The sequence below is a fragment of the Lysinibacillus sp. GbtcB16 genome, from assembly GCF_019091145.1.
Classification (GTDB): Bacteria; Bacillota; Bacilli; order Bacillales_A; family Planococcaceae; genus Lysinibacillus; species Lysinibacillus fusiformis.
The window spans coordinates 115,344-173,014 of record NZ_JAGXJV010000004.1 but is presented as its reverse complement, the minus strand read 5'-3'; the positions used below and the strand labels follow the sequence as shown (position 1 = coordinate 173,014).

Annotated in this window: 51 protein-coding genes (2 of these 51 cut by a window edge); 26 read left to right on the top strand and 25 right to left on the bottom strand. The window is 36.4% G+C overall.

Annotation, left to right across the window (positions count from 1 at the left end; genetic code table 11):
• The 9 genes from yycF to KVT27_RS16920 all read left to right on the top strand — a co-directional run.
• A protein-coding gene (gene yycF / locus KVT27_RS16960) for a response regulator YycF (RefSeq protein WP_008177934.1) crosses the window boundary here: on the top strand, nucleotides 1–336 show its 3' portion. It extends 378 nt beyond the left edge of the window; only the last 336 of its 714 coding nucleotides appear in the window; its start codon lies off the left edge, out of view; it ends in the stop codon at nucleotides 334–336.
• A 5-nt stretch (nucleotides 337–341) separates the two neighbouring features.
• Nucleotides 342–2,207, top strand: a complete 1,866-nt coding sequence (walK, locus tag KVT27_RS16955) for a cell wall metabolism sensor histidine kinase WalK (protein ID WP_036121866.1) — start codon at nucleotides 342–344, stop codon at nucleotides 2,205–2,207.
• Nucleotides 2,204–3,529 carry a YycH family regulatory protein gene (locus KVT27_RS16950; protein WP_036121863.1) on the top strand — a complete coding sequence of 442 codons (1,326 nt, stop codon included), beginning with the start codon at nucleotides 2,204–2,206 and terminating at the stop codon, nucleotides 3,527–3,529. Before walK ends, KVT27_RS16950 begins: the two co-directional genes overlap by 4 nt.
• Entirely contained in the window at nucleotides 3,516–4,340 is an 825-nt protein-coding gene (locus KVT27_RS16945) for a two-component system regulatory protein YycI (protein ID WP_008177929.1), read from the top strand. Before KVT27_RS16950 ends, KVT27_RS16945 begins: the two co-directional genes overlap by 14 nt.
• A complete protein-coding gene (locus KVT27_RS16940) occupies nucleotides 4,340–5,128 on the top strand; it encodes an MBL fold metallo-hydrolase (protein ID WP_036121857.1) in 789 nt (262 codons plus the stop codon). Before KVT27_RS16945 ends, KVT27_RS16940 begins: the two co-directional genes overlap by 1 nt.
• A 165-nt stretch (nucleotides 5,129–5,293) precedes the next feature.
• Entirely contained in the window at nucleotides 5,294–6,592 is a 1,299-nt protein-coding gene (locus tag KVT27_RS16935; protein WP_036121854.1) for a S1C family serine protease, read from the top strand.
• Nucleotides 6,593–6,834: 242 nt separating this feature from the next.
• Nucleotides 6,835–6,999, top strand: a complete 165-nt coding sequence (locus KVT27_RS16930; RefSeq protein WP_150906442.1) for a CxxH/CxxC protein — start codon at nucleotides 6,835–6,837, stop codon at nucleotides 6,997–6,999.
• Between the two features lie 90 nt (nucleotides 7,000–7,089).
• On the top strand, nucleotides 7,090–7,569 hold the full coding sequence (rlmH, locus tag KVT27_RS16925; protein WP_036121853.1) for a 23S rRNA (pseudouridine(1915)-N(3))-methyltransferase RlmH: 480 nt from the start codon (nucleotides 7,090–7,092) through the stop codon (nucleotides 7,567–7,569).
• A gap of 532 nt (nucleotides 7,570–8,101) precedes the next feature.
• Nucleotides 8,102–8,701 (top strand): hypothetical protein, encoded by a 600-nt coding sequence (locus KVT27_RS16920; RefSeq protein ID WP_031416823.1) that lies wholly within the window; start codon nucleotides 8,102–8,104, stop codon nucleotides 8,699–8,701.
• Between the two features lie 710 nt (nucleotides 8,702–9,411).
• Here KVT27_RS16920 and KVT27_RS16915 read toward each other — a convergent pair.
• Both KVT27_RS16915 and KVT27_RS16910 read right to left on the bottom strand, forming a co-directional pair.
• Complete coding sequence (locus KVT27_RS16915) at nucleotides 9,412–10,356, bottom strand: DMT family transporter (protein ID WP_217581656.1); 945 nt, start codon at nucleotides 10,354–10,356, stop codon at nucleotides 9,412–9,414.
• A 136-nt stretch (nucleotides 10,357–10,492) separates the two neighbouring features.
• On the bottom strand, nucleotides 10,493–11,092 hold the full coding sequence (locus tag KVT27_RS16910) for a nitroreductase family protein (protein WP_208704928.1): 600 nt from the start codon (nucleotides 11,090–11,092) through the stop codon (nucleotides 10,493–10,495).
• A 157-nt stretch (nucleotides 11,093–11,249) separates the two neighbouring features.
• Between KVT27_RS16910 and KVT27_RS16905 the strand changes: the two genes are divergently transcribed.
• Nucleotides 11,250–12,119, top strand: a complete 870-nt coding sequence (locus tag KVT27_RS16905; RefSeq protein ID WP_217581655.1) for a LysR substrate-binding domain-containing protein — start codon at nucleotides 11,250–11,252, stop codon at nucleotides 12,117–12,119.
• Nucleotides 12,120–12,122: 3 nt separating this feature from the next.
• Nucleotides 12,123–12,347 (top strand): Fic family protein, encoded by a 225-nt coding sequence (locus KVT27_RS26745; protein ID WP_052323605.1) that lies wholly within the window; start codon nucleotides 12,123–12,125, stop codon nucleotides 12,345–12,347.
• Between the two features lie 480 nt (nucleotides 12,348–12,827).
• Here the strand turns inward: KVT27_RS26745 and KVT27_RS16895 are convergent, their stop codons facing one another.
• Entirely contained in the window at nucleotides 12,828–13,712 is an 885-nt protein-coding gene (locus KVT27_RS16895) for a LysM peptidoglycan-binding and 3D domain-containing protein (protein WP_217581654.1), read from the bottom strand.
• Between the two features lie 231 nt (nucleotides 13,713–13,943).
• On the opposite strand from KVT27_RS16895, the gene KVT27_RS16890 reads away from it, so the two are divergent.
• Complete coding sequence (locus KVT27_RS16890) at nucleotides 13,944–14,570, top strand: hypothetical protein (protein ID WP_217581653.1); 627 nt, start codon at nucleotides 13,944–13,946, stop codon at nucleotides 14,568–14,570.
• Nucleotides 14,571–14,841: 271 nt separating this feature from the next.
• On the opposite strand, the gene KVT27_RS16885 is transcribed toward KVT27_RS16890, so the two are convergent.
• Entirely contained in the window at nucleotides 14,842–18,957 is a 4,116-nt protein-coding gene (locus tag KVT27_RS16885; RefSeq protein WP_254636180.1) for a S8 family serine peptidase, read from the bottom strand.
• 414 nt (nucleotides 18,958–19,371) lie between these two features.
• Nucleotides 19,372–20,556 carry an MFS transporter gene (locus KVT27_RS16880; RefSeq protein ID WP_208704932.1) on the bottom strand — a complete coding sequence of 395 codons (1,185 nt, stop codon included), beginning with the start codon at nucleotides 20,554–20,556 and terminating at the stop codon, nucleotides 19,372–19,374.
• Between the two features lie 303 nt (nucleotides 20,557–20,859).
• On the opposite strand from KVT27_RS16880, the gene KVT27_RS16875 reads away from it, so the two are divergent.
• Nucleotides 20,860–21,672, top strand: a complete 813-nt coding sequence (locus KVT27_RS16875; protein ID WP_208704933.1) for an MBL fold metallo-hydrolase — start codon at nucleotides 20,860–20,862, stop codon at nucleotides 21,670–21,672.
• A gap of 84 nt (nucleotides 21,673–21,756) precedes the next feature.
• Here KVT27_RS16875 and KVT27_RS16870 read toward each other — a convergent pair whose 3' ends face one another.
• The gene (locus KVT27_RS16870) at nucleotides 21,757–22,734 is read right to left on the bottom strand and encodes a tRNA dihydrouridine synthase (RefSeq protein WP_217581652.1); all 978 of its coding nucleotides are present in this window, start codon (nucleotides 22,732–22,734) and stop codon (nucleotides 21,757–21,759) included.
• 262 nt (nucleotides 22,735–22,996) lie between these two features.
• Between KVT27_RS16870 and KVT27_RS16865 the strand changes: the two genes are divergently transcribed.
• Together KVT27_RS16865 and KVT27_RS16860 are read left to right on the top strand one after the other, a co-directional pair.
• The gene (locus KVT27_RS16865) at nucleotides 22,997–24,871 is read left to right on the top strand and encodes a leucine-rich repeat domain-containing protein (RefSeq protein WP_217581651.1); all 1,875 of its coding nucleotides are present in this window, start codon (nucleotides 22,997–22,999) and stop codon (nucleotides 24,869–24,871) included.
• A 91-nt stretch (nucleotides 24,872–24,962) separates the two neighbouring features.
• Nucleotides 24,963–25,553, top strand: a complete 591-nt coding sequence (locus KVT27_RS16860) for a hypothetical protein (RefSeq protein ID WP_217581650.1) — start codon at nucleotides 24,963–24,965, stop codon at nucleotides 25,551–25,553.
• A 67-nt stretch (nucleotides 25,554–25,620) separates the two neighbouring features.
• Here the strand turns inward: KVT27_RS16860 and KVT27_RS16855 are convergent, their stop codons facing one another.
• Both KVT27_RS16855 and KVT27_RS16850 read right to left on the bottom strand, forming a co-directional pair.
• Nucleotides 25,621–27,261: a thiamine pyrophosphate-binding protein gene (locus KVT27_RS16855; protein WP_217581649.1), complete on the bottom strand. Its 1,641-nt coding sequence runs from the start codon at nucleotides 27,259–27,261 to the stop codon at nucleotides 25,621–25,623.
• A gap of 33 nt (nucleotides 27,262–27,294) precedes the next feature.
• Entirely contained in the window at nucleotides 27,295–30,072 is a 2,778-nt protein-coding gene (locus KVT27_RS16850) for a bifunctional diguanylate cyclase/phosphodiesterase (RefSeq protein ID WP_217581648.1), read from the bottom strand.
• A gap of 710 nt (nucleotides 30,073–30,782) precedes the next feature.
• On the opposite strand from KVT27_RS16850, the gene KVT27_RS16845 reads away from it, so the two are divergent.
• Entirely contained in the window at nucleotides 30,783–31,451 is a 669-nt protein-coding gene (locus KVT27_RS16845) for a peptidylprolyl isomerase (RefSeq protein WP_217581647.1), read from the top strand.
• Nucleotides 31,452–31,517: 66 nt separating this feature from the next.
• On the opposite strand, the gene KVT27_RS16840 is transcribed toward KVT27_RS16845, so the two are convergent.
• Nucleotides 31,518–31,847 carry a BRCT domain-containing protein gene (locus KVT27_RS16840; RefSeq protein ID WP_150906460.1) on the bottom strand — a complete coding sequence of 110 codons (330 nt, stop codon included), beginning with the start codon at nucleotides 31,845–31,847 and terminating at the stop codon, nucleotides 31,518–31,520.
• A 112-nt stretch (nucleotides 31,848–31,959) separates the two neighbouring features.
• Between KVT27_RS16840 and KVT27_RS16835 the strand changes: the two genes are divergently transcribed.
• Complete coding sequence (locus KVT27_RS16835; protein ID WP_217581646.1) at nucleotides 31,960–33,531, top strand: histidine kinase N-terminal 7TM domain-containing diguanylate cyclase; 1,572 nt, start codon at nucleotides 31,960–31,962, stop codon at nucleotides 33,529–33,531.
• 27 nt (nucleotides 33,532–33,558) lie between these two features.
• Here the strand turns inward: KVT27_RS16835 and gnd are convergent, their stop codons facing one another.
• Genes gnd through KVT27_RS16815 form a run of 4 tightly spaced genes read right to left on the bottom strand, consistent with a single transcriptional unit; the run spans nucleotide 33,559 to nucleotide 38,614 of the window.
• Entirely contained in the window at nucleotides 33,559–34,959 is a 1,401-nt protein-coding gene (gene gnd / locus KVT27_RS16830) for a decarboxylating NADP(+)-dependent phosphogluconate dehydrogenase (RefSeq protein WP_217581645.1), read from the bottom strand.
• Nucleotides 34,960–34,986: 27 nt separating this feature from the next.
• Nucleotides 34,987–36,333 carry a GntP family permease gene (locus KVT27_RS16825; RefSeq protein ID WP_036121815.1) on the bottom strand — a complete coding sequence of 449 codons (1,347 nt, stop codon included), beginning with the start codon at nucleotides 36,331–36,333 and terminating at the stop codon, nucleotides 34,987–34,989.
• A gap of 15 nt (nucleotides 36,334–36,348) precedes the next feature.
• Nucleotides 36,349–37,890 (bottom strand): gluconokinase, encoded by a 1,542-nt coding sequence (gene gntK / locus KVT27_RS16820; protein ID WP_217581644.1) that lies wholly within the window; start codon nucleotides 37,888–37,890, stop codon nucleotides 36,349–36,351.
• Nucleotides 37,883–38,614, bottom strand: a complete 732-nt coding sequence (locus tag KVT27_RS16815; RefSeq protein WP_036121809.1) for a GntR family transcriptional regulator — start codon at nucleotides 38,612–38,614, stop codon at nucleotides 37,883–37,885. The genes gntK and KVT27_RS16815 overlap by 8 nt, the downstream gene beginning before the upstream one ends.
• 245 nt (nucleotides 38,615–38,859) lie before the next feature.
• Here KVT27_RS16815 and KVT27_RS16810 point away from each other — a divergent pair, with 245 nt between their 5' ends.
• Together KVT27_RS16810 and KVT27_RS16805 are read left to right on the top strand one after the other, a co-directional pair.
• Nucleotides 38,860–39,069 (top strand): hypothetical protein, encoded by a 210-nt coding sequence (locus tag KVT27_RS16810; RefSeq protein WP_254636178.1) that lies wholly within the window; start codon nucleotides 38,860–38,862, stop codon nucleotides 39,067–39,069.
• Between the two features lie 176 nt (nucleotides 39,070–39,245).
• Entirely contained in the window at nucleotides 39,246–39,524 is a 279-nt protein-coding gene (locus tag KVT27_RS16805; RefSeq protein WP_025115736.1) for a hypothetical protein, read from the top strand.
• A gap of 55 nt (nucleotides 39,525–39,579) precedes the next feature.
• On the opposite strand, the gene KVT27_RS16800 is transcribed toward KVT27_RS16805, so the two are convergent.
• Nucleotides 39,580–40,071: a hypothetical protein gene (locus KVT27_RS16800; protein WP_036147858.1), complete on the bottom strand. Its 492-nt coding sequence runs from the start codon at nucleotides 40,069–40,071 to the stop codon at nucleotides 39,580–39,582.
• A gap of 151 nt (nucleotides 40,072–40,222) precedes the next feature.
• Here KVT27_RS16800 and KVT27_RS16795 point away from each other — a divergent pair, with 151 nt between their 5' ends.
• The 4 genes from KVT27_RS16795 (at nucleotide 40,223) to KVT27_RS16780 (ending at nucleotide 44,440) form a co-directional block, all read left to right on the top strand.
• Nucleotides 40,223–40,372 carry a hypothetical protein gene (locus KVT27_RS16795; protein WP_225316072.1) on the top strand — a complete coding sequence of 50 codons (150 nt, stop codon included), beginning with the start codon at nucleotides 40,223–40,225 and terminating at the stop codon, nucleotides 40,370–40,372.
• Nucleotides 40,373–40,954: 582 nt separating this feature from the next.
• Complete coding sequence (locus KVT27_RS26735) at nucleotides 40,955–41,305, top strand: hypothetical protein (protein WP_254636177.1); 351 nt, start codon at nucleotides 40,955–40,957, stop codon at nucleotides 41,303–41,305.
• Between the two features lie 377 nt (nucleotides 41,306–41,682).
• Complete coding sequence (gene mqo / locus KVT27_RS16785; protein WP_036121800.1) at nucleotides 41,683–43,164, top strand: malate dehydrogenase (quinone); 1,482 nt, start codon at nucleotides 41,683–41,685, stop codon at nucleotides 43,162–43,164.
• 199 nt (nucleotides 43,165–43,363) lie between these two features.
• Nucleotides 43,364–44,440 carry an ankyrin repeat domain-containing protein gene (locus tag KVT27_RS16780; protein WP_217581642.1) on the top strand — a complete coding sequence of 359 codons (1,077 nt, stop codon included), beginning with the start codon at nucleotides 43,364–43,366 and terminating at the stop codon, nucleotides 44,438–44,440.
• Nucleotides 44,441–44,551: 111 nt separating this feature from the next.
• Here KVT27_RS16780 and KVT27_RS16775 read toward each other — a convergent pair whose 3' ends face one another.
• The 8 genes from KVT27_RS16775 to KVT27_RS16740 form a co-directional block, all read right to left on the bottom strand.
• The gene (locus tag KVT27_RS16775; protein ID WP_036121794.1) at nucleotides 44,552–44,833 is read right to left on the bottom strand and encodes a hypothetical protein; all 282 of its coding nucleotides are present in this window, start codon (nucleotides 44,831–44,833) and stop codon (nucleotides 44,552–44,554) included.
• Nucleotides 44,830–45,489, bottom strand: a complete 660-nt coding sequence (locus KVT27_RS16770) for a hypothetical protein (protein WP_036147860.1) — start codon at nucleotides 45,487–45,489, stop codon at nucleotides 44,830–44,832. Before KVT27_RS16770 ends, KVT27_RS16775 begins: the two co-directional genes overlap by 4 nt.
• 130 nt (nucleotides 45,490–45,619) lie before the next feature.
• Complete coding sequence (locus KVT27_RS16765) at nucleotides 45,620–46,027, bottom strand: MarR family transcriptional regulator (protein WP_036121788.1); 408 nt, start codon at nucleotides 46,025–46,027, stop codon at nucleotides 45,620–45,622.
• Between the two features lie 92 nt (nucleotides 46,028–46,119).
• Entirely contained in the window at nucleotides 46,120–47,151 is a 1,032-nt protein-coding gene (locus tag KVT27_RS16760) for an alpha/beta hydrolase (protein WP_217581641.1), read from the bottom strand.
• A 12-nt stretch (nucleotides 47,152–47,163) separates the two neighbouring features.
• Complete coding sequence (locus KVT27_RS16755; protein WP_036147862.1) at nucleotides 47,164–47,820, bottom strand: hypothetical protein; 657 nt, start codon at nucleotides 47,818–47,820, stop codon at nucleotides 47,164–47,166.
• Between the two features lie 2 nt (nucleotides 47,821–47,822).
• Nucleotides 47,823–48,230, bottom strand: a complete 408-nt coding sequence (locus tag KVT27_RS16750; protein ID WP_008177870.1) for a permease prefix domain 1-containing protein — start codon at nucleotides 48,228–48,230, stop codon at nucleotides 47,823–47,825.
• Nucleotides 48,227–48,556 (bottom strand): PadR family transcriptional regulator, encoded by a 330-nt coding sequence (locus KVT27_RS16745; protein ID WP_008177869.1) that lies wholly within the window; start codon nucleotides 48,554–48,556, stop codon nucleotides 48,227–48,229. The genes KVT27_RS16750 and KVT27_RS16745 overlap by 4 nt, the downstream gene beginning before the upstream one ends.
• Before the next feature lie 151 nt (nucleotides 48,557–48,707).
• Nucleotides 48,708–49,898 carry a M14 family metallopeptidase gene (locus KVT27_RS16740; protein ID WP_217581640.1) on the bottom strand — a complete coding sequence of 397 codons (1,191 nt, stop codon included), beginning with the start codon at nucleotides 49,896–49,898 and terminating at the stop codon, nucleotides 48,708–48,710.
• 170 nt (nucleotides 49,899–50,068) lie between these two features.
• On the opposite strand from KVT27_RS16740, the gene KVT27_RS16735 reads away from it, so the two are divergent.
• Both KVT27_RS16735 and KVT27_RS16730 read left to right on the top strand, forming a co-directional pair.
• Nucleotides 50,069–52,816: an ATP-binding protein gene (locus KVT27_RS16735; protein WP_217581639.1), complete on the top strand. Its 2,748-nt coding sequence runs from the start codon at nucleotides 50,069–50,071 to the stop codon at nucleotides 52,814–52,816.
• A gap of 2 nt (nucleotides 52,817–52,818) precedes the next feature.
• Complete coding sequence (locus KVT27_RS16730; protein WP_036121773.1) at nucleotides 52,819–53,673, top strand: CheR family methyltransferase; 855 nt, start codon at nucleotides 52,819–52,821, stop codon at nucleotides 53,671–53,673.
• Between the two features lie 46 nt (nucleotides 53,674–53,719).
• Here the strand turns inward: KVT27_RS16730 and KVT27_RS16725 are convergent, their stop codons facing one another.
• Together KVT27_RS16725 and KVT27_RS16720 are read right to left on the bottom strand one after the other, a co-directional pair.
• Nucleotides 53,720–54,865: a SpoIIE family protein phosphatase gene (locus KVT27_RS16725; protein ID WP_208704943.1), complete on the bottom strand. Its 1,146-nt coding sequence runs from the start codon at nucleotides 54,863–54,865 to the stop codon at nucleotides 53,720–53,722.
• A 126-nt stretch (nucleotides 54,866–54,991) separates the two neighbouring features.
• Nucleotides 54,992–56,035: an HAAS signaling domain-containing protein gene (locus tag KVT27_RS16720; protein ID WP_217581638.1), complete on the bottom strand. Its 1,044-nt coding sequence runs from the start codon at nucleotides 56,033–56,035 to the stop codon at nucleotides 54,992–54,994.
• 80 nt (nucleotides 56,036–56,115) lie between these two features.
• Here KVT27_RS16720 and KVT27_RS16715 point away from each other — a divergent pair, with 80 nt between their 5' ends.
• Complete coding sequence (locus KVT27_RS16715) at nucleotides 56,116–57,411, top strand: GNAT family N-acetyltransferase (protein ID WP_235318541.1); 1,296 nt, start codon at nucleotides 56,116–56,118, stop codon at nucleotides 57,409–57,411.
• Nucleotides 57,412–57,426: 15 nt separating this feature from the next.
• Here the strand turns inward: KVT27_RS16715 and psiE are convergent, their stop codons facing one another.
• Nucleotides 57,427–57,671 carry the 3' portion of a phosphate-starvation-inducible protein PsiE gene (gene psiE / locus KVT27_RS16710; protein ID WP_036121763.1) on the bottom strand. Its footprint extends 211 nt past the window's final position, so only the last 245 of its 456 coding nucleotides appear in the window; its start codon lies off the right edge, out of view; the stop codon is at nucleotides 57,427–57,429.

Here is a 57,671-nt window from a genome sequence, read left to right as displayed (position 1 = left end):
GCAGAAGAAGCAGAAGAGGAATCAAACGAAATTGTTGTAGGATCCCTTGTTATCCAGCCGGATGCTTATTTAGTAATGAAGCGTGATGAGGCTATTGAGCTTACTCATCGAGAATTTGAGCTACTACATTATTTAGGTAAACATATTGGACAAGTAATGACACGTGAACATCTTTTACAAACGGTATGGGGCTATGACTACTTTGGGGATGTTCGTACTGTTGACGTAACAATTCGTCGTTTACGTGAAAAAATCGAGGATAATCCTAGTCACCCTGCTTGGATTGTCACAAGACGTGGTGTAGGTTATTATTTACGAAATCCTGAACAGGAGTAATCGGAATGCAGAAAGTGAGCTTCTTTAAATCCATTCATGTCAAACTAGTGCTGATTTATATTTTATTAATATTGCTTGCTTTACAAATTATCGGTATTTATTTTGCTCGCCAGTTAGAACAAAATTTGAAGAGCAACTTCCAAGATTCTATCTTTCAGCGAGTTGACCTGATGCAATATAGTCTTCGTGAGGAAATTTTAAAGGAACGGGACGAAAGCATGCCTAAACTAGAGGAAAGCTTGAAGTCAATCGTTACAGAGTTTTCAACGGGTTTAAGAGACGTTTCTAATGGTGATATTTTAGAAATTCGTGTCATTGATGATAGACAAAGAATACTTGCCACATCTGAGCTCGAGAATCAAAATTTAATAGGACAACGCTCTAACACAGACCTTGTGCGTCGTGCGATATCTGCTGAAACGCTCTTTGATATTATAAAACTCGATAACAAAACGAGGAATCGAGTATGGGTATTGGCAAACCCGATTCGAGCTGGTGCAGGGCCAGACGATGAAATTATAGGCGTTCTATATATTGAAGCGAATATTGAGTCCGTTTTTGAACAAATGAACGAAATTAACCGTATTTTCCTTGGCGGCACAGCTATGTCGTTAGTCTTTACTATCTTTTTAGGTATTCTCGTTGCTCGAACAATAACACAACCAATTGCTGATATGCGAAAGCAGGCTCAAGCGATGGCAAAGGGCAACTATTCTCGCAAGGTAAGGGTATATGGTACAGATGAAATAGGTCAGCTTGCCGTTACCTTTAATCATTTAACCAACCGTTTGCAAGAGGCACAATCCACCACTGATGCGGAGCGGCGAAAGCTAGATTCAGTCCTTAGTAATATGACAGATGGCGTTATTGCGACAGATCGTAAGGGACGTATTATTTTAATTAATGACCCGGCGCTGGAGTTACTGCATATTTCAAGGGATATTACACTAGGTCGTCCCATTGCCTCGGTATTAGGGATTGATCAGGAATATAGCTTTGAAGATTTAATTCATATGAGTGATGCTATTAATTTAAATTTCAGTACATCAGATGCACCTTATATATTACGTGCCAATTTCTCGGTTATTCAAAAAGAGACAGGCTTTATTAATGGTCTTATTACTGTATTACACGATATAACAGAGCAGGAAAAGATAGAAATGGATCGTCGCGAGTTTGTATCGAATGTATCCCATGAATTAAGAACACCATTAACAACTATGCGTAGTTATTTAGAGGCACTAGCAGATGGGGCATGGAAGGATGAAAATATTGCTCCTACATTTTTAAACGTAACGCAAACTGAAACAGAACGTATGATTCGACTAGTCAATGATTTATTGCAATTATCACGAATGGATAGTTCAGACTATGAGTTAAACAAAGATATTGTCTTATTTAATTCATTCTTTAACCGAATTATCGATCGATTTGAAATGTCTAAGTCTGATAAAGTACAGTTTGCACGATTATTCCCTGAAACCTCCTTTTATGTAGAAATTGATACGGATAAGGTGACACAGGTCATTGATAATATCATTTCGAATGCCATCAAATATTCTCCAGATGGCGGAAATATTCGCTTTGGCTTCACGGGGCAAGGTGACATGCTAAAAGTCATGATTTCAGATGATGGCATGGGGATTCCTAAAGAAAATGTAGGCCGCATTTTTGATCGCTTCTATCGTGTCGATCGGGCCCGTGCTCGTTCTATGGGAGGAACAGGCTTGGGGCTTGCTATTGCGCAGGAAATGATTGAAGCGCATGGCGGAAAGATTTGGGCAGAGAGTGAGGAAGGGCAAGGCACGACAATTTTCTTCACATTACCATATGATGCAGATGAATTTGGTGAGGCAGGTGAGTGGGAATGAAATATATAGAGCCAGTTAAATCTGTTGTTTTATTTCTACTTGTCATGCTAAGTGTGATTCTAACTTTTTTGATTTGGACGTACACACCAGATTATAAATATATTGAAAATACGGAACGGAAGGAAATTTTAATTAAGCCACAAAAGGAAATGGAGGATATTATTCGTCCATACAAGGCTATTTTCCGTTTTGATGAGGGTTATACAGGCACAGTATCTAATAATTCCATGAAGAATTTGATGAAAACTTTTAAAGGCTGGAACGTTCTAGATTTAGAGCCTGTTAACAACAACCTTTCGCCAAACTATGTAAATCAAATTATTGGCGCAGACCATCGAATGACAATCTTTTTCACTGGTGAGGTTCCATTTTCAGCCTTTAACACCATTTTTCAATTTGCTGATAAGGAGTTACCAGAAACAACCTTCAATCGTATGATTATTGACTGGAGTAATTCAAGCACCAAAGAGTTAATGGTTTATTACATTAGTAGTAATAACCAATCATTATTCCGCTCACATGTAAGCGTGCCAAACATGAACCAATTTATACAGGAAGTCATAGAGCCTGCAAAAAAATATGGTGCGTTTAAAGAAATTGAGCGAGAAAATCAGACATCTCTTTATGTAGATAACAATAAAATGGAATCTGTAAAATTTACGTACTATATTGAAGAAATCACACCAGAATTATTTAAAAATGTGTTATTTACAGATCCAAATATAGTGCGACGCAATGTTGAAAGTGCTTCTTCTGAAAAATATACAGATGGTATGTCATTAATGACATTAGATACAAATCTAAAGTCATTAAACTATGTTTATCCAGCTGCAGAAAGCAGTATTAGAATAGAGCCTTCAAAATTGCTAAAAGATAGCTTTGAATTTATCAACGAGCATGGTGGATATACTGCCGATTTCCGTTATGCTTCAACGAACACAAATAAAAATCAAATGGATTATCAATTATATTTACAAGGTTTACCGGTCTATAGCAATCATGTCATTACCCGAATGACGACAATTTGGGGAGATAGCCGGATTTTCCATTATAAGCGTCCATACTTCTCATTAGATATGGATATTGAAGCAGAAAAGGAAATTAAAGAATTATCGTCGGGAGCAGATATTGCCGAGAGATTAAAAGTTGGGAATAATATTGCCTTAGCAGATATCGATGAAATTGTTTTAGGTTATTATTTAACACAAAATCAAGAACTAAATATATTTACATTTGAACCTTGTTGGTTTGTCATCCGTAATGGATCTTGGATTAAACTAACTCCTGAAGTTTTAGGAGGTGTTAAAAATGGATTGGAATAGAACGAAATCTATTTTTATATTCGTTTTTTTAATTCTAAACATCTTCTTATATTCCCTTTATGTAAATCGCTATAATGAGGCTAAAGATATTGAGGTACCGGGTGAAAAAACAATAGAAGCTCGTTTAAAAGATGATAATATTACGTATGGCTCCTTACCAAATAATATTGAGTTTGCTTCGTATATGACAGCACAAGTGCATAAATTCACTACAGATGAATTTAGTAATAGTAACCAACAAATTACATTTAGGGATAATACGAATACGAAAGTTCGTGCTATTTTCTTAAAGCCTGTTAAATTACGGAATGTGAGTGATGATGCAAGCTTTACGGATTTTGCTGTTGCAAACGTAAATGAGGGAGCATCGTATGCCTTATGGAAAGTAGATCGCGAAGAGCGCATCGCAATTTTTTTCCAGAAGACTAATAACCGGATGTTCTATTACAATGGTTCATTAAAAATTAAATGGAATACCAATAATGAAGTAACTATGTATGAGCAAACAATGATTGATAATATTGAAGAAATGGAACAACAGGAAACTGTCATTCCTCCCCTTCAAATTATTCAAACTTTATATGCAAAAGGACCGCTCAAGCCAGACTCACGTATTACGCAAATGAAGTTAGGTTACTCAACACTTGTTAAATTGACTCGTACACAGGTATTAGTGCCAACATGGGAAGTACGAGTGAAATTATCGGATGGAGAAACAGAAGAGTATTTTGTCAATGCAGTAGAAGGCAAAGTCATTGAAATCCAGGAGGACAAGCAAGAGGGCGAAGAAGAAGACTGGGGAGTTGAATAATGCGATTTAGTGTTTTAGCAAGTGGCAGTACAGGGAATTCGATTTATGTAGAGAATGACGATTATGCCTTTATCGTGGATGCTGGTCTTAGCGGGAAAAAGATGGAGCAGCTATTTACAAAAATTGATCGTAATATGAAGCAGCTTAGTGGAATTTTCGTTACACACGAGCATAGTGATCATATTAAAGGGATAGGTGTACTGGCACGAAAATATAATGTACCGATTTATGCAAACGCCAAAACATGGCAGGCAATGGACGGGCTAGTTGGTGATATTCCTGTAGAGCAACGTTTTGAGTTTGACATGGATACAGTGAAGCATTTTGGCTCTTTAGCTGTTGAATCTTTTGCTGTTTCACATGATGCAGCAGATCCAATGTTCTACACATTCCATGAGGGTAGTCGCAAGCTTGTTATTATTACAGATACAGGGTATGTCAGTGATCGTATGAAGGGTATTATACGCGGAGCAGATTCCTTCGTTTTTGAAAGTAATCATGATGTTAATATGCTTCAAATGGGACGTTATCCTTGGTCCATTAAACGCCGTATTTTAAGCGATGTAGGACATGTGTCCAATGAGGATGCAGCGATTGCAATGAGTGAGGTCATATTTGATAAGACGACCAATATCTATCTTTCGCATTTAAGTAAGGATAATAATATGAAAGAGCTGGCGCGCATGAGCGTGTCACAAACCTTACAATCCTGTGGCGTTATGGTTGGCGAACACGTTCATCTTTTTGATACAGATGCAGAGGAGCCAACAAAATTAGTAACGGTTTAACGACTCGTTATTTAGGTAAAACTTAAAGCTGTTCGACGCATTTGAATAAATGCGTTGGGCAGCTATTTTTATGTCCATTTTATTTGTTTTTCATCTGATTTTAATGTTTGAATCGTAAGATTAGGGTAACAATTAACAAAAGCAGTAAAGGAAAGGATGAGGAACGTGAGTTATTTTCAAGATGATGATAAAAACAGTGATTTCCTAAAAAATGATGAAATACCGAAATCACCTCTTCAAGAAAGACTAGAGCGCGAGGAGCAAGAAATGCAGGCCAAGCGTCATAAAAAGAAAGGTGGAGGCGGAGGAAAAGGTGGCTATTTCTTTAGTGGCTTAGTCGGCGTCATTATAGGTGCCTTACTTGTTTGGCTGATGTTGCCTGGTCTGGTCAATCAAATGCCTGGTACAACATCAAGTAATACAGGGAAAAATAATACGACCATTGATCAAGTTGCCACAGAGGTAACGACGGATGTTACAAAAGCCGTTGATAAAGCTTCTCCAGCCGTTGTGGGTATTACTAACATTCAGGAAGTAACAAGCGGAGGATTTTGGAGCCAGCAATCAACAACAACAAAAGAAGCGGGAAGCGGTTCAGGTGTAGTGTATAAAATTGAAGGTGACAAAGCCTTTATCGTAACAAATAATCACGTTATTGAAGGGGCTAAACAACTAGAGGTCACAATGCCTGATGGAACAAAAGAGCAAGCCGAACTAGTGGGCCATGATGTTTGGACAGACCTTGCCGTTATTTCAATTAGCTCAAAAAATGTAAAAACAGTAGCAACATTCGGTAACTCCGATGTGTTAAAACAAGGGGAAACAGTTATAGCAATAGGTAATCCACTTGGCTTAGATTTCTATGGCTCTGTGACAACTGGCGTTGTTTCAGGTAAGGATCGTTCTGTACCAGTAGACTTAAACGGTGATGGCACAGAAGATTGGCAGCAAGAAGTATTACAAACGGATGCAGCCATTAATCCAGGGAATAGCGGAGGAGCACTTGTCAATTTAGCTGGAGAGTTAATAGGGATTAACTCCATGAAAATTGCAGAATCCTCTGTGGAAGGTTTAGGTTTCTCTATTCCAATTAATTCAGCCATTCCGATTATTGAGGAGCTAGAGAAAAATGGTGAAATGAAACGTCCAACAATGGGAATTTCATTAGCTGACTTAACAGATGTTCCAGCCTTCTACCAACAACAAACATTAAAATTACCAGCTGAGGTGACAACAGGAGTTGTGATTACAGATGTAATGAATAACTCACCAGCATCCAAAGCAGGAATCCAACAATATGATGTTATTGTGGAAATGGATGGTCAAAAAATAGAAACAGCCATTGATTTACGTAAACATCTATATAATGAGAAAAAAATCGGTGATCAATTAACATTAAAAGTTTACCGCCAAGGTAAATTGGTAGAACTTACACTTACATTAACGAACGGTAATTCATTATAAAAGGATGAATAGCAGTGGGGATTGAAAAAATCTCCGCTGCTTTTTTGTGGAGATAGAGAAGTCCTTTAATAAAATATTGTGGATAACTAGAAAATTATGAATACTGATTGTATACAATAAACAGTGAGGAAAAGGCACTTCTTCCATACATGCTATTCCTTTGATACAATAGGTTGTGGATAACATAGACCGAAATGTGAATAAGTTTGTGGAAATTTCGGAAAATAAGGAGACATCAAAAAATGGAAAAATACAGCTGTGAAAGCCATATAGAACACGCTTTAGACATGTTTGTAGCAGAGCAAAAAGTGTTCCCAATTATGGATAAAATCGAAGAGGGAAAAAAGTTATCCACAAAGTGTAGCTACTGTGAACAGCCAGCAGAATATATTGTATCAAGTAAATAACTTTACACAATATATAGCATTGGCATGTGGATATGTTGATAACTTTTGTGGATAATTTGTTTGTAAATGAATTGTAAAGGTGGATAACGTGTGAATATAACGATTGTATCAGTCGGCAAGTTAAAAGAAAAGTACTTAAAAATGGGGATCGATGAGTACGTAAAACGACTAGGCGGCTATGCAAAAATGGATTTGATTGAGGTACCTGACGAAAAAGCACCCGAACAACTTAGTGATGCTGAAATGGATATCGTGAAGAAAAAAGAGGGAGAACGGATACTAGCCAAAATTAGTGCAGACGCGTATGTCATTGCCCTCGCTATCAATGGCAAAATGAAAACCTCTGAACAAATGGCTGCTGATCTTGAATCTCTCATGACCTACGGCAAAAGCAAAATTGCCTTCGTCATCGGCGGCTCCCTAGGCCTACACGAAGACGTCCTAAAAAGAGCCGACGAGCAACAATCCTTCGGCAAAATGACATTACCGCACCAGCTCATGAAGCTTGTACTCGTAGAGCAGGTTTATCGAAGCTTTAGAATTATGAAGGGAGAACCGTATCATAAGTAAGTGCGGTTTTTAATAAACCATCGATTACAGTTATTTTAATGTAGTTGGTGGTTTGTTTTTTTGTTTGCTGGGATTTGAGAATTTGCAGATACATTGGGGTAGGACGTAACGTATTCGTTCTAAAATAAAAATAGAAGATGTAATAGAGATATTATTATTAAATTTAAAATTGAATGAAGTATATTAATTCTTATTTTTACTTTTTTTGTATTTTTTATTGATTGTCTATATAATATTTTAAAAGATAATTTAGGTGTGATTTTATAGGAAGGTGTGAATTAATTTGGCTAAGGATTTAACTAGTTCAAATATTCAAAGACAAAATATATAAAATAATGAAGGAATAAAGCTAAAAATTCTAGAAGCAATAGAACAGGGAGAGCTATTAAAAAAACTACAATTAGCCGCATTACGGAAAACCGTATCATAATTAAGTAAGGTTTTTCAATAATACAAATATTGGTTATCTCATTGTAAATCTTTAGGGGTAATCTATTAATTTATTTATAAATAAAGGAGTGTAAAATCGAAAATGTTTAATTTATCGAAAATAACAACACAGGACTTAATTCAATGCGTCGGAATATTATTAACACTTGTTGTAATTGGTGTTTCGATTAGTCAATTTAGTAAAAATGTAAGTAATTCAATTAGTCAAGCCAAAAAGCAAGTGGCATTAGAACAAACAAGTGAATTGCCACTACAAGTTTCAGAGTTTTGTATCAATGCAAGTAATGTGGCTACTGTAGTTTTGCTTACAGAGAATGGTATTGATATAGATGTTGCAATTGAAGCAGAATACAAAGCATCTAAAGAAAAACAAGATGCTTTGTTACCAATAATAAAAAATAATATTTTAGCATATGGCTCAAATGATGCATTACAATTATTTATTGAGTTTGAGAAAGGGATATCAAATCCTGATAAAAATCAAATTGATATTAATGTTTACTACTTGTTGCCTCTCCTCCTTTCGCAAGTAAAAATGGATGTAACGGGAGAAGTAGTAGATCCAATGATTTTTTTAAATTCATTAATGCCTCAATTTAAAGAACATAATCCCAGGGCTAAGGAATATATTAACGAGTTAATCGTTGATTTAAACTTAGATAAAGAACTTAGTTCGAAATAATTGTTTGGGTCGAAGGGACAGCTTTTAACAATCACCTTATCATTATTATCTTATTTGTCTATTTCTAATAAAAGCCACAAAGTGTTTATTAAGTTCGGAATAGTGCGAGAACTAGGCTACTTTTACTGACTGGAAAAGCCTATTGGAAGTTAAGGCTAATCAATTTAGATCAGGCTAGTGATGTTCTTACGTCCAACTCTTTCAGTATTTCAGGGTCGTATTACATAACAGGAGGTACCTCTCACACTGCTTCTCTAACATGTAAACCAGTTTGGTCGTACCAAGGGCAGATGCGAAAGGAAAAGAATATTTAATGTAAAAACCGCACTTTGACTAGGAGCGGTGAACCGTATCATAAGTAAGTGCGGTTTTTCACTCATATTTAATGTAATAGCTTATGCCTTTTCTTTTACTAGTTGTTCCGTTGCATATACGTGAAACCAACGTTCACTAGTGTGTAAGGAAGCTCAATTTAATAGACTGATAACACAAAACGAAAACTCCTAAGGTGATTTGTCTCGACAACAATTACGATTCGTGAGTTTTCGCTTTGTGTCGTTATTTGAAACAATCTTTATAAGCGAAAGCTTTCGAAATTGTATCTAGAATGTTTCGTTCAAAGCACGCCGTAATTGCCAAAAATCATCTTGAACTTTAAGGGTGCTTGCTTTTCTTACATCAATAAATGTACGCTATTTTCGAACTTCTGGTTAATCCTCATTTACTTGTCTAGGGATAGCATAGGCTTTTTCACTTTTTTGCTGAGCGTTATAGTTTGATCCTAAAACACCTAGTAGAATAATGATTGTACCGAAAATATGATAGGATTGAATCGTTTCGTTTAAGAAAAGGACGCCAGCAATAATCGTAATTAATGTAGCTAAATTATTAAAGACACTCATTTTTGACGCTTCAATTTGCGAAAGTGCATAATTGGAGAAAAAGGAAGTTCCTAAAGATGAAAGTGCTCCAAGGTAAACAATAGCGATGATAAACGTTCCGCTTGAGAACGGTTCGATGAATTGATGCATCGTTTTCGTTATCATATGATTTCCAATAGCTACAATATTAAAAAAGATAAAGCCAAAGAGCGTCATAACGTAAGTTATCGTAAAAAATGAGTAATGTTGCACAAGTTTACGTGCTAAAACGGTATTGTAAGCACCAGTAAGGGCTGACAGTAACATAAGGAAAATTCCTTTTACATTTTGTGAACCTGTATCTGCTCCATTCATAACAAAAATGAAAATGACACCTGAGACTGATAATAACACCGAGGCCTTTTGTAATGGTACTGTATGTTCTTTCAAATATACTGATGCTAAAATCAGAGTGAAAATTGGTACAGTAGCTAGAATAATACCGGCTTCTGAAGAAGAAGCATAGACTAGACCGAACGTTTGAAATGTGAAAAATAAAGTAGGATAAATTAAAGCTAATGGAATAATATTACATAAGTCCTTCTTTGTCACATTTAAGCGAATCTTTTTCAAGACAATAATAGCAGTAGCGATAACAAAAGCTATAGAAAAGCGGTGTGCCAGTGTATCAAGCGGTGAAGAAGCAACAAGGCTCAGTTTTACGAACATAAATGAAAAGCCGATGATGAGTGCATACATGGTTGCTGCGAAATAAGCTTTTGTTTTTTTAGACATTTTTACAAGACTCCAATCCTTTTATCCTGCATTATCGGGCAGGAACACCCCCACCTCAAAATTTAGCTGTCGGCAAAAAAGTTAGGTGGGAGATAAAAAAACTACCACGGATTAAAGTTTTACTTTCGTAGGTATATTAACGAAACACTTTAAAGCGCTCTTCATTTGCCAAAAATTCTTTTTCACTTGGCACTGCTTCGATACTTCCGAATGGCATTTGTGCAGTTAATTTCCAATTATCAGGAATTCCCCATTCGTCTTTCACATTTTGATCGATAAGTGGGTTGTAATGTTGAAGGGAGGCACCTAGTCTTTCTTGGGCTAATGCCATCCATACAGAATGCTGCGCAATTCCGGTTGCTTGTTCAGACCAGATAGGGAACTGTTCTGCATATAGAGAGAATTGATTTTGATACTGTTGAATGACGTCTTGGTCTTCAAAAAATAAAATGGAAGCGAAGCCTGCACGGAAAGAATCTATTTTTTCTTCTGTTCGGGCAAAGTTTTCTGCTGGAACAATTGAGCGTAACTGTTCTTCAACTAGATCCCATAATTTATCATGATGTTCGTTAAATAAAATTACTGCCCGTGAAGTTTGTGAGTTAAAAGCAGTTGGACTATGCTTTATTGCCTCCATAATAGTGTCTTGAATTTTTCCTTCAGTCTGTTCTACATTTTTTCCTAGAGAGTAAATTGAACGCCTCTTTTCCATCAATTCAATATATCTGTTCTTCATATTTGTAAACTCCTTTTCTAATAATTTTTCACCACAGTATCCTACCTAAGTTCCTTTCCTTTTTAATACGTTCATTGTAAAATTTGAAATATAATAGTTCAATACTATTTTTTCTATACAAACAATAGGTTTTGGCTATAGAAAAGGAGGATTTGATATGGAGATTAGACAATTAAATTACTTCCTTATGCTGTGTAAGGAGTTACATTTTTCTGAAGCAGCTTTTAAATTGGGGATTTCTCAACCGACATTAAGTCAGCAGATACGTGTTCTAGAGGGTGAAATAGGGGCACCATTATTCGATCGAATTGGCAAAAAAACAGTGAAAACGGAAGCTGGTGAGTTACTTGAGCACTATGCTCTAAAAGTTCAACAGGATTTAGAAAATGCCAAGAAAGCTATCTCTGATTTGATAGATTTTAACAAGGGACATTTACGTATCGCAATACTGCCTTCGGATCTTGATTATCGCTTAACCGAGATTTTAATTGATTTTCGAAAGGAATTCCCCAACACAAAAGTGCAAGTATTTCCGACAATAGAAAGTTTAACAAAAGTGCTAGGTAATGAAGTTGATATTGGCATTGGTTTAAAGGTAGAAGGAAATTCTCATTTAGAGCGTATTCCATTCTATACGGAGAGGTACAGTTTATTTGTGAATGAAAGTCATGACTTATCTCAGAGGAAGAGCGTCAAACCAGAAGAGTTGGTAGATATATCACTTGTTATGTATCCTCAAGGGAAATGTGGTCGTGATCTAATCGATAAATGGTGTGATAGGCAAGGAGTAACGATTAATAGTGTTATGGAAACTGGTTCAGCTACATCATTATTTCAACTCGTTCAAAAAGACATTGGTGCTACTATTCAACCTAGCCAACTTATCGAAAACTTCCAATCGCTAGGTATTCGATCAATACCCATTGAAAATGCACCAACGAGGGAACTAGATATCTTCTATCGTAACGACAAATATTTGAGTAAAGCAGCTAAAGGTTTCATGAAAAGAGTTATAGAACGATTTTAGAAGTTGAGCACTGATTTACTTCTACAATCATTTAAACAATTCATCGACATGTTAAAATGGATGCGCACACCTTTCAAAATTCAAGAGCAAATGAATGCTTTAATGAGTTGGAACGGAAGGGAAGCACAAGCATTACACCGAATCGTTCGTGGAGCGTTGTTACATGCAATTTTTATTGGAATTCACCCATTCATTGATGGAATGGTCGTACATCAAGATTGTTGTTAAATTTAGAGCTAATGAATTCTGGCTATCCACATTATTATTCGAATAGAAAATAGATTGGCGTATTACGATGTATTAGACAAAGCACATACGACAGAGGATTATGGGGACATTGTAGAGCTTATTGAGAAGGAAGTTGAGGCTTCGTTAGACTTATATACGAGTGCCGTGTGATACTGCCAAGTCTCCGGCAAGCGTAAAACGTTCATAGGATGAAAGCTGGATTCAACTGTTCATTAATTGTTTTTATTAACTGCTGTTCGACTTCTCGATTTAACATGCTATCAACGTCCTTTATTTTATTATAAAGGTTAGACGAAAAAAACGCACTTAAATCCATTACGGCGAATCGTATCATAAGAAAGTGCAATTCTTTGGAACTATCACCATGAATTATGCATTTTATAAAAATATATAGAACTGAATAAATAAGCCAAAAAAGAACATAAACTGGTTCTTTTTTGGCTTTTTAGATTGGTTAAGTTAGTCTAATATTGTGACCTTTAATTGTTTTACTCCAAAATTAATTGCATCTTGTTGAGAAGGGAAAAAGACATCGATTCGTTTTCCTTTAATGGCACCACCAGTATCCCCTGCAATTGCTTCACCATATCCTTCCACATAAACTTTACTACCCAATGGAATTACAGCTGGGTCAACTGAGATGACCTTCGCATTTGGGTTGGTTTTAAGGTTCATGCCAGTAGAAGTAATACCAGAACATCCCTCACATGAAGCCGTATAGGCTGAAGCTTCCACTATAATTTCCTTTGAAGCAGTTTTATTTGTAGAAGAAGCGTTGGCTTCAGGAGCATTCTCCTTTGAAGCGGTAGTACTTGTTGATGGAGCAGTTGCTTCAGGTGCACTATCCTTTGAAGCAGTAGTACTTGTTGATGGAGCGGTCGCTTCAAGTTTACTTTCTACTGCAGTTGTATTATTTGTTACTGAAGTTGTCGTTTCCTTTGCTGCATGAGCTGTAGGCTTTATTGGTTTGTCAGTTACAGCCTTACTTGTTTTCGTACCATCGATAATGGATAAATATAAACCGGGATGAATAAGGTCCGTCTGTAATTGGTTCCATTCTTTAATTTGTGAAACAGAGACTTGATGATCTAGGGCTATATCCCATAGTGTATCTCCTTGCTTAACGGTATATTGTTGTGCAATGATAAGGACATCACCAGGGTGAATAAGGTTAGTAGTCATATGATTCAATGTTTTAATATTTTCTACAGAAGTATGATGTGTACGAGATAAATCCCAAAGAGTATCGCCTTTTTGTACGTTAATTGTTGCAGCTTGAGCATTAGCACCTAAAGTTGCCGAAAGCATTGCAACTGGTACAATTGAAATTATTTTTTTAAGCATGTATTAATCCTCCATGTGCGTTCTTAGTTGTTAATGTAGAATCATCGTAACATAGATTTTTTTGAGAAAAAGAACAAGGAGATGTTAATTTGATTTCGTCCATGGCATTTATATTGCAATAATATTTCTACTATTAAATGAATAGATTTCCGTAATGAAGATAGCTGATCTGTTAAGAGCTAATGTGATAATGTTTCTACATTAAATAAATTTCGTAAGTGGGGGATAATCATGTCAGTTGTGGATCTGTTAGCTTCTCAACTAGGTCGAAACGATGAAGAGCCAAATATGGAGTTGGCACATAAATTGATACATGAAGAAAATTATGCGGGTATAGAAGAAATAATTGAAAACCTAACGTGCAAAGATAAAAAAATTCAATATGATTGTATGAAAGTAGCATACGAAATTGGGCAAGTTAAACCGGAACTGATCAGTAAGTATGTCCTGACTTTTATAGAGTTGCTAAAAAGCTCTAATAATCGTTTGGTCTGGGGCGGGATGATGGCATTGGCAACGATTGCCGAGGTAGCATCAGAAACCATTATGGCTCATCTAACTATATTAAAAAGTGCGATGAAAATGGGTTCAGTTATTACAATTGATAAAGGTGTCCTCACTCTTGCGAAGCTAGCAGCTGTCAGTAAAGAAAACAATGATGTGATTTTTCCAATATTACTTCATCACCTTGAGAATTGCAGACCAAAGGAAATTCCTCAGCACTCGGAAAGTACGCTGTTAGCCGTAACAGATGAAAATAAAAATGAATTATTGAAAGTGTTACGAAAAAGAGAAAAATACCTAACAGCACCACAATTAAAAAGAGTCGAAAAGATTTATAAAACACTAGAAGCTTAATAAAAGTAAAAATTTTTCTTTATGTGCCGTACCATTAATATAAATGTTAGCATCAGTGGTGTTATTAGGGATTTTTGAATAAATGTTCATAAATAAAAGCCCGCTTGGCAGTTTTGCGAAGATCCTCATCATAAGTAAATGATGTTATTTATGAAAGATAAAGAGGTACAGATTTTTATCAAAAATGTCGAGAATATCAATGGCCTTATACGAAAAGACAAAAAGAGAAATTGCACAGAGCAATTTCTCTTTTTGCTTGTTCTGAGGTGAATTATGCCTTAAGCATGATAACTTCAGTATTATTTTTATTACCATTACCATTACCATTACCATTACCATTGCCGTTACCATTACCATTACCATTACCATTACCATTACCGTTACCATTGCCGTTACCATTGCCATTGCCATTGCCATTGCCATTGCCATTGCCATTGCCGTTACCATTACCATTACCATTACCATTGCCGTTACCATTACCATTACCATTGCCATTGCCATTGCCATTGCCATTGCCATTGCCATTGCCATTGCCGTTACCATTACCATTGCCGTTACCATTACCATTACCATTGCCGTTACCATTACCATTGCCGTTACCATTACCATTACCATTGCCGTTACCATTGCCATTGCCGTTACCATTACCATTACCATTACCATTACCATTGCCGTTACCATTGCCATTGCCATTGCCATTGCCATTGCCATTGCCATTGCCATTGCCATTGCCGTTACCATTGCCATTGCCGTTACCATTACCATTGCCATTGTCATTACCTGGCTTTTCAACTAACACATCAAATGTTAGTGTGTGGTTACCATACGTTACCGTAATCGTCGTAGTACCTTGACCTTTTCCTTTTACAACGCCTGCATTGACAGTAGCTATTTTAGTATTTGCTACTTCATAGGTTGCAAGCTTAGTAACATCTTTTTCTGTTGTTTGACCATTAACAGTAGTTACTTCAGTAATCTTCACGGTAACTTCTTTACCGATTCTTGTTTCAACCTGTGCTTGGTCAATTTCTAGTGTTACTTTTGGTTCTACAACAGGTGCTTTAACTGTAACATTTACCGAAACAGTATTTTTACCGTATGAACTAGTAATGGTAGTCGTACCTTCACCTACTGCAGTGACTAATCCATTTACTACTGTTGCAACATTTTCATCTCCAACAGCATACGTAGCTTTTGATGTTACGTCTTCCTCTGTTGCATCACCTTCTGCAGGTGTTGATGTTTCCGTTACCTTAAGCTGTGCAGTTTCCCCAGCTGTAAGGTCTAGCTCAGTTGGATTTACAGAAAGTGTTACTACTGGTTCAACTATTTCTTTTTCATATATTTTTGCTTCCCCAACATTCCCGGCAGCATCCGTAATGACTACAGATACAGCATTAGTTTCCGCTGTTACTGGGAATGTGAAGCTACCATCTTGATTTAATTCAAAAGCAACAGGTGCTTTTACTTGGCCATTTACCGTCGAAATATAGGAAGCTTTTAATTTATCATTTAAATTGTAATTTAAATCATATAAAGCTAATTCTTCATTGTAGTCGATATATTTATCTGTTACTTGTCCTGTAGCGACGCCATCAGCTACTGAACCCGAAATTTCTGGTTTAGTCGTTTTCACAATAATTGGTCCAACATAGTCGGAAATTGCACCTGATGCTGCAAGACCTGTAAAGTCAATTGTATAGAGACCATCTGGAATCGTTGTGGCAGGTTCTGTTCCCCATGGTTTGTACTGCCCACCAATATTCAGTGTGTAAGAGCCTTTTCCTAGCGCAGTACCTGCATGGAGATAACCAATGTAACCGTCGCCGTATTCGCCACCTTCAGGATTCATAATATCCCATAGCTCGATATAGTTAGTTGTTACATCTCCAGTTAATGTGAATGAAAGGACTGCTGAATCTTTCACGCCATCTCCGTTAAAGGATAGGTCTGTTTCTGTAATCTTGTAATCTTTAATTTCCGTTACTGCCTCGCCGCCAAGGTCAGCTGCGAATGGTAATGAAATTTCTGTATCTCCCCCATTGATATAAATATAGCCTAGTATTTCAGAGCCGTTTGGTGCTATAGCCTGTGAAGCAGTTAATGTAATATTTAACACTTGCTCACCGTTTAAATTAAATGTCGGCTGATCGACTGTAACCGTTGCATCACCAAATGTTTTGGTCACATCAACTGAAACGCTATAATTACCACCGTTTCCTTTCATGTCTTTTACTAGAACTTGTTTCGTTACAGAAATATCCTGGTCCTTCAGTGATTGTGGACCGAAAGTAACTGTACCTTTCAAGTTTTCAGTAATGGCACCTGTTCCATCTAAAATTGCGGTATCAAGTGCATAAGCAAGAATCTCTGGGTGCGCTGCAGCATACGGATTTACACGCCCCGCACCTTGAGAAAACACATCGTATGTTGTTTTATCTAAAACCTTGGCCGTATTAGAAAGCGCCACTTTTACATCAAACGCATTCCAATTAGGATTGGCTTGTTTAACTAAGGCCACTATACCTGCAATATGCGGTGTTGCCATAGAAGTTCCTGTTTTACGGCCATAAGCTTCTGCATAATCCGCATCAGGGAAATCTTTTTTATACATTGGAATCGTTGACATAATATTTGTTCCAGGTGCACTTACATCTGGTTTAATATCAAAGTTTGGAGTAGATGGTCCACGTGAACTTGAAGAGTTTACATCATCCCCCAGTGTCTTTGTGGAAGCAAATTTACTGAAGCTTATTTTACCTGTTCCGCCTGCTAATGCAGCGCGCATGGCATTTCCATCCGTTTGAGACATATCAAATGTTGGTAGATATTCGAATGCATCACCAAGGAATGTGCCTGAAATGTCCGGTGCATTTGATCCACCTGCAAAGTTATGAATAATGGTTGCGACAGCTCCATTTGCCTTTGCATTCGCAATTTTATCAACGAAGGCGATACTGCCACGAGAAATCAATGCCACTTTACCGTCTACATCAATTCCTTCAAAGTCTTTTACTTCTCCATTTCCTGGAACAGCAACTACATCAAATTCTCCTTGAAGCTGTGTAGCTACATTTTTTCCGAAAGTAGTTCCCATTAATGGAAGCTGTTTAGTTAAATTGTAGTTGCCAACTGTCACTTTCACTTCACCGTTGTACATGATTTCAGGATTTGTTGTGTTACCAACAGCAATTCCTAGTCGAGCGGTTGCAGGCGTCCCCATTGTTCCGCGATTCGGACCAGAGTTCCCTGTTGCAACTACTCCGATTGTTCCAGCTATCATGGCATTATTTATAGCAAATGAACCAGCATCCGTTTCAGTGTTAGCTCCCCCGCCAAGTGAAAGGTTGATAATGTCCATTTTTTCAATGACAGCTGTTTCAATTGCTTTAACAATACCTGAAGTAGCACCACTTCCATATGCCCCAAGAACACGGTAAGCATAAAGGTCTACTTTTGGAGCGATCCCTTTAATGCCGTATTCGTTAGCACCGATTGCCGCAATTGTTCCAGCAACATGTGTACCGTGAGATGTATAGAACGCGCTTCCTTTTTCATTAAATTCAGGAGTACCAGCTGGACGCTCTGAAGGCAATGTTTCCGATGCATCATTATCTGCCCGAGGCTTCGTGTATGTCGAAGAGTTTGGAATAAAGTTTTTTCCGCCTTTATAAATTCCAGCGAATTCAGGGTGATCTGCATCAATACCAGTATCTAATACAGCTACTTTTATACCTTGTCCTTCAAGCCCTTCCTTCCAAAGCTCTTCAATGCCAAGAAAAGAATTACTTGTATTCATTTGAGCTTCTAATTGATCTTCCTTTATAAGTTCTGATGATTTCGTCGAATCATCTTCTGATGCATGAACAATGACATCAGGTTCTATTAATGTAATTCCTTCTACTGTAAGCAGTTTCGGGAGATCGTTTGCTTTCACAGTTGCCGCAAAACCGTTTAAAACAGTATCAAATGTGTATCCTTGAGTCATTTGAACCTTTTTAGTAGCTAACTCCTTTTTTACTTGTGCTTGCTGTACTTTTACATTAGAGCGAACTTCTTTTGCTTGGGAATTAGAGAATTTTTGGCCTTTGATTTCGCTTATACCTTGCTCTAGTGCAACAGGTTTTTCAGATAAATGAACAATGACTGCAACCTGTTGATTGCCTGATACATTTTGTAAACTTTCGTGGAGAGTTGGGCCATCTTTAGATAAGCTTAGCTGTTCAGCAATAGCCGCCTTTAGTTGGATAATACTTTCACTTTGACTATCCTGCTTGAATGGTTTCGATTCTTCAGCACTAGCACTCGACAATGGAACCAATAAAGAGAGCACCATAACGAAAACTAGAATACTACTAAAAAACTTCATAAACTTAAAATTTTTCAAATCTCATTTCCTCCCCTACCTTTTATTGTCACACTTTTCAGTATAGTGTGATATTTCCAATTTATCACAATGGAACTAATTCGAGTATCGGAATATTTAAATATTCTGAAATATTGATAATTAGTATCATTTTATGAAAGATAGATTAAATCTATTTTCCTAGTAATGGAATAAAAAAGCAGAACTTTCCAATGAGAAATACCTATCCAAGTTTTCTCAATTACTCCTATGGAAACAGATAAAAGTAGGTATAGATGGCTGTAGTAGCTTATAGAAAAAGAGGGAGGCCAATAGGAGGAGTGATTGAAGGGATTATGTAATAGCTTAAAAATAAAAATAGCTGGCGATTTTTTTACAAATCGCCAGCTAAAAGTATGTGGTAAACTACCTCATCAGTAAATGTCATTTGATTTTTTATGCAGATTGTTTTTGGTCTAAGTGATAACTAAAAAATGTTAGTAGGCTTGCACAGATCGCAACGAGCCCACCGACCCATGTTACATTCATTAAATTCCCTTGATGGTAAACAATTCCTCCTAATGCAGATCCAAAGGCAATACCAACGTTACTCGCAACTGGCATAAGTGAAGCGGCCAATCCTTTAGCGCTTGGCTGGTAAATTTCGGCAAGGTCAATTAAATATAGCTGAGTAGATGTTGTTAACAGGATGGCCATTAACGACATTAACCCGATGTTGACTAGCCCTAAAATAAAATGATTGGAGGTCCAAAATAAACAAATTAGCACAATTGCCTGCACGAGAAAAACGAAACGAAGACGACCGATAGCATTGTGATTGGCAATTTTACCAGCGAGAATATTGCTGAATATCGAAATAAACCCATATCCAAAAAGGATAAGACTAATAGAATTATTTGGCGCTCCCATTCCGTTCAAAATAGGGACAAGGTACGTAAAGACCGCGTAAGTTGCACCAAATCCTAGAGCAGGAATGAAAAAGGCCATTAAAATACGTGGCTTGATTATGAGAGAAAACTGATCCCGTATGGAGCTACGTACTTGACTGAGCCCATTTGGCAAGACGAAAAAGGATGCCAAAAATGCAACCCCTCCTAGTAAAGTGGTTAACATGAAAGTGGCATTCCATCCATACGAGTTGGAAATAACAATACCAATTGGTACCCCCACGACATTTGCCAGTGTGAAACCGCCGAAAACGAATGAAATGGCAAGTCCACGTTTGTTACTCGGCATGGTTTCGCTTGCCACAATCATGGCTAGTGAAATTAAAACGCCTGTTACAACCGCTGTCATAATACGAAGTAGCAGCAGCATAATGTAGTTCGTAGAAATGATACACAAAGCATTAAAGACGATGAAAGCTGCTATCAAAAACAACATCCATTTACGCTTTGGAAAGTGACTTGTTGCGGACATCACGAGTGGTGTAGCAACGGCAAATGTAATGGCAAATGCAGAAACGAGTGTGCCTGCCTTTGCATTAGTCATTTCTAGACTTGAAGAAATATCAGTTAAGATTCCGACTATGACAAACTCACTTGTCCCCAACACGAATGTTAATGAAGTAAGTGTGAAAATAAGTAACCAATGTCTCTTGGATAATTGAGTGTGGTGCATAAATACCTCTTTCTTAGATGAATATAAATGTGTCACAGAGTAGATAAACAACCTAAACATCATATCATAAAATATTTTTACAAGAAAAATCTTTCTAGATTGCATGGGATTATTGGATTTCCACTGTCGATAAGGCTACTAATTTTAATAGCTACATCAACTATGGTTAAACATCAATCCTGCTTCCTTACATTTTTTCTTAAAGGAGGAATTTACTAAGTTTGGTCGAAATTTAACATGAAGAAAGCTTGTTCAATTTCTACCGTACTAACTACCTTTAAAAAAGGAAAGGGAAGATTCCTGATGATTCAATTCCAAAATCATACTACTACAGTTTTTCAAAGTGCATTATATATGACTACCTCGGCAATCATTCAAACGAATGAAGCAATCATTATGACAGATCCTAATTGGTTGCCTAGCGAAATTCAAGAAATTCAAGATTTTATAAATAACATTCAGGGTGACAAACAACTATATATTATTTATACCCATAGTGATTTTGACCATATAATTGGTTCAGGAGCGTTTCCAGAGGCCAAGGTAATTGCCTCTAAACGATTTGATGACAATTCGAATAAAGCAGAAAGCATTCACAAAATTCACCAATTTGATCAGAAATATTATTTACATAGGAGTTATTCCCCTGTATATCCTACAGTTGATATTGTCGTTTCAGAGGATGGATATACAGTAGAGTTAGATTCCATTACGATGACCTTTTACCAAGCCCCTGGCCATACAGATGATGGTTTATTTACAGTGATAGAGCCATACGGGTTATTTCTTTCGGGCGATTACTTGTCCGATATTGAATTTCCGTTCATCTTTAGCAGCTATAAGGATTATGTGAATACGATGAATAAGGCTGAAAGGATTTTACATAATCATGCCATCACAACCCATATACCCGGTCACGGAACGACGACCCAAAATCAACAAGAAATTCAAAAAAGAATCGATAGCTCAAAGTATTACTTAACTCAGCTTCCACAAGATAAAGGGGAGTTAGAGAATTATTTAAGGAGCGAGTATTCATTTTTTGAAGGAATGAAAAGCATTCATACTGACAATAAAGAGATGATCTGTAAAGAAAGTTCAGAAGAGCATTTGTAGTCTTCTAGAATGCATCGACATGGATGACAAAGCAACCAAAAAGGAGATTGGCTTGCAGTAGCCAGTCTCCTTTATTATGAAAGCTTACTTTGTTAATTCGTTTCCAGTAAACGCTGCAAGTAGTTCACGTACTTCATCGGTTGAATGGGCATTTATTAATTGAATGCGTAATTGATTAGCTCCCTTGAAGCCACGCACATATATTTTAAAGAAACGTTGTAATGCTTTAAATGAACGAGTATCAAATTCCTTAGAATAATGATCATGAAGATGAAGGTGAAGGGATAGCAAGCTCAGGTATTCCTCTGCAGTATGCTCCTTCGACTCTTGCTCAAAGGCATATGGGTTTGAAAACACGCCTCTCCCAATCATTACTCCATCGATACCGTATTGCTCAGCTAATTTTAAACCTGTCACTCGGTCAGGAATATCTCCGTTGATCGTTAGCAATGTATCAGGAGCTATTTCATCCCGTAGTTTTTTTATATCTGCAATCAATTCCCAATGTGCGGGGACCTTACTCATTTCTTCTCGTGTACGTAGATGAATAGAAAGGTTAGCGATGTTTTGTTTTAAAATATGAGTGAGCCACTCACGCCACTCTGCTACATCTGTAAAGCCAAGTCTTGTTTTTACGCTAACAGGTAAACCACCAGCTTTAGCGGCTTGGATAATCTCTGATGCTAGTTCAGGATGAAGAATTAAGCCAGCTCCTTTACCACGTTCAGCTACATTATCGACTGGGCAACCCATATTAATATCGATCCCTTTAAAGCCCAGCTCTTTCATACCGATACTCATTTGACGGAAATGTTCAGGGTTGTCTCCCCAAATATGGGCAACAATCGGCTGTTCATCTTCTGTGAAAGCTAAACGGTTACGCACGCTATCCATACCATCTGGATGACAATAGCTTGTCGTATTGGTGAATTCCGTGAAAAATACGTCGGGACGACCTGCCTCACTAATGACATGACGAAATACAACATCTGTCACATCCTCCATAGGTGCTAAAATGAAAAATGGCCGTGGTAAATCAAGCCAGAAATTATTTTGATTCATTGATGAAAATCCTCTCTTTCCAAAATACTACCTTGCAAAAAGATAACATATTTCGTTTATTTCTTCACAACTAATTGGCTTAGGCCCTATAAGAAAGTTCGAAGTTGGTCCTCTTTACATTAATGGGGAATGAGTATAGGTCTTCACAGCATTTTTATGGCTAATCTAAAGGAGGGATACCATTAGTATTTCTTAGAAATATTGACATTTATTTTTCAGACCACTAAGCTTAATTGGAAATAGACAGGGAGGGGGATTGCCAGTGGAATTTGTTACATTAAAATGTCCTAATTGTAATGGAAACATTGAATTTAAAGAGGGGCATTCATTTAAATGTCCATTTTGTGATACTGAAATAATGTTAAAAGAAAATAAAGTCTACTATGTAGATCAAACGATTAATAATTATTATGGTCCAACTGCTCCTCAAACAGCGACACGTCCAAAATCGAATTTAAAAGTATTACTTCTTATTCCGTTTGTCTTTCTATGTGTATTTTTTGGATATTTGCTGTTAAGCAACCATCAAAAAGAAGAAGGAAATTATGGAGAGACAGCTGTACGAACAATACCAGAAAGCGAGGTTTTACTACTCTTTTTAAAAGATGTCTTTGAAAAGGGGGATGTAATGCCAAGTGAAGAAGAGATTGCAAGCATCCGTTATTTGGCTGCCTATTTTTCTGAGGATCAATGGCATTTTGATTACAGTCTGGACGATCCGTTTACAAATAAGGAAGCAGAAATTGTGACCTATACTATGAAGGATAAGTTATTAAACACACAAAAAATTGAACAAAAGGACTTCGAGGCATTTACTGGATTGACTGTATTGAAGCTGATGAATGATTATGAAATATCGCAAAGTGAAAAAGTAAGCTTTCGACATTTGAAAAACTTGAAAAGCTATACAGGAAGCTTTAATGAATCTTTTAGTAAAATTGCAGAATACTTTAGCGATAAATCTACGGTTTCAGAACTCTCTATCCAAATTCGAAGTAATAATGAGCTTGCTTTATTATTAGAGTTTCCCAATCTCCAATCACTAGAAATATCTTATATGGCGGAAGATGTCACAGATTTTCAGCTTCTAAATAAATTGCCGCTAAAATCACTGTCTTTAAAATTTACCAATGATTTTAAATGGCTATCTACTTTAACAAATTTAGAATCATTAACAATCGATAATAGTGATGCGACAGATTTTAGCTCTTTTTATTCATTGAATCAATTACAGGGATTGAAGCTTACTTCGGTAAGAAATTTAAAAACTCTTGATTTTATACAAAACATGCCTAATCTCCAATCACTTGATCTTGAAAATATGAACATTGCTAATTTAGAAAAATTAAGAAATAAGTCGTCTTTAACAAAGCTACGCTTATCTTCTCCAGGTCAGTTAGAATTACTTGATATTGTGAACAGCCTATCGTCACTCACGGAGTTAACGCTAACAGGTTACTATGGCGACACTCCACGGATAGTAGCGCCCCATTTGAAAAAGGCGGAAATAACAGGCTCTTTTATACCTAAGCTAGAGGCACCTAGTTTAACAAATTTGATTGTGGACATAAGTGGAGGGGATTCGACATTAAATGGTGCACAATTACGGAAATACCCAAAGCTCGAACAACTTACAGCGAAGGAGTATGGAATTTTTACAGAGATTAGTTCTTTAAATGATCTACCTAATTTGCAAACACTACATTTTGACGAGACGGTTTTTGAAGAGGGAACGAGTGAGCTATTCAATCTAAAACATGTAAAAACATTAAAATGTTCTAAATGTAATTTTCAATTTACGAATGAGCATCCTTTAACAAACAATGTGCTGTTGCATTTAACTTTAAATGATGTATCGATGCGAGTAGGGAATGGTGATTGGGTGCATGAGGTTGATAAGATGATGCCTTTCTTTGCTGATTTTTCAGCTCTACGTTCATTTACTTTACAAGATAGTTCATTACAATCGTTAAGTTTTTTGGAGAATTGGCAACAAATTGAGGTGCTTCACTTGGAAAACAACGCTATTTCAAATATAGAGCCTTTAGTGAATCTACCGAATTTAAAAAAGCTTTATATTCTAGGGAATCCGGTACAAAATCAATCTGCTCTAGACAAGGGAATTATGGTTTATTAAGGTTATGCGTAATTTAAAACATTAGAAGTGTGGATTTTTAGGTTATTACAATATGAGAGGCGATAGAATAGCTTTATAGGAGGGCCGAAAAATGAAGAAGGCAGAAATGATGGATCAGCATTTAGAGACGTATGAAGAGAAGATTAGTAGTACGGAGATTTGGCATGCTGTAGATTTAATTTATAAAATTAACTTAGATGAGGCTCCTATTGTCAATAAAGAGATGGAAGGGATGTCTTCATTATCAGGAAGAGAGGCCATAGATTCCTTTCTACAACAATATGAGGGAACTATTACAGGGGCAAAGGCTCGAAATATTCTAAATGAAATGTTTGGTGTTAATTTGGATGCCATTTCCTCACTAGAGGGAGCAAGGCTATCTTTATATTCAAAGGGTCAATGGATTGTTCAACATGAAAAGGATTTATTTGTCGTACATACAGGAGCAGGAGATATAGATGTGAAGGTCTATCCTACAAATTATTTCGTAGAACAAACTGGGCTTAAACAATTACCAACTAATTTACAGCATGAGCTAGCAAGTATCGGATATTACTTCGACGATACAAAGGATAGCTACTATTACTCAAATCCCACGGGTGAAGCTGTTTTAGATGCTTTTAAAGGAAAAACAATAGGTGCGATACTCGGGGTCATTCAACAATCATTTGCACATGTATAAATTAAAAAGGTCATATAGAGGGGTTATTCATCCCATCTATATGACTTTTCATTATTAGTGATAAAATTTACTTTCCAAAAGAGGATAAAAATTTAACTCGATCTCCCATAGGAGGTGTATTATTGTCGGTTAACACTACTTCCAATACAGCTGGACCCTTTAAATTCATCAAGTTATGAAGCATATCTTGGTTAAGGTCTTGCAGCTCTGTTACTTGGAAGCTAGGTATATCCATCGCTGAAGCCATAGCACTAATATTAATTGGATGTTGTTCAAAGGATGGATGCGTACGCTTAAACTGTAAAGCATGTCCATGGTAGACCATCCCTAAACGAGCATTATTCATGACAATAAATAAAATGGGTAGATTATATTCTTTTGCTGTTAGAATCTCCATCCCATGCATGAAAAAGCAACCATCTCCTGTAATACATGCAACAGGACGTTCAGGTTCAGCTAACTTTGAACCAATGGCAGATCCAATTCCACTTCCCATAGCTCCAAAATGGACATTTAAATTAAATGTATCATAATCTACTACTTTCATATGATGAATGACATAGGACATAAATTCACCAATATCAATAGCATATCTTGTAGAGGCAGGTAAATATTTTTGAATAGTTAACAATACATTTTTCGTGTTATATTCCCCTGTGTCTTCTTCATAAATATCTTTATTTTCTGTAACCTCAAACGAAGTTCTTGCTAGACCTTTAGCTCTTAGTTCTTCAATAAGCAATAATAAACTACTATGGATGTCACCTAGCACAGGGAGATCGATTTCATATTTACGGTTGAACACGGATTGATCAAAGTCCAGCTGTATTGAAAAACGATTTTTCGTAAGATTTAAGTTGTAGTTATTTGTGGCTGTCTCACCTAAACTTGAACCGACAATGAATAAAACTTGCCCATCGCCATCAGCTATTAATTGTGAGGCAACCTCGTGGCCGGCAAAACCGAACACACCAAGTAGGAGAGGATGATCCTCTGGAATATACCCTTTAGCTTGTGGTGTTGTGATAATTGGCCAATTTAAAATTTCTGCTAACTCTAATAGTTGTTCAACAGAGTTTCTTACCCCTTGACCTACTAAAATATAGCCACTTCTTCTTGCTAATAGCTCTTCAGCTACACGTTTAATGGTATCTAATTCAGGAACAATAGCTGTTCCTTTTGGTGGAGCTGGTATTTCTACGTTTGGAACGGTTTCATGTTGAACATCTATTGGTATAGCAATATGTACAGGACCTGGCACGCCAGATAGAGCAATTTCTGATGCTTTCACTATTTCTGTTAGTAAATCCTTCGATTCTTTCACCGTTACGCTATATTTGGTAACTGGTCGGAAGATTGGTTCAGCATCTAGCTCTTGAGAGGCATTTAAACCGATCGTGTTAACAGGAACAGCACCGGTTAAAAATAAAACCGGTAAATGCTCCCGCATAGCATTTGCGGCACCTGTTACTAGATTTGTTCCACCAGGTCCACTACAACCAATACAAACACTTAGATGATTGGTGTATTTTGCGTAAGCCGCAGCCATATAGGATGCTGCTCCCTCATGTTTTGTGACAATAGGTGTTAATTCACTCATATCATTGAGTTCATCAAAAAATGCATTGACGGAGCCTGCTGGAATACCAAAAATATATTGCACACCACTATTTTTTAAATACTCTAAGACTGTGCGAGCTGCTTTCATCATCATTTCTCCTTTGCATATTTATTTAATAGGCTAACAGAAATATTTTTTCATAATTTCTCCAGCTTTCATAGGCTTACTGAAAAAATATCCTTGCATTAAATGACAATTTTGTGCCAATAAATAGTCTGCTTGCTCCTTTGTTTCGACCCCTTCAGCAATAACCTCCAGTTTCAAATTTTGAGCTAGGGTAATGATTGTATTAGTAATAGCCGCTGCATCATCCGTTAACATTTCTTGTACAAAGGATTTATCAATTTTTAATGTGGAAATCGGCAAATTTTTTAAATAGCCTAAAGATGAATAACCAGTACCGAAATCATCAATAGCTAAATTGACCCCAAGGCCATTCAATTGTGTCATCGTCTTTAATGTTACCTCTGTATTTTTTACAATTAGATTTTCTGTGAGTTCTAGCTGTAAATACTCAGGAGACAAATCTGTTTCATTTAAGACATTTTCAATAATAGAAAATAAATTATTCTGCTCGAACTGATGGACAGATAAATTCACAGACATACTAATTAAAGGATATCCTTGATTATGCCACTCTTTTAATTGCTTGCATGCTTCCTTAAGAACCCACTCACCGATTGGAACGATTAACCCTGTCTCTTCAGCAAGTGGAATAAACCTATCGGGCGTTATCATGCCCTGTTCTCGATGATTCCACCTTAATAAAGCTTCCACACCTTTAATTTTATTTGTTTTATAATTGATTTGTGGCTGATAGAAGATAATCAATTCATCGCGCTCTAAAGCCTTATATAAATCATTTTCAAGTTTGATACTCTCAAAAGTTCTTGTATCCATTCCTTCACTAAAGAAATGGTAGCTAGTGCCAGGTGTCTCCTTTGATTTATACATGGCAGTGTCAGCATTTTTGATTAACGTTTCTGTAGTATCGCCGTTTTCAGGAAATAAACTGATACCAATACTTGTTTTAATATATATTTCATTGTCTATTAAATTAAAAGGTTGCGAGAAAGAAGCATTGATACAATTAATAACTTTTAAAATGTCATTCTCACACTTAATATTAGGTAAATAGATTGTAAACTCGTCTCCACCTTGCCTTGATACAGTTGCATCTTCTGGGACGCAAGCACTTAAACGTTTGGCAACACTTTGAAGCAATAAATCTCCATAACTATGCCCTAACGAATCATTTACTAACTTGAAACGATCTAAATCCAAGTAAAGCACAGCTAATTTTTCACCATTTACTTTCGCATACTTCAGTCCTTGCGTTAGTCTGTCTATTAAAAGAACTCTATTGGGCAAATCCGTCAAACTATCGAAGTAGGCGTGGTATTTAATTTTCTCTTCTAATTGCTTTCTTTGCGTTATATCTTTAAATGTAATAACTTCGCCTACGACTTTATCTCCTTCTTTTATTAAAGAAGTGACGTATTCAACAGGGAAGTTGGAATGATCTTTTCTGAAAAATACTTCATAGCTGTTAAAATTTGCATTTAAAAAGGATGAAACAGTCATGTTGTCCTCTGCTTCACAACCACTCATAATAATTTCAACTGATTGTCCAATCAATTCTCTATCTGTTTCATACCCCAGCATGAGCGCACCTGCTGGATTGCAAAATGTAATGTTACGGTCAAGATCCAATCCAAAAATCCCTTCACCTGCCGAGTTGAGAATTAACTCTTTTTCACGGCTAAGCTGCTGTAACTCCGCGACTACTCGTTCAAGCTCTTTATTTTTGTCTCTTACTTCTGATGTTCTCTCCTCAATAATAATCTCTTGTTTTTCCATATATAACTGGTTGGATAAGGCAGATGCAGTAGTATCAACAATGGATTGAGCTAACTGTAATTGAGTTTCAGAATAGAAAAAAGGTTTATTTTCAAGATTAACAATTGAAATTTGTCCTAAAATTTCACCCATTGAAATCAAAGGAAACATAACTAATCCATTTATGCCGAAATTACGACAAACTTCATGATTTGGCCTGTCATCCTCAAATACATTTGGAATAAGAATCGCTTTTTTCGTTGTAAAAACTTCCTGCATGACAGGGTCATTACTCTCATCAATTTTTATTTTGTTATGCGTTTTAAGCCAATTCTCTTCGGTCCAATCGCTATCCTTACTCAACTTAGCTGGTTTAATACTTTTTTCTGCTAAAGGATCTAATAAATGAACACCTATATTTTTATTATCTAAAACCTTTTCTAAGTAGAAAAAGCATTTATCAAGGCTTTCCTGTAGCGAAGAGCACATGGATAGGTCGCGTGTAACATCGAGCAGTAACTGCTTTTCATTTATAAGATGCTCTTTATAAGTTAAGTTGTTTGCGTTTTGAATGGCCACCGCAGCCATATTTACATAGGCCTCAACCGTTTGAATTTGTTCCTCTGTTAAGTTCATTGGAATTCCATAATCAAATAAAAAAACAAGTCCAAACAGCTCTTGTTCAAACGAAATAGGAAGTACTAATAAAGATTTAATATGAAATCCTTCAACGGCTCTAGGGTCAGGGCGATTGTCTCTTGAAGTATCAGGAATATAGATTGTTTTCTTTGTTTCAATCACTTCCTTCGCTAGTAAATCTATTTCAGTCTCAATGACATGCATATTCAATGTCCAGCCGTTAATCACTTCTGGTTTTCCTACATATCCTCTGAATGTTCCATCTTCTTGTGGTAAATAAATTCCCACTGAATCACAGTTGACGATTTCTTCAGATATTGCGATTGTTACCTGCTCCAATACTTCACGTAAATCTAGCTTCATGTTTATCATTTTCGTTATATTGGCCAGTCGAGAATATCTCGTTTGTTCTATAGACATGTAAATGAACCCCCAATTTTTTGTCATTGTCCTGTAGAAAAATTGTTAAATTTTTGCTTTATTCGTATCGAATGTCTTATTATTTTATTTTACAGTAGTAATAATCAGGTAGGTAAAAAAATGTAGAAATTAGTTAAAATTTCTTAATAGTATTTTTCGGTTTTAGCCATTACCCTTTTGATATAGGACTAGATTCCTTTGCATAAAATTAAATACATTCTACAGTAGCGATAATGATCTATTAGGTTTTTACTAGGAATGAAAAGTAAATGTTCATCAAAAAAAATGCAATAATCTTGTATGGCACTTTGTAGCATTTTCACAGGAAAACTATGTGCCAGTTCAAAAATGGGCTTTTTCAACTTTAACGGAAGAATATTAAAATATTATTACTATCTATTTGACCGCTATCTATCTAAGTAAAACTTCAGCTCATTTTCCAAAGGTCTAAAGTTAAAATGACAACATGGAATTATATTCAATATAAGAGAGCTTCCTAGATTTTATTCTACAGTGCAATAAAAATTCCTCTCTCTAAACAAGCATTCACCTCCTAAATAATGAAATATTCTGATTATTATTTGTGCTATATCCAAAACATATTTTAATTTATGGTACAAGAAATCACCTCAACATGATGGGTGATTGATTGTGGTCAAGCATGGGATAGTTTTATAATGAATAGATGGTAAATAAGAGGAGTTGAAAAGATGTTCACACGTAACAAAGGCTTTTATGTAGTGTTATCGTTGCTAGCAATCATTTTTGTATTGACGGGCTGTGGTACAGCTAAGGACAGTAAGAAAACAGAGGGAAGTACAACGAAGGAATCAGAAGAAAATTACGCATCAAAGGTGAAAGAAAATCCGATTGTAACGATTACGATGAACAATGATGATAAAATTGTCATCGAATTAGAGCCTACTGTAGCACCCAATACTGTAGCGAACTTTATTTCATTGGTGAAGGAAGGATTTTATGATGGTCTTATATTCCATCGCGTCATTCCTGATTTTATGATTCAAGGTGGAGACCCTTCAGGTAATGGGACAGGTGGACCTGACTATTCAATTGATGGCGAGTTCTCCTCAAATGGTTGGGACAATAATCTGAAACATGAACGTGGTGTCATTTCAATGGCACGCTCGCAAGATCCAAACTCTGCAGGATCACAATTTTTCATTATGGTAAAAGAATCGACGAATCTAGATGGAGACTACGCTGCTTTTGGGAAGGTTCTTGAAGGTATGGAAACAGTAGATGCTATAGTTGTAGCTGAGCGAGATGCTACCGATAAACCATTAGAAGATCAGCAAATGAAAAAAGTAGAGGTGGACACGAAGGGCTTTGATTACCCGGCACCTAAAGTAAATAAGTAGACATTAAAAAGGCTAAATCAATTAGGATTTAGCCTTTTATATTTGTCGATAACCTCGTATATACCCTTATCCTTCAGCTTCCGTTGGTATCGAAATAAGCCATAAAAAATCGTCCTCTATAAGTATTTGAATATCCTCACCATAGTTCATTAGTTGCTCAGCTTTGCGTTGTTTAGTACTGATGCCACGACGTTTGTCTCCAAGGATGACAAAGTCCGTTTGTTGTGTGACGGCGCCTTGTAAAAATCCACCACAAGCCTTTACTTGTTTGGCTGCTTCTGAACGAGTCATTGTGGCAAGAGCGCCTGTAAACACAATTTGCTTTTGATAAAAGGGGTGGGGAAGGCTTTCGGTTGGATCTGAAAAGGTGATGTCTAGGCTGTCTTTATTCGTCATATTGCCCTCCTGAAACTCCTTCGATTTTTTGCCTGCTAGTTGTGATAAATACATCCACAAAGTTTTGCATGTATGCTACATTAAAAATAAAAATTTAAAGAGGTACATAGACATGAATTCGCAATTGACCGCTTTTATTACTCTTTGCTGTACATCAGGTGTACTAAATTTGTATTTATGTTTATATGTCTTTCTACAACGTTTTAATTATACAAAAATTGCTCAATTGTTTATTGGTTATACAGCTTTAATAACAGTGTATTGTTTTGCTTCTGCGTTTTGCATTATAGTTACATCGCTTGAGGCTATAAAGATTTGGACAACTATTTTATATGTCGGCATGGCAACTTCTGCACCCTTAGGCTTATTGTTTATCATGCAGTATTTGGGCTTTCAATTATCAAAGAAAAAAATCATTGGAATTCTTGTTATTCCTGCTATTAGTATAGTGTTGGTTGCTACGAATGATATCCATCATTTACATTATCGAGTATTTGAAATTGACCCTGTCTTAGGGGCTCCTTATATTCATCAGGAAATTGGTTTATGGTATATCATTCATGGCATCTTCACATTTTCCAGCATGCTGGTAGCATTTTTATTAGTGCTGACCCATTGGAAGGAAACAGCTAAATCTTATCGACCACAATTAATTGCGTTAATGTGTGGGCAGTTGATTCCCATTATAACAGCATTTGTCTATTTGCTGGGTTTAACACCACAAGGAATTGATCCAGTTCCAATGGTTTTATGGGCTTCCTCCCTGTTATATTTATGGTCTATTCATTCCTCGCGCTTGTTTAGAGTAATGCCGGTCGCTAAGGATGCTATCTTTCATAGTATCAATGATGGCGTTATCGTATTAGATGAAAGTTTTCGATTAATAGAATTTAATCAAGCCTGTAATAAGATGATCCCATCCTTAACGAGATCGATGTTCGGCATGGACTTTGCGAAGGTATGGCTTGAGGTAACGGGGCAGTCAATTCCCTTTACATGGGAGAGCGTGGTGAAGACGCAGGAATTTGAGCTGGATCTTACTGATCGTACGTATCAAGTGCGTATTTCAGCACTACAGCATGTGAATCATGGTAGTGGACTATTACTAATTTTCACCGATATGACGGAGGTAAAAAATCTCCAAAAAATGTTGGAAAAACAGGCCTATTATGATGAGCTTACACAAATTTATAATCGCCGTGCATTTTTTCAACAATGTAATCAAGCATACGTTGAGGCGAAAGGGACGTCATCCTCATTTACAGTGGTGCTAATGGATATTGATCATTTTAAACATGTCAACGATACGTATGGTCATGCAGTGGGTGATCAAGTACTAGTTCATGTCGTCAAGGCTTGTCAGGATGAATTAAAACATGGTGAACTTTTTGCAAGATATGGCGGTGAAGAATTTGTTCTTGCGTTACGTGGATACACATTAGTAGAGGGAGAAGATTTAGCAAATAAGCTTTGTCACAGTATAGAGCTACAACCGCTTAAGACTACAGAGGGAATCATTACGACTACGATTAGCTGTGGGGTAGCTGAAGGGACAAATGGGGAAGAGACCTTATATCAACTCTTGAACAAAGCAGATAAAGCACTGTACTCAGCAAAACAAGCAGGACGTAATCGAGTACATGTGTATAGAGATAATGAAAAAGCTAAAATATACAATCATTGAACAATGATGTATATTTTAGCTTTTTACTTACCAATCTGTGTGAAAAACACCTGCTAAATCAGTTCGTTCATACGTATGAGCACCAAAATAATCTCGCTGTGCCTGTAGCAAATTAGCATTAGATGAACCAGTTCGATAGCTATCATAATATGTGAGCGATGCACTTAAGCATGGGAATGCATTCCCTGCCTGTATACCTTCGCACACAATTTTTCTCAATCCACTTTGATAGTCCTTTGTTTTTTCTGCAAAGTAAGGATCGATTAATAGGTTAGCGAGTGTAGGCTGTTTTTCATAAGCATCGCTTATAACATTTAAAAACTCTGCACGTATAATGCATCCACTACGGAAAATGAGCGCAATATCCTTTAATGGTAAGTTCCAATTATAGAGCTCTGAAGTCATTTTATATTGTGTAAAGCCTTGTGCATAGGCACAGATTTTCCCCATATAGAGGGCTTGTCTGACATATTCTACCCACATATCTTTATCGAGATTTGGCTGAGTACTGCTTGGACCTGCTAATACTACTTCTGCACGAACTCGTTCGTCTTTTAATGATGAAATATAGCGAGCGAATAAAGCCTCCGTAATAATCGAAGTTGGAATGCCATTATCGATGGATTGCATACTTGTCCATTTGCCAGTTCCTTTTTGACCAGCTTTATCAAGAATCATATCGATCAGAGGTAAGCCTGTGACATCATCTTTTTTTCGTAAAATTTCAGCAGTAATTTCAATTAAATAGCTTTTTAATTCTCCTTGATTCCATGTTTCAAAGATTTCAGCGATCTCCTCAACAGACAATCCAACATTATTTCTTAAAAATGTATAGGCCTCGGCAATAAGCTGCATATCAGCGTACTCGATACCATTGTGGACCATTTTGACAAAATGGCCTGCACCTTTAGGCCCCATATACGTGCAGCATGAAGTGCCCTTAAATTGCGCTGCTATTTTTGTAAGAATAGGGGCCGCTTTTTCGTAGACCTCACGATCGCCACCAGGCATGATTGAAGGACCTGTCAAAGCTCCAACCTCACCACCTGAAATGCCAATGCCTAAATAGCCGATGCCTCGAGCCATCAGTCCATCATGTCTACGCTCGGTATCTTGATAGTGAGAGTTACCGCCGTCCATAATGACATCGCCTGTTTCAAGGAACGGCACTAAGGAATCAATGACTGAATCAATGGCTTTACCAGCAGTCACCATTAAAAAGATCTTTCTTGGTTTTTCTAAAGATTGCACAAAATCTTCTATTTCATAGTAAGGAGTAAGCGCTTGTCCTTCGACCTTTTGTAGAAGTTTGTCCGTTAGATCGCGTGTATAGTTATAAACGGCTACTTGCTCGCCCTTGTTAGCCATGTTTAAGGCGATATTACTGCCCATAACACCTAAACCAATAACGCCTATTGTATTTAACATTTATGCTCGCTCCTTCTTGTCTATTTTTTAAACAAATAAACTAAGTAATAAAATAAATCCTAAACCAGCTACAGATACAATGGTTTCCAGCAACGTCCATGTAGCAAACGTTTCTTTCATACTTAATCCGAAATATTCTTTAAACATCCAAAATCCAGCATCATTAACATGTGAAGCAATTAAGCTTCCCGCACCTGTCGCAAGAACCACCAATGCAAGGTTCACATCATGTTGGCCTAACATAGGGATTACTAGCCCAGCTGTTGTTAAAGCGGCAACAGTAGCTGATCCCAATGAAATACGTAAAATAGCAGCAATGATCCATGCTAATAGAATGGGTGATAAGGTAGTTCCATGGAATAGCTCAGCTACATAATCACCAACGCCGCCATCGATTAATACTTGTTTGAAGGCACCGCCACCACCAATAATCAACAGCATCATGCCAATATGCGAGATAGCTGTTGTACATGATTCCATTACTTGCTTAATTGGAATTTTTCTTGCTATACCCATCGTATAAACGGCTACTAATAAGGAAATTAACATGGCAGTACCAGCCTCTCCAATGAAGCGGATTCCGGCTAATAAGCTGTTATCTTCGAAGCCTATTGTTTTTTGTAGCAGTGTAATTATAGTAGCGATGGACATTAAAATAACAGGTAACAATGCAGTGAAAACACTGATGCCAAAGCTAGGAGTATCCTCCAACTCAAAGGTTTTTTGCTCTCCTAAAGAGGCAATATTTCCAGTTTTATTGAATGATTCAGGCACTAATCTTTTAGCTACCTTTGTAAATAATGGCCCAGCTAGAATCACAGTTGGAACGGCGATAATAAAACCATAAAGCAATACTTCGCCGATATTTGCCCCATATTCACCTGCAATCACCGTAGGGCCTGGATGTGGGGGTAAAAATCCATGTGTTACCGATAAAGCGGCTGTCATCGGAATACCTAGATACAAAATAGAAACCTTCAATTGTCTCGAAATAGCGAAAACAATAGGTATTAATAGTACTAGTCCTACCTCAAAGAAAAGGGCAATTCCGATAATAAAGGATGCCGCCACCACGGCCCACTGGATATTTTTTTCTCCAAATTTGTTCACAAGGGTCATAGCAATGCGCTGTGCGCCCCCTGAATCGGCTATTAATTTACCTAGCATTGCGCCAAGTCCAAATATTAATGCCAAGTGACCTAGTGTACCACCTAATCCTGCTTCAATCGTTTTTACAATACTATCTACAGGTATTCCAAGAACTAAAGCCACACCAAATGAAACGATGATTAAAGAGATAAACGTATTTAATTTAAAGACCATTATTAAAATCAACAGTGCAATAATACCAATACCTACAATAACTAAAGGCATATATTTTCCTCCTTTTTAGTCAGGCTTTATTAAGCTCCTCTGATATTGAGCAATAGATGCATAATCGTCTGCTAATACCCTTGATAAACGAATGAAAATAGGAAGTAGCTGTCTATATTCTTTAGCTGCCTCTTCTAAAGGTGTATGTTTATAAGTGTCACCAATCATATCCCCAACCACTTCAAATGAATCAATTTTGCCGATTGCATATAAGCCTAAAATACAAGCACCAAGGCAGGAACTTTCATAGCTTTCAGGTACTACTACCTCTGATTCAAAAATATCAGCCATCATTTGCCGCCAAATCTCTGATCGTGAAAAACCACCTGTTGCTTGAATACGTGTAACGGGACTTTCCATACATTCAAGTAAGGCTAGGTATACGGTATATAAATTGTAGATAACCCCTTCAAGAGCAGCTCGTATCATATGCTCTTTTTTATGGGACATGGTTAAACCAAAAAATGAACCACGTACATCTGGATTCCATAAAGGAGCGCGCTCCCCTGATAAGTAGGGATGAAAGAGTAATCCATCAGCACCGGGTCTTACACGCTCGGCAATTTTTGTTAACACGTCGTACGGATCAATGCCTAATCTTTTAGCTGTTTCAATCTCAGAAGTGGCAAACTCATCACGAATCCAACGAAGAACCATACCACCATTGTTTACGGGACCACCAATAACCCAATGGTTTTCTGTTAATGCATAACAAAAAATTCTTCCTTTTACATCTGTTTTGGGTTTATTAATAATCGTACGAATGGCACCACTTGTCCCAATTGTAACGGCAATTTCGCCTTCCTTAATGGCGTTAACTCCTAAATTTGAAAGTACACCATCACTTGCACCGATCACAAAAGGTGTTTGAGGATCAATGCCGATTTGCTCAGCCAAAATTGGGTGACAGTTGGTGAAATATTTAGTTGTTGGTACGAGTGTTGATAATTGTGCACTTGTAATTCCAGCCACCGTTAAGGCCTCTTCATCCCAATCTAAAGTATGAAGATTCATCATCCCCATAGAGGAGGCTAATGAATAATCCACGACATATTCATTGAAGAACTTTTTAAAAATATATTCTTTAATGCCGATATATTTTTTTGCTTTACTAGCTAGTTCAGGGTGTTCCTTTACAAGCCATGTAATTTTACTTAGCGGGGACATGGGATGAATAGGGGTCCCTGTTCTTTTATAAATCTCATGCCCGTTCCATTCGTCTTTAATTTTATGTGCCCATGCCTCACTACGATTATCCGCCCAAGTAATGACAGGAGTTAACGGTCGGTCATTTTCGTCTATCGCAATTACACTATGCATGGCACTACTAAAGGATACAAACAATAATGGTTTGCCCGAATGGACTTTCATAATATTTGACATTGCTTGCAGTACTGCCTGAAAAATCTCTTCTGGATTTTGCTCCGCTGTCGAAATATCAGGTGTATATAGTGGATACCCGATATTTTCTTGTTGAATAACTTCGCCTTGTTCGCTGAATAATACAGCTTTTGTGCTAGTAGTCCCTATATCTACACCTAACATATAGTTAGTCATCCTGTGACTCAACCCCTTTAGATAGCATTTGCTGTGACTTCCATAGGTCCTCCACAGTCCCTTGAACATCGTCAAAATTGTCATGTAAAGATTTAATCATGAGCTTTCGATCTTTAGCTCGGATAGCATCTATATATAGCTCGTGATTGTTTACAATACGAGTGAAATCGTCGTATTTTTCAATAAAGCGCATGCGCATGGATAGTAGTATTAACCCTTCCATTACTGGCTTTAAATTATTCCAGATCATACCAATATAGGAATGTCCAATGGAGCGAATAATAGCTTCATGGAACATAACATCCTGATAAGAAAATTCATCTGCATCATTATATTTTATGGCAACTTTCATCATTTCTAATGTTTTGCTAAGTTCCAGCGCTAGGTTAGTTGTATCCATTTTAATGAGGCGCTCAAACACAAATGTCTCAATCAGTAAACGAACATCATATATTTCTTCTATTTCCTTCTCTGACAAACCAATGACAACAGCGCCCATTTTCTCAAGTCTAATGATGTTCTCAGATGCCAATGTCCTTAATGCTTCACGAATGGGTGAACGACTTACCTCAAAATCGGCTGCTAATTTGTTTTCAGAAAGAATGGTACCGCTTTCAATTAATCCTGAAATAATACGCATTCTAAGCTCATAAGCTACACGATCGCCAGTTGAAGCCTTAGAAAGCCATTTTTGAGGATATAAATAATCATTAGATTCGCTCATAATATCACCTTTTTTTATTTTCAGTATACTTGTATACAAGTATTATAGTCAGAAAGAAAATAAGATTGCAAGTCACATAAAAGGAATAACAATAAGACGTCGAGAGAAGAGCCTTCACGATAATGCTTCGTAAAATAAAAAATTTATTGTACATGCTTTCTTTTTACATGGACAAACTTTACAGTGAGAAGTTTTAAAATGCATGAATGTTTAAAAGCTTCTCAAATAATTAGTGGAGGATGGTTATGTCAAATATGAATACAAATCGTAAAGATGCTAAAGCAAATGAAACGAGAAGTGCAAGCATAACAAACCAACCTCGACAAAAGCTCCAGGAAGAGTTTGGTTCTGAATTTGAACTTGATATATCTTCAGCACAGGTTAATAACTTTGCTGAAACTAAAGGGAAAACAGGTATCAAACAACCAGTCAGTGAACGTACTGCGTGGCACTAGTTTATATTTGACAACTATTCAACACAACGAGAAGAACTAGGGTAGACACCTTAGTTCTTCACTTATAGCCTGGGAAATATTGTGTTATTTAATATACTTTCCATACATATTTTCTGAGCATTTCATAATACTACATTTGAACAATGAAAACTTTTTAAGGAAGGGAAGAGAGTAGATTGGCAAAACACTCAGATACAAGTTGGAAACAGGATCATCCAAGTACATTATTTAGTAACTCGGTGCAAAAGGCGGATCGTATGTTAAAGCATGCGAAATCACACCCTGAGGAAATAGCTATCGAGCATGCCTTTGATCAAATCAAGCATGCAGAAAATGCACGTCTCAATGCAGAGCAATATGGTGAGCATTTGGATACAGTGCAGCAAAATAAAGAGTATCTAGAGCAAATCAAGCAGCAACTACATGAAATGAAAGAAAATATGTCTGGACAGTAACAAACAAAAACGGCTTATGTCCAAGTGGATGGACTTAAGCCGTTCAAACTTTTTCTTAACACCAAACGATAATCTCATATGGGGTAGTTTGGGCAGGTATACTTCTAGTAGTAGGACCATATATAACAATCAGGTTTCGATTAGCAGGGCTTTTGGTAAAAGGTTGCCCATTTTTAAGTGACATAACGGTTGAAGGGGACAGGTTTAATTGTAATTGCCCATCGCTACTCACCAATTGTTGATTAAAAAAATCTACCTTTACGTTTTGGAAGTTACTTTCTTTTACTACAATTAATGCACGATATTGTGGTGGATAAATCATAGGTACAGGTGCATCCCCATCATAATACCCAGTGACCCACTCACCAGCCGTAACCACTTCTTGATTCACAAAATAAGTAGAAGGAGAAATGACAAAGTTGACGACTCCGCCTACACCATCTTCCACACTCATCATTTTATAACATCCATCCCTGTCTCCATTTTGCCCCACTGGAAAATCACTAATTTGTGTAATGACGCCACGAAAAGATTTAAAATTTACCATAGCCATTCCCTTCTAAAATCATTCTTGTTCCTTCATTTAATTTATGTAGCATTGCAGACTAAGGTGACAGACATAAATAGGTATTACTATTTTGTATGATCCTCATCTATACTTAAATATGTTTACTATAAAGTTAGAGGAGTGGAATCTATTGAAGTGGATTTCTAAACATAAGAAAGTCTTTTTAGCAGTAGTAGTTGTGGTAATGATCATTGCGGGTATACTCGATATCAAATATGAAGGATTATTCTATCAATTATTGCCAACATCCATGCAAAGTTTTTTATCTGATCTATTTTAATAGTGGCTCCATATCAAAATCCTTCAAGAAATACAGTCTCGAAGGATTTTATTTAATACATTCGTTATTTATAGGAAGTCGCAGCAATCATTCAAAAGCAATTGTCAGGGGATTCCTTGGTTTTATAAAGGAAATACATAATAAAGAGGGGAAATGGATGACGTTGGAAAATTGGAGAAAAGCACTCGAAACATTTTTGAAAGATTGGCAGGGTAGAGATGAAGTAGTTGGCGCGTTAGGTGTGGGAGTTACGTTACAGGACATCCTTCCGAACGATCTGATATAGATGTACATATTATTTTATCAAATGATGTGAAATGGCGAGAAAGAGGTAATCAAATAGTTGATGGCTTTTTGATTGAATATTTTGCTAATCCACCAGGTCAAATTCGGCGATATTTCCAAGATGATTTTAATAAACATAGGACAATGTCCATGGTACAATTTCAAACAGGGTAAATTTTATTTGATTATACTGGAATAATAAATGAATTAAAATAAGAGGCATATGCATGGCAAGAGAAAAATTATGAAACCATTAATAAAACGGTTCTAGAATTAAAAAAATATGGATTGTGGGATATGTTAGATAATACAAAAGACTGTTATGAGCAAAAGCGAGGAGACTTTATCTTTGTTTATCATCATGCATTAGCGACTTTGTTTATGAAGTATGGACTGTTTTTAAATGTGAATACGATTCCTACTTATCAAATCTATGCTTATCTTGTAGATCCTATCTACCTGCAAAAGTATATGAAGTCAGCCTTTCCTGATGAGCACTTTAAACAAATGTTTCTGCATGCAATGAAAGAGAGCAATACTGAACAGATGATGTTGGGATCATTGGAGGCATTGGTTAGTTATGTGTTAAAACAAATGGGTGGTTTTTGTATAGATGGCTGGCATGTAAAAAGCCCAATAGAAGGTTAATCTGCCTCATTCTGATATGAGACGCGTGTCAATTTTTATGTTACTATACAAATATAATAATAAAAGAGAATATATTTTTTATGAAAATGTCAACCATTTTTAGGCCCATTATTCCATAAAACTTAAAATATCCTAGTTTTGTGTCTAATAAAAAATGAGTTTTTTGCTTGAATTATGATGATAAAGGCTCGAAAAAAGCTGATAACTCTCATATAAATAGTTGATATTTTATTCTTGAACTAATTGTGATAAACTGCAATAAGGTAATAATTGATACAGAAATGGTGTGCTCCGAGGTTGCTCCATGGCTTACAGTACTTCTAAAGCAGGAGTGCTTACATCCTTTCTGCAAATCTTAACATATAAGGAAGGTAAAAATGAGTAACAGACAAATAAAATCAGATGTTATCTTAATTGGTGCCGGAATCATGAGTGCAACTTTGGGAACAATACTCAAAGAATTAGCACCAGATTGGAAAATTACAGTGTTTGAGAAGCTTGAGAAAGCAGGCGAAGAAAGTTCTCACGAATTGAACAATGCGGGGACTGGACATGCTGCACTATGTGAGCTGAACTACACTTCAGAGAAAAAAGACGGATCAATCGATATCAAAAAAGCGATTAATGTTAATGAACAGTTCCAGGTTTCAAGACAATTTTGGTCTTATCTTGTAAACAATAAGCTGATCAATAATCCACAAGACTTCATTATGCCTTTACCACATATGAGTTTAGTGCAAGGGAAAGAAAATGTTGAGTTTCTTAAAAAACGTCATGAGACAATGATCCAAAATCCTTTATTTGAAGGAATGGAATTTTCAAATGACCCTGAAACACTAAAAAAATGGATTCCACTTATTATGGAAGATCGTCCTGATGGTGAAGACATTGCTGCAACAAAAATTGACACGGGTACAGATGTTAACTTTGGTGCTTTAACACGTATGTTAATTGACCACTTAAAAGCAAATGACGTGGATGTTAACTACAATCATAGTGTTGAAAGTTTAAAACAAGCTAGTGATGGTTCATGGGAAGTACGTGTGCATGATTTAGACGGCTGTAAAATGGAATATCATTCAGCAAAATTTGTCTTCCTTGGAGCTGGTGGGGGAAGCCTAGAATTACTACAAAAATCAGGTATTCCTGAAGGTAAACATATTGGTGGATTCCCAATTAGCGGTTTATTCCTAGCATGTAATAACCAAGAAGTATCTGAACAGCATCATGCAAAAGTATACGGAAAAGCAAAAGTGGGTGCTCCACCAATGTCAGTTCCGCATCTAGATACACGTTATATTGATAATAAGAAGTCGTTACTATTTGGACCATTTGCAGGTTTCTCACCGAAATTCTTAAAAACAGGTTCAAACATGGATTTATTTGCCTCTGTAAAACCGCATAATATTACAACTTTATTAGCGGCAGGCGTTAAAGAAATGGGATTAACAAAATATCTAATCCAACAACTTATGCTTTCAAAAGAGCAACGTATGGAAGAATTACGTGAATTCATTCCAAATGCAAAGAGTGATGATTGGGATATTATCGTAGCGGGTCAACGTGTACAAGTTATTAAAGACACTGAAGCAGGCGGTAAAGGAACACTTCAATTTGGTACAGAGGTTGTAAGTGCAGGCGATGGATCAATTGCTGCTTTACTTGGAGCTTCACCAGGTGCTTCTACAGCTGTACATGTAATGCTAGAAGTTATTAATAAATGTTTCCCTCAACATATTAAAGAGTGGGAAGCAAAAATTAAAGAAATGATTCCTTCTTACGGTTTATCATTAGCAGAACACCCAGAGCTTCTGAAAGAAATTAATGCAACAACAGATGAAGCACTTCGTTTGAAATAAAAATCAATTATATAGATGTTTAAAAAGCTCTTAATCCATTTGCGATTAGGAGCTTTTTTATGGTCCTCTTTTCCTGGGAAATTTTTAATATAAATTTTATTGATTGGTATTAAATTGTAAGTAAGTATTATGCCCCGTTGTTTAATAGGATGTTATTTTCTATACTTTTTATAAACATAGGGAGGGAGCCAAGCGTTAGATGATTAAATTAAAAGATATTGGAACATTTCAGGAAATGCCCGAAATTGCCATGCATATTTATACTAGTGATATAGCTGCATTACAAGTTGCAAAAGTGAATGGCTGGGATATTGAGGAAGATATTGTTTTAAGTAAGCACATATCATTAAGTCCCTTAGATCTAGCATTGATTGCTCAAAAGTTAGATGTTGTAAAGCTATTAATCGACTATCATGTTAATTTGAATGTTGATCAAAATCCTTCTTTTTTAAGAGCTGTTCGATATTGTAAGGAGAATATAATCCGCTATATCGTTTCACATGGGGCAAAATTAGATGGACATAATCGCGTTGGATCTGGTGCCTACTCGCAGGCATACTATGGTAATAAAAAAAATATCCCGCTCATTCATGAACTTGGGCTTGATATAAAACAATATGGTGGGGCAGTATTACGTCAGGCTGTATCAAATTATGACAAAAATATGGTTACCTATTTACTTGATCAAGGGGTAGATATTAATTATCAAAAGCCTGATATGGTTTATCCGTATGAGCCTACACCATTAACGATTGCGACACGTATGGGTCATATAGCTATGGTGAGGTATTTAGTCGAGCGGGGGGCAGATATTTCATTAACAGAGAAGGATGGAGAAAGAGCGTACAACATTGCAGTAAGTATAAAAAATATAGAGATAGCTCAATATTTGAAGGCTTTAGAACCTGCTGAGCTTCATCATATAGAAAATAAAAAAAATGAATTAAAAAAATATAAATTACCGAGTGAGCTGCTCAATTTTCTGATAGGTGATCAACTACAGCTTAAGCTTGCAGTCAATAATTATGATATTCAATACATCGATTTTTTCAAACTGACGGAAACAATTGAGATGAAGGTTGACGGTCAAAAACTGCTCCGTATTTCAGCTACTATCGATCAGTACTCTGATTTGCAATTAGTATGGAACCCAAAGGGACAGGTAGGTTGTTACGATTTGGAGCATGAGGTATATGCAGATTTAAGTAGTTTTTCAGATTTCCGTGCTAGGCCGGAAATGTATCTCATGCAATTTCTTGAAGGGGAACTCTCATAAGACAGTAAAATTTTAGTCGTGCGTTTCCTATTTCATGCTAGGTGGTCAGGTCATAAAAAAATAAGGTAGTAGAAGAGCGTTAAGGTGTTGTTCCTTTAACGCTCTTCCATTTTAATTTTTGATCTTCGAGAAGCAAAAAGCTATAGAATGTTTGACATACCTTGCACAAAAGAACAGCAGTATGGCTACTAGCAATGCTAGAGGGATGCTTAATATAATAGGTAATTCTACACCATACCAAACGTTCATCTTAATTTGATGAAATCCAAATGTTCTTAAAAAGCCAGCTAATAGGGAAAGAATACCACTTAACAATAAGCCAGCGTACAATACGGATAATACAACTAGTGCTAATGAGCCCAAAAAAACTTGTAGCCATTTTAGCAATATCACTCTTTTTCCCTCCGTATAATGTGCTCCACCTTTGCGTTGGAAGCAATCGTATAGTCATCTGAATAGTACAGTGTTTCGATATGACAATTTTCTCCAACTGTTACAACTTCACCTTCCACTATTTTTGCCTTGGTATAGGCTAGTTTCAAGTGTTTGCCTCTAATAGTATGGCAACTTAATGTTTTCTTCAAAAATGAAAGTAGTGTGACCCTATCCTTTTCCACCAAAATATGTTCCGCGGATAACAGGTGAATTTCACTCTCTCCTGACAATTTTAAGTGAAAATGCTCAGCTATTATTTCTGCAGCTTTTACAATTCCAATAGCATCGAGCTTCTCGCACTGTAATTTCTCTTCAGCTACCAATTTTCCAGAGCTATTAATCTTTTGAATATGACCACTACGTATTTTTATGTTACCCGCATTCATTAGCTCTTCCATTTCGCAATAATCCTTTAAAGTACAAGAGCCTGTACTAGTAAAGGATTGGACGATAACAGGGAAATAAAAGGAACTATGGCCATGAGTAGATACCTTTTTTAGACGGATTTCTTGTTGGATGGCTACAGCTCCTCGGATACTTAATTGCTCGTAATCAGCATCCAGATTTTTAATACGACCATTTGTTAGTGTAAGGGTACGAAGGTTTTGAAACATAAAAAGTCACCTCATTATAATTTAATTAATATATATTTTAATTATTAAAATATATATTAATTAAATTATATGCAACTTCCATTTGTCAAGAACCAACCAATAAAAAAAGGATTTCAAGTTTATTGAAATCCTAAAAAATTTTATTCATGAGCTTGTTTACTTCGCTTAAAATAGTGGCCATGTCTATTAGTTTGTCTTGGGAAAATTTTAAAAAGATTTCTTGGACCTTTTCATCACCAGTACTTGTTAAAACCATTTTGACCACACGACGATCATTATTTTCTCTTATCCGTTGTATGAGCGCTAGTTTTTCCAGTTTATCGCACATAGAGGTAACAGCTCCAGGTGTCACACTAAAGAAATCTGCAATTTCTGTCGCTTTCATACCGTTATTTATTTTAAGTTGTAGAAGTAGGATGAGTTGGTTTTGCGATAACGCTTCTCCTTCAGATAAAAGGTCTACAAACATTTTCGATTTTTGTTGTATTTCTAGCATTTCTTTCATAATGATTTCTACATTAAGTAGACTGTCAGCCATATAATCACGTCCGTTAAAATATTTAATAATTGAATTATATAGCAAGTGAATATATCTTTCCAAGAATACAATACCTCTAAAGAAATAAGCATTTATTGTTTAAAAGTTGCGTGCATCCATTCAAAGAATTTTTCCTTTTCTTCGAATTGTGGATAGTGTGCAGATTGCTCGTAAGCTATAAATTCTTTTTTCTCTGCGCTAATTTGGTCGAAGTAATTTTTGGCTGCTTGTGAGGATGTTTGATAATCATAGTTGCCCATTAAAAAATAGAAGGGTAAATCAAGTTTTGGGACCTTTGCTGGTAGGGGGTGCTGCATGACCTCTTTTAATAAAGCTCCTTGAGACAAGGATAAGCCATAGTTATAACGGATAATATCTAATAAATTATATTCTTTGCTGAACAGCATCCCTAGCATATTACCATCAGGATTAGCTATTAATTGAGTAGCACCACCATATTTATTAACGTAATTTCGAGGTGTAAACTTTGCACCAGTCTTAATTTCATCTGCTAACTGTTGTAAATGTAAAACATCTTCTTTGTTACCTTGCAGTTGCGCCTGATGGATAGTGAAATTTAAACTATCGATCTCACTTTCGATTGTATTGCTCATTTGTCCTATCCCAATATAAGCTTCATATTTTTCAGGGGCGTTAGCGGCTGCTTGTGTAGCAATATATGTGCCATAGGAATGACCAATTAAGATGACTTTTTCTTTGTCTAGTCGTTTGGCTATATAATCTGTCAGTGCTAATAAATCCTCCACAAGCAAATCTGAAGAGAGATTAGAATAGTCCTCGAAAAAATGATAGGACTTCCCACTAGCTCGCTGATCATAATGGACCACAGTAAACTCAGTTTCTAGTAAATCTTGATATTTTTCTGCATAGGGTATTTCAGAGCAACCAGGTCCGCCATGAACAAAAATAATGACAGGGTTTTCTTTGTCATGACCACGGATCATCATTTCATGACCAGTGCCATTTATTTCGACTTGCTCTAAAACGCTAATGCTGTTAGAGCCTTTTATGGAGGAAGTCCACGTTGGGAAGAGAAGCATCAATACGAGTAAAAGTACAATGACTATAACAAAATATTTAATAAAATGACTATATGTCTTCATCGTATTCCTTTCTTACATGCGTTTCTCGAATGTCCCTTGATACATTCTTCTTTTATACACATAAAAATACATACTCAGAGGCCACCAAAGGGTAACAAAAATAGGGTAGAATGCCCATATAACTCCTGGGGAAGAAACAATATTGACGATGATAAAAAAGATACTTATTAATAATGTAGCAGTGACGGAAAAAGCTACAAATGTTTTTCGTTGAGCATGGTATAAAGCTAGGGGCCACCACATAACTAAAAATGCAGGATAGATTGCCCAAGGGTATTGAGGTGATAAAATGATGTTTACTAAAGCATAATAAATAATCGTAGAAGCACAGCCGATCAGTGCGATTTTTAGCGTTTTTGCTTTTTCATCTAAGTACATCAGAATTGGCCACCAGAGAATAGGGTAAATGGCGTAAATGAACCATAGATGATCTGGTGTGTAAATATAGTTTTCTATAATAAGAAACGCGATAATCATCGTACTACAAATAATTGAGTATTGTTTATACATTCTTTTATACATACAGATGATCGTAATTGGCCAAAGCAATAGCAGTAAGCAAGGATAGACAAACCACATTGTTTGGGGCGATGTCGTGAAATTGACGATACCTAAAAAAATCATTGTCATGATGCTTCCAGCTAGTGAGAAGTTAATAAAATTCTTCATATTTATTCACCCCATCTCTTACGAGACCATACAAAGTACATAGACAATGGCCACCAAAGAATGGCGAATATTGGATAGATTGCCCAAATTGTTTGTGGTGTGTAATAAAGATTAATAAATATAAAGAATGCAATAATTAAGCCACTACCCCAAAGTGAGAATTCTAAATTTAATTTAGCCATATTTTTCTTAGCTGGCACCTTAACGCCCAGTTCCTTTTTTAAATCTTCTATGTCTCCAAACTCTACAATTGCTTTATTGATGGCATCCTCTTGTTCCTTTCCTTGATCCATCAAATAAAATACTTTCTCTTCAAGATTTTCAATAATTTCTTGTTTAACCATTTCCGTTTCATTGTTGTGAGGAATATCCTTAAACAGCTCATCAATATGGTTTTTTATTCTCTTCATTCGACGCCCTCCATAAATAAATCAATAATTTCTTTTACTTCCGACCATTCTTTCACTAACTCATTTAAATACGCCTTTCCTAATGAGGTAATGCGGTAATACTTTCTTTTGCCACCATGTGAAACATCTCCATAATAGGCTTCAATAATTTCTTTTTTCTCAAGACGTTGAAAAACAGCATACAAAGTTGCTTCTTTAATCTGAAATCGATTATTTGTACGGAGACTTATTTCCTGAGAAATTTCATAGCCATAGCGGTCTTTTTCTGAAATGAGCCGTAAAATAATCGAATCCAAGTGTCCTCGGATAATATCACTGCGAACCATAAGTCACCTACTTCATTTTATTGCTCTATCTGTCAGAGTAATATTAGCAAACATTACTCTGCCTGTCAAAGTAATTTATTTTCTTTTTTTTAGAGCACGAAAAAAGAACTCCATTCGCTGCTTAGCGAATGGAGTAATCGATCATAGTGCTCTACATATATAATCCTGCAAGAAAAATTCCCTTAGCTTCCTCATAAATATCATCAAATTGACTTATCGGTAGAGGGTTTGTGCCACTTCCTAATTCAACGGTAAAACCTGGCCTACGCCAATCTTGGATAAACCAATCTTTATAGCCTGCATAGCTCCCAGCAGATTGTATGGGTTCATAGCCACTCACTCGACTAAACTCATTCACAAGCACCTCTGATTCAGGTGGTTCAAGATTTTCAAAGCCCCAATAAATAACACGGCCCTGTGTATGAAAGGCTAGTACTCTAGCAAAATCACGCTGCTTGGTCAAATCTGCCATCGCTATAGCCTCTGGCTCAGACAAAGGTCTTTCGCCGCCATAATCTCTAGGCCCAGGAGTTTTCGGGTTACGGGCGCTTTCTAATTCCCATTCTGCAGGAAACTGGTCATTTAAATCAACACCATGGATGTTTGCTTTCCAGCCAGAAAAATCAGAGCTACCATTATTCCATGAGATGAGTTGATTTTTTAATGATTCTTCATTTGGGGGGCCTTGTATGACTAAATTGACGCCATCAGGATTCACCATTGGTACTACGGATAGGGTCGTTTGCTGATAAAGAGGGAATAAAGAAAGTCCATTCATATTATTTTGGTTCGTGAGAGCAAGCAAATAGTCATTTAAAAATGTTAGAATAATAGGTGTAGTAATCCATTCATTTGCATGGAAGGAGCCATTATAGTGAACACGTTTAGCTCCATGACCAATTAATAGCTCGGGTAATTCCTTACCTAACACAGAGCTACCAATGATAGAATTGCGAAGAAATGGATAGGCGTTAACGAGCCTTTGAATATCATTCATCATGATGTTGTACGTATAATTTTGCTTACCATCAATTAAGCGCCATGTTATGCGTTGAGGTATGTGAATCATCTGACCAATTTGTAATTGACTTGGATTAACACCCGGGTTTACGAGTAATAAGGCAACAAGTGTGAGATTATACCTTTGTGCAATTTGCCAAAGAGAATCCCCTTGTTTTACTTGATAGTCAATGGTCACAAATCCAGGAATACGAACGCGTTGCCCGACTCTTAAAAATTGAGGGTTTATATTGGGATTGGAATCTAAAATGAGTGGAAGAGGTATTTTAAACACTTCACTGAACTGCCAAAGGGAATCTCCTGGCCTTACGAATATGTCCACATGCATTCTCTCCTTAGTTAAAAATGGTTCAATATAAAATGTATATGTGAGAAACTAAGACTTATTAATGCGCAGGCTGTAAAATTTCTTTATAGGAAAGTTTAAGTTAATATTCTAGTCACATTTATAACAAAAATAGAGTTCAAGAAAGGTAAAGGTAGGAAAACCAAATGTTAAATAAATTTAAATTGGGTATACGCTCCAAGATTACATTAGGTTATATCATCATTATTCTTTGCTTACTTGCGTCAGTGATCATCCTAAATAATCAAATTACTTCTTTGCAAAAGGAAAGGAATTTTATTATTAAGTACGACTCTAATGTGAAAACATTAACCAATGATATTGAAAAATATATATTGGATATGGAATCAAGTCAGCGAGCGTTTATTATTACGGGTGAACCTAGTTATCTGGAGCCGTATGATAATGGAGCGGAAAACTGGAAAATAGATTTTAATGATCTGTATCAGCAAATGAAAGACAAACCAACCCAGCAGGAAAAATTAAAAGAGATAGAGGAAACGATCGAGCATTGGATTGAAACAACGGGTGGGCCAACTATTCAATATAAAAAGGACGGGAATACAAAAGCATTAACGGAATTTTTTAAAGTGGATAATGGACGCCAAGACATGGAGAAGATGCGCAAATTATTCGATGCATTCCGTGCAACTGAAAATACTTACACACAAGCAAAGGCTGCTCAGTTAGACAAACAAAATAGTCAATTAACTAGTGGTCTATTTGGGATTTTAATTTTTGTTTCTGTAATTGCTATTGTCATAGCAAGTGGAATTTCTCGTTCTATTGTAAAAACTATAACAGAGGTCACACAAACAATTCAGGAAATGGCTGCTACGAAGGGCGATTTCAAAAGAAGAATACATGTTAAGACAAATGATGAAATTAATGAGCTCGCCGATGCGACCAATTTATTATTGGAATCGGTCGAGAAGAGAGAATGGTTACAAACGAATATTGCTGATATCGTAACAAAATATCAAGGTATTTCAGCTATTACGAAATTGGCTGAAACTTTCCTATCAGAAATGGCACAGAAAACAGAGGCATCTCTTGGAGCATTCTATGTTCGGGAAGAGGCAGAGGAACAAGTACTATTTATGAAAAAGGCTGCTTTTGCTGACGGAGATGATCGTGTCGGTATGGAGAGCTTTAAGGTAGGACAAGGTTTAATTGGTCAATGTGCATTAGAAAAAAGAGTGTTATTTTATGATAATATTCCGCAAGATTATCGTTTAATTAGAACAGGGCTAGGTGAAATAAGACCACAGCATATTTTATTGATTCCTGTTATTTTTGAAAATGAAGTCATAGCCGTTGTTGAGTTGGCTACAATGACTAAATTTAATGCATTACAGCAGGAGCTAGTGAAGCAGGTTACTGAAACCTTTGGCTTAACCGTCAACGGTGTATTAGGGCGTATGGAAATTGTTCGATTATTGAATGAATCAAGAGCAATGACTGAGGAGTTACAAGTTCAATCAGAAGAACTTCAAACACAATCTGAGGAATTACAAATGCAGACAGAAGAGCTGACGATGATTAACGAGCAGCTTGAAGAGCGAACGAAAGAGGCAGAGTCCAAATCACGCGAGCTAGAGAAGGCGAAGCAGGAATTAGAGGAAAGTGCAGAACAGCTAATACTTAATTCTAATTATAAATCGGAGTTTTTAGCGAATATGTCACATGAACTTAGAACCCCTTTAAATAGCATTTTAATTTTGTCAGAGATGCTCGCAGAAAATAACCAAGACCACTTAACAGATGAGGAAGCTGAATTTGCGAAGGTAATCCATTCATCAGGTGAGGATTTGCTTGCATTGATTAATGATATTTTAGATTTATCAAAAGTGGAGGCAGGGAAGCTAGATATCATTTTTAATGAAGTAAATGTGAGCGAAGTACCTGTTCAAATTGAGCATACTTTTGCACCTGTCGCAAGGAAGAAAAATATAGATTTCCATATTTCAAAGGCAGATAATGTTGTCGATGTATTCTATACAGATGAAAAGAGATTCCAGCAAATAGTAAAGAACTTATTATCAAATGCCTTTAAGTTTACGGAACATGGATCTGTAACTTTAGCGGTTAATCAGCTTGCACAGAGCCAGCTTACAAGCAATATGCAAGATATTAGCGCTGATTGGTTAGAAATTACTGTTTCAGATACCGGTATAGGAATTCCAAAAGACAAGCATCAATTGATCTTTGAGTCATTCCAGCAAGCAGATGGGGCTACTGTTCGAAAATATGGTGGAACGGGACTGGGTCTTTCAATTTGTAAAGAGTTTGCGAAACTACTCGGTGGTTGGATTACACTGCAAAGTGAAGAGGGACAAGGTAGTAGCTTTACGTTAACGATTCCAAGCTTACCAAATGGAGTTGAAGAAGATCATTGCGATAAGCTTGCTGCTTTAAATGAGGTAGCTGTGACAATGGAGGAAGAGGCACCTAGAGAAGAGCCGGCGCAGGATAATAGGGAAGCTTTAAAACATGAGGTAGAGGTTTTTCAAGGGAAAAATATTTTAATCGTCGACGATGATAACCGTAATATTTATGCCTTAAAAACGGCCCTTGAAACAAGGGGTATGAACATTTTAGTGGCTAAAGATGGACTGGAATGTTTAGAGGTTTTGCAAGCTCATCATGAGATTGATTTAGTGCTTATGGATATTATGATGCCAAATATGGATGGTTATGAAGCGATGACTATTATTCGCCAACAAATGAAGCGGACAGATCTACCGATTATCGCTCTGACGGCGAAGGCTATGAAGAATGACCGTGATAAATCATTGCAAGCTGGTGCATCTGATTATATTAGTAAACCATTAAATTTAGATCAATTAATATCCGTTTTAAGAGTATGGTTAGTTTCTAAAGGGAGTTTATAAAGATGGAACATTTTGAGCCATTGGAGCAAAATATACAATTGAATAAGCAAACAAATTTAGAAATTGATTTGTTATTAGAGGCTATTTATCGTTTATCAGGGTATGATTTTCGACAATATAACCGTTCTTCCATTTCACGTCGAATTTTTAATAGAATGAGAATAAATAGCATTCCAACCATTTCTCGTGTTCAGGAAAAGGTTATTCATGATCAGGAATTTTTAGAGCAGCTGTTAAATGATTTTTCAATCAATGTCACGGAAATGTTCCGCAACCCAAGTTTTTTTAAGGCATTTCGTGAAAAAGTGATCCCTGCCTTACGAGATTACCAAGAAATCCGGATTTGGCACGCTGGCTGCGCAACTGGTGAGGAAGTTTACTCTATGGCTATCTTGCTTCAAGAGGAAGGGCTTATAGACAAGGCTGTCATCTATGCAACAGATATGAATGAGCAAGTATTAGAGAAGGCGAAGAAGGGGGTCTTTCCTATTCATAAAATGCAGGCATATACGAAAAACTATATGCTTGCAGGGGGAGCCCATGCTTTTTCGGAATACTATAAGACGGATTATCAATATGCTTATTTCCATCCAACATTATTGAAGAATATTATTTTTGCCCAGCATAACCTAGTGACAGATCAATCATTTAATGAATTTCATGTTGTCTTATGTAGAAATGTCCTTATTTATTTTTCACCTCAGCTGCAAAGTCAGGTCCATCATTTGTTTTATGAAAGCCTAAGCGACAATGGGTTTTTATGTTTAGGCGATAAGGAAACATTGCGCTTTGAAGAGGTTATTTCGAATTATCGGGAAGTTGTTGGGAATGAAAGAATTTATCAAAAAATAGAGTAAAGAGAAAGAGGCTACCTTTTGATGGAGGTAGCCTCTTCCTTTTTATTTAATCAGCAGCACGGGCTTGGATCAGTAAGACACACATATCATCCGGTTGATTGTTTTGTTTGTCCTTAGGTAATAGGTTGTCGATGAGAGGTTGAGCATAGTCCCATTTAGAGGATGTTAGCGTTTGCAAATGCTTTTCGGATTCTATTTCACAAGGTCCCATTGCCTCTAAGACACCATCTGTAAACAAAACAATTTGTACATTTTTTTCGTATTGTATATATTGTTTTTTGACATTAATTTCATCGAAAAAGCCGACTGCACAGCTACCTTGGTTTAATGGAACACAAGTTTCTTCATCAATTAATGCGTACCCCGCAGGATGACCAGCGTTTATGTATTCGATTGTTTTTTGTTTCGTATCAATCACTAAATAAATCGCTGTGAAATAATAAAGATTTTCATCCTTGCCATCTTGCAAGAGGGTCATATAACGATTCAGCTCTTTAATAACAAGTTCAGGGTCGTTTAATTGTTTAACAGCCTCTCTTAAAACGGAGGAGATAAACATACAAACTAGCGCTGCAGATATACCATGGCCCATCATGTCCAATAAAATAATAGCGTAACGATGATCATCTATTTTATGCCAATAGTACATATCACCTGCCAAGTTAGAGGATGGTAGGTATGAGACTTCTAGACGAATATCGTTTTCATTTAACGGTGGACTAAGCAGGCTTCTTTGCACATGAGTAGCTAAATCCAATTCGTATTGTATTTTTTTTTCATGTTGAGTGTGCCAATCTAATTCAGCTTTTAAACGTAGGGCAACTCGTATTCTAGCGAGCAATTCCGTTTTATTAATCGGTTTTGTAATATAATCTACGCCCCCGATATCTAATGCTTCTGCGAGTTTGTTTTTATCTTCAAGCGCTGTAACAAAGATGATTTGAATATCTCTTAATCTTTCAATTTGCTTAATACGTTTGCAGGCCTCTATACCATCTACTTCAGGCATCATAATGTCCAATAAAATTAAATCAACTGAGCTTCCAGTTGGATTTGGTTCATTTAATTGTAAATAATCAAATAGCTCATTAGCAGATGAAAGAGAAACACAGTGCTCATAACCTGCATTTTTCAGTATTTTTTCAATGACAAATAAATTGACTTGATTGTCATCTACTAGAAGAATGGTCATAGTTATTTCCCCTTACTCTAATTGAATTGTGCAGATTATTATTCGTGTATATAAATTACTTCCAACTTTATTATTATACAAAACATTAGAGGAGAAAGGTATTTTCGCGATTTGAAAGAAGAGCTTTCATTCATAAATTTTCAATTTATCACTTTTCGAGGCTGGTATTTTAGCTTTTCTAAATCCTTGATATATATCAAATGCATTGGCTAAAACAGCAATGATCATACTGGCAAGTAGGATCTTATCTATGATAGAGGAGACCTTTGCTGTGTTGCTTTCTACGATTGCGGCAATGTACGGAATGGAGGCACTATGGATAAAATCTTGATGAACAACGATGACAATAAATACAATAGTTCCTGTACTTTGAAGCAATGCATTGATGATAGCAATCGTCATGGTCCATTGCCCCGTACGCCATTTTAAAAGTGTTAAAGCAAGACTAAGAATGACACAGAGCATAAAGAAGAGAGAATAGGATTGTAAAATATTTTGATTAAAGATTGGCATAACGAACTTTAAGCTACCATTCCCATTTGTTGTATAAATACCTAAAAGACGATTGGCATTCCAATAAACAAAGGTAAAAATAATAACCCCTACAAAGCTAAAAATTATATCACCTAAAGTAATGAGTTTGTCTTTAGGAATGGTTTTCATTTTTAAACTTTCAGGTGTCCATTCCTTGGTGTCATTCAGGAAAGGCAAAAATTGAATTTTATCCGCATTAGAGCGTTCGATGACGATGAAAAAAATGGTGATCCAAAACAAAACATGAAATAATACAGAAATAATGGCAACAATCGTCATGGAAAATGCTGAAATGATAGTGGAGAGCAAGGCTTCTTCTCCTGAATAGAGGAAAATTCTCTGAATTACTTGAACTATGATTGTTATAAAAATTGCCCAAGGAAAAACGAGTTTAATGGTTCTAGTGTATGGTTCAAACACGTTTGGACCAATTAAATAACGTGGCGTATCTTGATAGCTTGCTGCAACTTTTGCAGGGCTCCCAAGCTTTTTTAGCACTTCCATTATATCTGCTTCTGAATATGGCTCTGGCAACATATCTTCAATAGTAGCTTTTAGCTCAAGCTTTATGTTTTCACGTTTATTTTTATGTAGTCTTTTAGATACTTCATCGATATACGCATCAATTAAAGTCATTTCTTTATTCCTCCTTTAATCATGTTCATTGTTCATTTATATGACGTGGTAATATATGTTATTATGGGTGGAAAATGAATATGAACGACATATCCTACTTTGAAAATGGAGGGGAAACAATGAGAGTGGTAGAGAGATTAGTAAAAGAGCAAGATTTTTTAACTTTTGCGAGTATTGTTGTAGGAGCCTACCCTGGAAGAATGAACGGAGCTCAGACAACAAAAGAGCAGTTAAAAAATCTTTTTATGGATAATCAGAATCATGATGAATCCCTAAATTATTTTGGACTTTGGGAAGATGACAAACTAATTGGCGGCATGCGATTACATGATTTTCAAATGAACCTTTTCTCTAAAATGATACCGATTGGCGGAGTAGGGCTTGTTGCAGTTGATTTACTACATAAAAAGGAAAAAGTTGCGAAGGAGTTAATCCATCAATTCTTTCAATTTTTTTTAGCAAAGGATATTCACTTTGTCGCTTTGTATCCGTTTAGGCCAGATTTTTATAAGAAAATGGGGTTTGGATATGGACCGAGAATGTATCAATATTTAGTAGAGCCCTTAAGCTTTCCTAAAGGCCCAACGAAGAAGCACCTTAAATATTTAACAGTACGAGATCAACAGCAGCTAACAGATTGTTATAACAGGGTAGCGTCTCAAAAGCATGGAATGTTTTTCAAAACAAAATCAGAGCTTTCCTTTATTTTTAAGAACGACGAAAACTATGTGATTGCGATGGAAGAGGATGATACCGTACAAGGCTATATCGTTTTTTCATTTGAAAAGCAAGGTGAGAGTAATTTTATGTTGAATAATTTAGTCATTAAAGAATGGGTATATGAGACACCTCAGGCCTTGTTAGAGCTGAGTACATTTTTAAACAGTCAGGCAGATCAAGTAAACCGCATTGAGTGGAATACACAAGAAGACAATGTTCATTTCTTTTTAGGCGATGTCAGAAATGGTACAAATCATTTAATTCCTAGTGTTTACCATGAAAATGCCGTGTCGGGGGTTGGACTGATGTACCGCATTATTAATGTAAAGGGTTTTTTTGAAGAGTTAACGACACACCATTTTAATGGTGTAACACTGACATTTAAATTAACAGTTTCGGACTCATTACTTGCTGAAAATAATCAGCAACTCATTATCGAAGTGGTTGAAGGCACGATGAACATTATTGAAAGTGGTCACTATGATGTGGAAGTAGTTGTAGATGTGGCTGAGCTTTCCTCACTGGTAATGGGAGTCATAACGGTCCAAGAACTGTATATGTTGCAGCAAATAAAAATCAGTCAGGAGCAATACCTACAGGCTTTACAGCAATTTTTCTTTGTATTTGAAAAACCAAAATGTACGACGGCGTTTTAGAATAGTTGCGCTAGGCTAATGTTCCTTTTTCATAAATAGAGATGATCGTGTCGGTCTTTCAAGTGGTGTAATATTAATAATAAAGTAACTAATAATGAGTATGAGAATAATAACTGAATAAATTAACGTATTAAGAGGATGATCGTGCTCAACGATAATTAATCGAATCATAGCTGTGATACCTATATATATAAAGTATCGAAGCGGAAAATGATAATTCTCTTTAAAATATTTAATAATCATCGTAATGAACTCAAAGT

Excerpts from the sequence above, each read along its gene's own strand:
- walK (WP_036121866.1), top strand. The coding sequence starts at position 342 with ATGCAGAAAGTGAGCTTCTTTAAATCCATTCATGTCAAACTAGTGCTG.
- KVT27_RS16950 (WP_036121863.1), top strand. The coding sequence starts at position 2,204 with ATGAAATATATAGAGCCAGTTAAATCTGTTGTTTTATTTCTACTTGTC.
- KVT27_RS16945 (WP_008177929.1), top strand. The coding sequence starts at position 3,516 with ATGGATTGGAATAGAACGAAATCTATTTTTATATTCGTTTTTTTAATT.
- KVT27_RS16940 (WP_036121857.1), top strand. The coding sequence starts at position 4,340 with ATGCGATTTAGTGTTTTAGCAAGTGGCAGTACAGGGAATTCGATTTAT.
- KVT27_RS16930 (WP_150906442.1), top strand. The coding sequence starts at position 6,835 with ATGGAAAAATACAGCTGTGAAAGCCATATAGAACACGCTTTAGACATG.
- KVT27_RS16920 (WP_031416823.1), top strand. The coding sequence starts at position 8,102 with ATGTTTAATTTATCGAAAATAACAACACAGGACTTAATTCAATGCGTC.
- KVT27_RS16915 (WP_217581656.1), bottom strand. The coding sequence starts at position 10,356 with ATGTCTAAAAAAACAAAAGCTTATTTCGCAGCAACCATGTATGCACTC.
- KVT27_RS16910 (WP_208704928.1), bottom strand. The coding sequence starts at position 11,092 with ATGAAGAACAGATATATTGAATTGATGGAAAAGAGGCGTTCAATTTAC.
- KVT27_RS16905 (WP_217581655.1), top strand. The coding sequence starts at position 11,250 with ATGGAGATTAGACAATTAAATTACTTCCTTATGCTGTGTAAGGAGTTA.
- KVT27_RS16895 (WP_217581654.1), bottom strand. The coding sequence starts at position 13,712 with ATGCTTAAAAAAATAATTTCAATTGTACCAGTTGCAATGCTTTCGGCA.
- KVT27_RS16890 (WP_217581653.1), top strand. The coding sequence starts at position 13,944 with ATGTCAGTTGTGGATCTGTTAGCTTCTCAACTAGGTCGAAACGATGAA.
- KVT27_RS16880 (WP_208704932.1), bottom strand. The coding sequence starts at position 20,556 with ATGCACCACACTCAATTATCCAAGAGACATTGGTTACTTATTTTCACA.
- KVT27_RS16875 (WP_208704933.1), top strand. The coding sequence starts at position 20,860 with ATGATTCAATTCCAAAATCATACTACTACAGTTTTTCAAAGTGCATTA.
- KVT27_RS16870 (WP_217581652.1), bottom strand. The coding sequence starts at position 22,734 with ATGAATCAAAATAATTTCTGGCTTGATTTACCACGGCCATTTTTCATT.
- KVT27_RS16860 (WP_217581650.1), top strand. The coding sequence starts at position 24,963 with ATGAAGAAGGCAGAAATGATGGATCAGCATTTAGAGACGTATGAAGAG.
- KVT27_RS16855 (WP_217581649.1), bottom strand. The coding sequence starts at position 27,261 with ATGAAAGCAGCTCGCACAGTCTTAGAGTATTTAAAAAATAGTGGTGTG.
- KVT27_RS16850 (WP_217581648.1), bottom strand. The coding sequence starts at position 30,072 with ATGTCTATAGAACAAACGAGATATTCTCGACTGGCCAATATAACGAAA.
- KVT27_RS16845 (WP_217581647.1), top strand. The coding sequence starts at position 30,783 with ATGTTCACACGTAACAAAGGCTTTTATGTAGTGTTATCGTTGCTAGCA.
- KVT27_RS16840 (WP_150906460.1), bottom strand. The coding sequence starts at position 31,847 with ATGACGAATAAAGACAGCCTAGACATCACCTTTTCAGATCCAACCGAA.
- KVT27_RS16835 (WP_217581646.1), top strand. The coding sequence starts at position 31,960 with ATGAATTCGCAATTGACCGCTTTTATTACTCTTTGCTGTACATCAGGT.
- gnd (WP_217581645.1), bottom strand. The coding sequence starts at position 34,959 with ATGTTAAATACAATAGGCGTTATTGGTTTAGGTGTTATGGGCAGTAAT.
- KVT27_RS16825 (WP_036121815.1), bottom strand. The coding sequence starts at position 36,333 with ATGCCTTTAGTTATTGTAGGTATTGGTATTATTGCACTGTTGATTTTA.
- gntK (WP_217581644.1), bottom strand. The coding sequence starts at position 37,890 with ATGACTAACTATATGTTAGGTGTAGATATAGGGACTACTAGCACAAAA.
- KVT27_RS16815 (WP_036121809.1), bottom strand. The coding sequence starts at position 38,614 with ATGAGCGAATCTAATGATTATTTATATCCTCAAAAATGGCTTTCTAAG.
- KVT27_RS16810 (WP_254636178.1), top strand. The coding sequence starts at position 38,860 with ATGTCAAATATGAATACAAATCGTAAAGATGCTAAAGCAAATGAAACG.
- KVT27_RS16800 (WP_036147858.1), bottom strand. The coding sequence starts at position 40,071 with ATGGTAAATTTTAAATCTTTTCGTGGCGTCATTACACAAATTAGTGAT.
- KVT27_RS26735 (WP_254636177.1), top strand. The coding sequence starts at position 40,955 with ATGTTAGATAATACAAAAGACTGTTATGAGCAAAAGCGAGGAGACTTT.
- mqo (WP_036121800.1), top strand. The coding sequence starts at position 41,683 with ATGAGTAACAGACAAATAAAATCAGATGTTATCTTAATTGGTGCCGGA.
- KVT27_RS16780 (WP_217581642.1), top strand. The coding sequence starts at position 43,364 with ATGATTAAATTAAAAGATATTGGAACATTTCAGGAAATGCCCGAAATT.
- KVT27_RS16770 (WP_036147860.1), bottom strand. The coding sequence starts at position 45,489 with ATGTTTCAAAACCTTCGTACCCTTACACTAACAAATGGTCGTATTAAA.
- KVT27_RS16765 (WP_036121788.1), bottom strand. The coding sequence starts at position 46,027 with ATGGCTGACAGTCTACTTAATGTAGAAATCATTATGAAAGAAATGCTA.
- KVT27_RS16760 (WP_217581641.1), bottom strand. The coding sequence starts at position 47,151 with ATGAAGACATATAGTCATTTTATTAAATATTTTGTTATAGTCATTGTA.
- KVT27_RS16755 (WP_036147862.1), bottom strand. The coding sequence starts at position 47,820 with ATGAAGAATTTTATTAACTTCTCACTAGCTGGAAGCATCATGACAATG.
- KVT27_RS16750 (WP_008177870.1), bottom strand. The coding sequence starts at position 48,230 with ATGAAGAGAATAAAAAACCATATTGATGAGCTGTTTAAGGATATTCCT.
- KVT27_RS16745 (WP_008177869.1), bottom strand. The coding sequence starts at position 48,556 with ATGGTTCGCAGTGATATTATCCGAGGACACTTGGATTCGATTATTTTA.
- KVT27_RS16735 (WP_217581639.1), top strand. The coding sequence starts at position 50,069 with ATGTTAAATAAATTTAAATTGGGTATACGCTCCAAGATTACATTAGGT.
- KVT27_RS16730 (WP_036121773.1), top strand. The coding sequence starts at position 52,819 with ATGGAACATTTTGAGCCATTGGAGCAAAATATACAATTGAATAAGCAA.
- KVT27_RS16725 (WP_208704943.1), bottom strand. The coding sequence starts at position 54,865 with ATGACCATTCTTCTAGTAGATGACAATCAAGTCAATTTATTTGTCATT.
- KVT27_RS16720 (WP_217581638.1), bottom strand. The coding sequence starts at position 56,035 with ATGACTTTAATTGATGCGTATATCGATGAAGTATCTAAAAGACTACAT.
- KVT27_RS16715 (WP_235318541.1), top strand. The coding sequence starts at position 56,116 with ATGAACGACATATCCTACTTTGAAAATGGAGGGGAAACAATGAGAGTG.